This window comes from Hwanghaeella grinnelliae (assembly GCF_004005845.1).
In the GTDB taxonomy this organism is placed as follows: Bacteria; Pseudomonadota; Alphaproteobacteria; order UBA8366; family Aestuariispiraceae; genus Hwanghaeella; species Hwanghaeella grinnelliae.
In genome coordinates, this window is sequence record NZ_SADE01000004.1 from 1 (window position 1) to 54,261 (window position 54,261).

General features: G+C 57.5%; 66 protein-coding genes and 1 tRNA gene (1 of these 67 only partly in view). 54 read left to right on the forward strand and 13 right to left on the reverse strand.

Going from position 1 to position 54,261, the window contains the following annotated elements:
* The 34 genes from EOI86_RS20795 to EOI86_RS20960 all read left to right on the forward strand — a co-directional run.
* The coding region (locus EOI86_RS20795) for an EF-Tu C-terminal domain-related protein (protein WP_476702845.1) at positions 1–123 on the forward strand (123 nt) is incomplete at its 5' end.
* Positions 124–200: 77 nt separating this feature from the next.
* The gene (rpsJ, locus tag EOI86_RS20800; RefSeq protein WP_127767630.1) at positions 201–509 is read left to right on the forward strand and encodes a 30S ribosomal protein S10; all 309 of its coding nucleotides are present in this window, start codon (positions 201–203) and stop codon (positions 507–509) included.
* 17 nt (positions 510–526) lie between these two features.
* Positions 527–1,297, forward strand: coding sequence for a 50S ribosomal protein L3 (rplC, locus tag EOI86_RS20805; protein WP_127767631.1), 771 nt, complete (start codon positions 527–529; stop codon positions 1,295–1,297).
* 16 nt (positions 1,298–1,313) lie between these two features.
* Positions 1,314–1,934, forward strand: coding sequence for a 50S ribosomal protein L4 (rplD, locus tag EOI86_RS20810; RefSeq protein ID WP_127767632.1), 621 nt, complete (start codon positions 1,314–1,316; stop codon positions 1,932–1,934).
* The gene (locus EOI86_RS20815; protein ID WP_127767633.1) at positions 1,931–2,254 is read left to right on the forward strand and encodes a 50S ribosomal protein L23; all 324 of its coding nucleotides are present in this window, start codon (positions 1,931–1,933) and stop codon (positions 2,252–2,254) included. Before rplD ends, EOI86_RS20815 begins: the two co-directional genes overlap by 4 nt.
* Before the next feature lie 54 nt (positions 2,255–2,308).
* Positions 2,309–3,139 (forward strand): 50S ribosomal protein L2, encoded by an 831-nt coding sequence (gene rplB / locus EOI86_RS20820; protein ID WP_127767634.1) that lies wholly within the window; start codon positions 2,309–2,311, stop codon positions 3,137–3,139.
* Between the two features lie 11 nt (positions 3,140–3,150).
* The gene (rpsS, locus tag EOI86_RS20825) at positions 3,151–3,429 is read left to right on the forward strand and encodes a 30S ribosomal protein S19 (RefSeq protein ID WP_127767635.1); all 279 of its coding nucleotides are present in this window, start codon (positions 3,151–3,153) and stop codon (positions 3,427–3,429) included.
* A 5-nt stretch (positions 3,430–3,434) separates the two neighbouring features.
* Positions 3,435–3,815 carry a 50S ribosomal protein L22 gene (rplV, locus tag EOI86_RS20830; protein WP_127767636.1) on the forward strand — a complete coding sequence of 127 codons (381 nt, stop codon included), beginning with the start codon at positions 3,435–3,437 and terminating at the stop codon, positions 3,813–3,815.
* Positions 3,816–3,837: 22 nt separating this feature from the next.
* Complete coding sequence (rpsC, locus tag EOI86_RS20835; RefSeq protein WP_127767637.1) at positions 3,838–4,524, forward strand: 30S ribosomal protein S3; 687 nt, start codon at positions 3,838–3,840, stop codon at positions 4,522–4,524.
* Positions 4,525–4,591: 67 nt separating this feature from the next.
* The gene (rplP, locus tag EOI86_RS20840; protein ID WP_127767638.1) at positions 4,592–5,011 is read left to right on the forward strand and encodes a 50S ribosomal protein L16; all 420 of its coding nucleotides are present in this window, start codon (positions 4,592–4,594) and stop codon (positions 5,009–5,011) included.
* 53 nt (positions 5,012–5,064) lie between these two features.
* Positions 5,065–5,262, forward strand: a complete 198-nt coding sequence (gene rpmC / locus EOI86_RS20845) for a 50S ribosomal protein L29 (protein ID WP_127767639.1) — start codon at positions 5,065–5,067, stop codon at positions 5,260–5,262.
* Positions 5,263–5,330: 68 nt separating this feature from the next.
* On the forward strand, positions 5,331–5,573 hold the full coding sequence (gene rpsQ / locus EOI86_RS20850) for a 30S ribosomal protein S17 (protein WP_127767640.1): 243 nt from the start codon (positions 5,331–5,333) through the stop codon (positions 5,571–5,573).
* A 100-nt stretch (positions 5,574–5,673) separates the two neighbouring features.
* Positions 5,674–6,042 (forward strand): 50S ribosomal protein L14, encoded by a 369-nt coding sequence (gene rplN / locus EOI86_RS20855; RefSeq protein ID WP_127767641.1) that lies wholly within the window; start codon positions 5,674–5,676, stop codon positions 6,040–6,042.
* Positions 6,042–6,356 (forward strand): 50S ribosomal protein L24, encoded by a 315-nt coding sequence (rplX, locus tag EOI86_RS20860; RefSeq protein WP_127767642.1) that lies wholly within the window; start codon positions 6,042–6,044, stop codon positions 6,354–6,356. The genes rplN and rplX overlap by 1 nt, the downstream gene beginning before the upstream one ends.
* A gap of 19 nt (positions 6,357–6,375) precedes the next feature.
* Entirely contained in the window at positions 6,376–6,933 is a 558-nt protein-coding gene (gene rplE, locus EOI86_RS20865; protein ID WP_127767643.1) for a 50S ribosomal protein L5, read from the forward strand.
* Between the two features lie 16 nt (positions 6,934–6,949).
* Complete coding sequence (rpsN, locus tag EOI86_RS20870) at positions 6,950–7,255, forward strand: 30S ribosomal protein S14 (protein WP_127767644.1); 306 nt, start codon at positions 6,950–6,952, stop codon at positions 7,253–7,255.
* 15 nt (positions 7,256–7,270) lie between these two features.
* Positions 7,271–7,669 (forward strand): 30S ribosomal protein S8, encoded by a 399-nt coding sequence (gene rpsH, locus EOI86_RS20875; RefSeq protein ID WP_127767645.1) that lies wholly within the window; start codon positions 7,271–7,273, stop codon positions 7,667–7,669.
* A gap of 54 nt (positions 7,670–7,723) precedes the next feature.
* Positions 7,724–8,263: a 50S ribosomal protein L6 gene (gene rplF, locus EOI86_RS20880; RefSeq protein WP_127767646.1), complete on the forward strand. Its 540-nt coding sequence runs from the start codon at positions 7,724–7,726 to the stop codon at positions 8,261–8,263.
* A gap of 100 nt (positions 8,264–8,363) precedes the next feature.
* Positions 8,364–8,726, forward strand: coding sequence for a 50S ribosomal protein L18 (rplR, locus tag EOI86_RS20885; RefSeq protein WP_127767647.1), 363 nt, complete (start codon positions 8,364–8,366; stop codon positions 8,724–8,726).
* A gap of 13 nt (positions 8,727–8,739) precedes the next feature.
* Positions 8,740–9,300, forward strand: a complete 561-nt coding sequence (rpsE, locus tag EOI86_RS20890) for a 30S ribosomal protein S5 (protein WP_127767648.1) — start codon at positions 8,740–8,742, stop codon at positions 9,298–9,300.
* Between the two features lie 21 nt (positions 9,301–9,321).
* On the forward strand, positions 9,322–9,513 hold the full coding sequence (gene rpmD / locus EOI86_RS20895) for a 50S ribosomal protein L30 (protein WP_127767649.1): 192 nt from the start codon (positions 9,322–9,324) through the stop codon (positions 9,511–9,513).
* Positions 9,514–9,569: 56 nt separating this feature from the next.
* The gene (gene rplO / locus EOI86_RS20900) at positions 9,570–10,091 is read left to right on the forward strand and encodes a 50S ribosomal protein L15 (RefSeq protein WP_127767650.1); all 522 of its coding nucleotides are present in this window, start codon (positions 9,570–9,572) and stop codon (positions 10,089–10,091) included.
* Between the two features lie 188 nt (positions 10,092–10,279).
* Entirely contained in the window at positions 10,280–11,623 is a 1,344-nt protein-coding gene (gene secY / locus EOI86_RS20905; protein WP_127767651.1) for a preprotein translocase subunit SecY, read from the forward strand.
* Positions 11,620–12,192 (forward strand): adenylate kinase, encoded by a 573-nt coding sequence (locus tag EOI86_RS20910; protein WP_127767652.1) that lies wholly within the window; start codon positions 11,620–11,622, stop codon positions 12,190–12,192. The genes secY and EOI86_RS20910 overlap by 4 nt, the downstream gene beginning before the upstream one ends.
* Before the next feature lie 259 nt (positions 12,193–12,451).
* Positions 12,452–12,820 carry a 30S ribosomal protein S13 gene (gene rpsM, locus EOI86_RS20915; protein ID WP_127767653.1) on the forward strand — a complete coding sequence of 123 codons (369 nt, stop codon included), beginning with the start codon at positions 12,452–12,454 and terminating at the stop codon, positions 12,818–12,820.
* A 71-nt stretch (positions 12,821–12,891) separates the two neighbouring features.
* Positions 12,892–13,278 (forward strand): 30S ribosomal protein S11, encoded by a 387-nt coding sequence (gene rpsK / locus EOI86_RS20920; protein WP_127767654.1) that lies wholly within the window; start codon positions 12,892–12,894, stop codon positions 13,276–13,278.
* Positions 13,279–13,437: 159 nt separating this feature from the next.
* Positions 13,438–14,475 (forward strand): DNA-directed RNA polymerase subunit alpha, encoded by a 1,038-nt coding sequence (locus EOI86_RS20925; RefSeq protein WP_127767655.1) that lies wholly within the window; start codon positions 13,438–13,440, stop codon positions 14,473–14,475.
* Positions 14,476–14,589: 114 nt separating this feature from the next.
* Positions 14,590–15,012, forward strand: a complete 423-nt coding sequence (gene rplQ, locus EOI86_RS20930; protein WP_127767656.1) for a 50S ribosomal protein L17 — start codon at positions 14,590–14,592, stop codon at positions 15,010–15,012.
* Positions 15,013–15,191: 179 nt separating this feature from the next.
* Positions 15,192–16,628, forward strand: a complete 1,437-nt coding sequence (locus EOI86_RS20935) for a DegQ family serine endoprotease (protein WP_127767657.1) — start codon at positions 15,192–15,194, stop codon at positions 16,626–16,628.
* A 1-nt stretch (position 16,629) separates the two neighbouring features.
* Positions 16,630–17,958 (forward strand): replication-associated recombination protein A, encoded by a 1,329-nt coding sequence (locus EOI86_RS20940; RefSeq protein ID WP_127767658.1) that lies wholly within the window; start codon positions 16,630–16,632, stop codon positions 17,956–17,958.
* A gap of 238 nt (positions 17,959–18,196) precedes the next feature.
* Positions 18,197–19,054, forward strand: coding sequence for a phosphonate ABC transporter ATP-binding protein (gene phnC, locus EOI86_RS20945; RefSeq protein ID WP_127767659.1), 858 nt, complete (start codon positions 18,197–18,199; stop codon positions 19,052–19,054).
* A 77-nt stretch (positions 19,055–19,131) separates the two neighbouring features.
* Complete coding sequence (gene phnD / locus EOI86_RS20950; protein WP_127767660.1) at positions 19,132–20,151, forward strand: phosphonate ABC transporter substrate-binding protein; 1,020 nt, start codon at positions 19,132–19,134, stop codon at positions 20,149–20,151.
* An 82-nt stretch (positions 20,152–20,233) separates the two neighbouring features.
* On the forward strand, positions 20,234–21,067 hold the full coding sequence (gene phnE, locus EOI86_RS20955; protein ID WP_127767661.1) for a phosphonate ABC transporter, permease protein PhnE: 834 nt from the start codon (positions 20,234–20,236) through the stop codon (positions 21,065–21,067).
* Positions 21,068–21,120: 53 nt separating this feature from the next.
* The gene (locus EOI86_RS20960; protein WP_127767662.1) at positions 21,121–22,731 is read left to right on the forward strand and encodes a sensor histidine kinase; all 1,611 of its coding nucleotides are present in this window, start codon (positions 21,121–21,123) and stop codon (positions 22,729–22,731) included.
* A 29-nt stretch (positions 22,732–22,760) separates the two neighbouring features.
* Here EOI86_RS20960 and EOI86_RS20965 read toward each other — a convergent pair whose 3' ends face one another.
* Positions 22,761–23,222: a GNAT family N-acetyltransferase gene (locus tag EOI86_RS20965; protein ID WP_127767663.1), complete on the reverse strand. Its 462-nt coding sequence runs from the start codon at positions 23,220–23,222 to the stop codon at positions 22,761–22,763.
* Positions 23,223–23,263: 41 nt separating this feature from the next.
* A complete protein-coding gene (locus tag EOI86_RS20970) occupies positions 23,264–24,505 on the reverse strand; it encodes a hypothetical protein (RefSeq protein WP_127767664.1) in 1,242 nt (413 codons plus the stop codon).
* Between the two features lie 222 nt (positions 24,506–24,727).
* Between EOI86_RS20970 and dgcN the strand changes: the two genes are divergently transcribed.
* From dgcN to EOI86_RS20985, 3 genes are read left to right on the forward strand one after another with little or no spacing between them, the layout of a single operon-like run.
* Positions 24,728–25,723, forward strand: coding sequence for an N-acetyltransferase DgcN (gene dgcN / locus EOI86_RS20975; protein WP_127767665.1), 996 nt, complete (start codon positions 24,728–24,730; stop codon positions 25,721–25,723).
* A 6-nt stretch (positions 25,724–25,729) separates the two neighbouring features.
* Positions 25,730–26,713 carry an N-acetyl-D-Glu racemase DgcA gene (gene dgcA / locus EOI86_RS20980; protein ID WP_127767666.1) on the forward strand — a complete coding sequence of 328 codons (984 nt, stop codon included), beginning with the start codon at positions 25,730–25,732 and terminating at the stop codon, positions 26,711–26,713.
* A gap of 31 nt (positions 26,714–26,744) precedes the next feature.
* The gene (locus EOI86_RS20985) at positions 26,745–27,572 is read left to right on the forward strand and encodes a hypothetical protein (protein ID WP_127767667.1); all 828 of its coding nucleotides are present in this window, start codon (positions 26,745–26,747) and stop codon (positions 27,570–27,572) included.
* Here EOI86_RS20985 and EOI86_RS20990 read toward each other — a convergent pair whose 3' ends face one another.
* The 3 genes from EOI86_RS20990 to EOI86_RS21000 all read right to left on the reverse strand — a co-directional run bounded on the left by EOI86_RS20990 (position 27,573) and on the right by EOI86_RS21000 (position 31,887).
* Positions 27,573–28,751 (reverse strand): aminotransferase class V-fold PLP-dependent enzyme, encoded by a 1,179-nt coding sequence (locus tag EOI86_RS20990; protein ID WP_127767668.1) that lies wholly within the window; start codon positions 28,749–28,751, stop codon positions 27,573–27,575.
* A 24-nt stretch (positions 28,752–28,775) separates the two neighbouring features.
* Positions 28,776–30,710, reverse strand: a complete 1,935-nt coding sequence (locus EOI86_RS20995) for a PAS domain-containing sensor histidine kinase (protein ID WP_127767669.1) — start codon at positions 30,708–30,710, stop codon at positions 28,776–28,778.
* A 160-nt stretch (positions 30,711–30,870) separates the two neighbouring features.
* The gene (locus tag EOI86_RS21000; RefSeq protein WP_127767670.1) at positions 30,871–31,887 is read right to left on the reverse strand and encodes a lysozyme family protein; all 1,017 of its coding nucleotides are present in this window, start codon (positions 31,885–31,887) and stop codon (positions 30,871–30,873) included.
* Positions 31,888–32,094: 207 nt separating this feature from the next.
* Here EOI86_RS21000 and EOI86_RS21005 point away from each other — a divergent pair.
* The 3 genes from EOI86_RS21005 (at position 32,095) to EOI86_RS21015 (ending at position 33,204) form a co-directional block, all read left to right on the forward strand.
* Positions 32,095–32,169 (forward strand) — tRNA-Val (locus tag EOI86_RS21005).
* 78 nt (positions 32,170–32,247) lie between these two features.
* Entirely contained in the window at positions 32,248–32,442 is a 195-nt protein-coding gene (locus tag EOI86_RS21010; protein ID WP_127767671.1) for a hypothetical protein, read from the forward strand.
* Between the two features lie 90 nt (positions 32,443–32,532).
* Entirely contained in the window at positions 32,533–33,204 is a 672-nt protein-coding gene (locus tag EOI86_RS21015) for a VPLPA-CTERM sorting domain-containing protein (RefSeq protein WP_161973935.1), read from the forward strand.
* 57 nt (positions 33,205–33,261) lie between these two features.
* Here the strand turns inward: EOI86_RS21015 and EOI86_RS21020 are convergent, their stop codons facing one another.
* On the reverse strand, positions 33,262–34,296 hold the full coding sequence (locus EOI86_RS21020) for a zinc ABC transporter substrate-binding protein (protein ID WP_338033090.1): 1,035 nt from the start codon (positions 34,294–34,296) through the stop codon (positions 33,262–33,264).
* Between EOI86_RS21020 and EOI86_RS24835 the strand changes: the two genes are divergently transcribed.
* From EOI86_RS24835 to EOI86_RS21035, 4 genes are all read left to right on the forward strand, one after another.
* Positions 34,229–34,372, forward strand: coding sequence for a hypothetical protein (locus tag EOI86_RS24835; protein WP_240035808.1), 144 nt, complete (start codon positions 34,229–34,231; stop codon positions 34,370–34,372). The genes EOI86_RS21020 and EOI86_RS24835 overlap by 68 nt on opposite strands.
* Positions 34,373–34,463: 91 nt before the next feature.
* Positions 34,464–35,348, forward strand: coding sequence for an ATP-binding cassette domain-containing protein (locus tag EOI86_RS21025; protein WP_275668604.1), 885 nt, complete (start codon positions 34,464–34,466; stop codon positions 35,346–35,348).
* A complete protein-coding gene (locus EOI86_RS21030) occupies positions 35,338–36,174 on the forward strand; it encodes a metal ABC transporter permease (protein WP_127767675.1) in 837 nt (278 codons plus the stop codon). The genes EOI86_RS21025 and EOI86_RS21030 overlap by 11 nt, the downstream gene beginning before the upstream one ends.
* A gap of 2 nt (positions 36,175–36,176) precedes the next feature.
* Positions 36,177–36,590 (forward strand): Fur family transcriptional regulator, encoded by a 414-nt coding sequence (locus EOI86_RS21035; protein WP_205032283.1) that lies wholly within the window; start codon positions 36,177–36,179, stop codon positions 36,588–36,590.
* Between the two features lie 23 nt (positions 36,591–36,613).
* Here the strand turns inward: EOI86_RS21035 and EOI86_RS21040 are convergent, their stop codons facing one another.
* The 4 genes from EOI86_RS21040 to EOI86_RS21055 form a co-directional block, all read right to left on the reverse strand.
* Positions 36,614–37,033, reverse strand: coding sequence for an ExbD/TolR family protein (locus EOI86_RS21040; RefSeq protein WP_127767676.1), 420 nt, complete (start codon positions 37,031–37,033; stop codon positions 36,614–36,616).
* Between the two features lie 8 nt (positions 37,034–37,041).
* Entirely contained in the window at positions 37,042–37,443 is a 402-nt protein-coding gene (locus tag EOI86_RS21045; protein WP_127767677.1) for an ExbD/TolR family protein, read from the reverse strand.
* Entirely contained in the window at positions 37,433–38,167 is a 735-nt protein-coding gene (locus EOI86_RS21050; RefSeq protein ID WP_127767678.1) for a MotA/TolQ/ExbB proton channel family protein, read from the reverse strand. The genes EOI86_RS21045 and EOI86_RS21050 overlap by 11 nt, the downstream gene beginning before the upstream one ends.
* A 235-nt stretch (positions 38,168–38,402) precedes the next feature.
* Complete coding sequence (locus EOI86_RS21055; RefSeq protein ID WP_127767679.1) at positions 38,403–39,521, reverse strand: energy transducer TonB; 1,119 nt, start codon at positions 39,519–39,521, stop codon at positions 38,403–38,405.
* A 531-nt stretch (positions 39,522–40,052) separates the two neighbouring features.
* Here EOI86_RS21055 and EOI86_RS21060 point away from each other — a divergent pair.
* Entirely contained in the window at positions 40,053–41,111 is a 1,059-nt protein-coding gene (locus EOI86_RS21060) for a patatin-like phospholipase family protein (protein WP_127767680.1), read from the forward strand.
* Positions 41,112–41,131: 20 nt separating this feature from the next.
* Here EOI86_RS21060 and EOI86_RS21065 read toward each other — a convergent pair whose 3' ends face one another.
* On the reverse strand, positions 41,132–41,662 hold the full coding sequence (locus tag EOI86_RS21065) for a hypothetical protein (protein WP_127767681.1): 531 nt from the start codon (positions 41,660–41,662) through the stop codon (positions 41,132–41,134).
* Positions 41,663–42,044: 382 nt separating this feature from the next.
* Here EOI86_RS21065 and EOI86_RS21070 point away from each other — a divergent pair, with 382 nt between their 5' ends.
* From EOI86_RS21070 to bfr, 6 genes are all read left to right on the forward strand, one after another.
* On the forward strand, positions 42,045–43,154 hold the full coding sequence (locus EOI86_RS21070) for a porin (protein WP_127767682.1): 1,110 nt from the start codon (positions 42,045–42,047) through the stop codon (positions 43,152–43,154).
* 46 nt (positions 43,155–43,200) lie between these two features.
* On the forward strand, positions 43,201–44,499 hold the full coding sequence (locus tag EOI86_RS21075) for an imelysin family protein (protein ID WP_127767683.1): 1,299 nt from the start codon (positions 43,201–43,203) through the stop codon (positions 44,497–44,499).
* 126 nt (positions 44,500–44,625) lie between these two features.
* Positions 44,626–46,158 (forward strand): di-heme oxidoreductase family protein, encoded by a 1,533-nt coding sequence (locus EOI86_RS21080; RefSeq protein ID WP_240035800.1) that lies wholly within the window; start codon positions 44,626–44,628, stop codon positions 46,156–46,158.
* A gap of 44 nt (positions 46,159–46,202) precedes the next feature.
* Positions 46,203–47,282 carry an imelysin family protein gene (locus tag EOI86_RS21085; protein WP_161973937.1) on the forward strand — a complete coding sequence of 360 codons (1,080 nt, stop codon included), beginning with the start codon at positions 46,203–46,205 and terminating at the stop codon, positions 47,280–47,282.
* A gap of 1 nt (position 47,283) precedes the next feature.
* On the forward strand, positions 47,284–48,378 hold the full coding sequence (locus EOI86_RS21090; protein ID WP_127767685.1) for a DUF1513 domain-containing protein: 1,095 nt from the start codon (positions 47,284–47,286) through the stop codon (positions 48,376–48,378).
* Between the two features lie 172 nt (positions 48,379–48,550).
* Complete coding sequence (bfr, locus tag EOI86_RS21095; RefSeq protein ID WP_127767686.1) at positions 48,551–49,033, forward strand: bacterioferritin; 483 nt, start codon at positions 48,551–48,553, stop codon at positions 49,031–49,033.
* Positions 49,034–49,229: 196 nt separating this feature from the next.
* Here bfr and EOI86_RS21100 read toward each other — a convergent pair whose 3' ends face one another.
* Both EOI86_RS21100 and EOI86_RS21105 read right to left on the reverse strand, forming a co-directional pair.
* On the reverse strand, positions 49,230–49,439 hold the full coding sequence (locus tag EOI86_RS21100) for a (2Fe-2S)-binding protein (protein WP_127767687.1): 210 nt from the start codon (positions 49,437–49,439) through the stop codon (positions 49,230–49,232).
* 108 nt (positions 49,440–49,547) lie between these two features.
* The gene (locus EOI86_RS21105) at positions 49,548–51,080 is read right to left on the reverse strand and encodes a DHA2 family efflux MFS transporter permease subunit (protein WP_127767688.1); all 1,533 of its coding nucleotides are present in this window, start codon (positions 51,078–51,080) and stop codon (positions 49,548–49,550) included.
* Between the two features lie 201 nt (positions 51,081–51,281).
* Between EOI86_RS21105 and EOI86_RS21110 the strand changes: the two genes are divergently transcribed.
* The 3 genes from EOI86_RS21110 to EOI86_RS21120 form a co-directional block, all read left to right on the forward strand.
* On the forward strand, positions 51,282–52,385 hold the full coding sequence (locus EOI86_RS21110) for a pyridoxal phosphate-dependent aminotransferase (RefSeq protein ID WP_127767689.1): 1,104 nt from the start codon (positions 51,282–51,284) through the stop codon (positions 52,383–52,385).
* Positions 52,382–53,530, forward strand: a complete 1,149-nt coding sequence (locus tag EOI86_RS21115; protein WP_205032285.1) for a cupin domain-containing protein — start codon at positions 52,382–52,384, stop codon at positions 53,528–53,530. The genes EOI86_RS21110 and EOI86_RS21115 overlap by 4 nt, the downstream gene beginning before the upstream one ends.
* 235 nt (positions 53,531–53,765) lie before the next feature.
* On the forward strand, positions 53,766–54,261 hold the start of the coding sequence (locus tag EOI86_RS21120; protein ID WP_127767690.1) for a S41 family peptidase. The gene runs 854 nt beyond the window's last position; only the first 496 of its 1,350 coding nucleotides appear in the window; it begins with the start codon at positions 53,766–53,768; its stop codon lies beyond the right edge, outside the window.

A 54,261-nucleotide genomic window follows, 5' to 3' on the forward strand; every position in this document is an offset into this window, starting at 1 on the left:
GACAACGTGACGATGGAAGTCGAACTGATTGCCCCGATCGCCATGGACGAAGGTCTTCGTTTCGCGATCCGTGAAGGCGGCCGCACCGTTGGTGCAGGCGTCGTCGCGGGCATCATCGAGTAATTAAGCAGGGCGACCGCCCGGACCAGGTCAGGACCGGGCGGCGTTCTTTTGTAGCGCTCTCTAAGGGGTGAAACGGCATGGATAGCCAGAACATTCGCATTCGCCTGAAGGCGTTCGATCACCGCGTCCTCGATCAGTCGACGCGCGAGATCGTGTCCACGGCGAAGCGCACGGGTGCCGAGGTTCGCGGACCAATTCCGCTGCCTACCCGGATCGAAAAGTTCACGGTGCTGCGGTCTCCGCACATCGATAAGAAAAGCCGTGAGCAGTTCGAGATACGGACCCATAAGCGGGTGCTGGACATCGTCGACCCGACACCGCAAACAGTCGATGCTTTGATGAAGCTCGATCTGGCTGCTGGTGTCGATGTCGAGATCAAGCTCTAAGTGCGGGGGATTTCGTGATGCGTTGCGGGTTGATCGCGCAAAAGGTCGGTATGACGCGTGTCTTCAAAGAAGACGGCGCCAGTGTACCGGTAACGGTCCTGAAGATCGACGAACTTCAAATCGTCGCTCAGCGGACTGAAGACAAACACGGTTACACGGCCCTGCAAATGGGTGGTGGCCGCCGTAAGGTGAAACACACGACGAAGCCGATGCGGGGACACTTCGCAAAGGCGCAGGTCGAGCCGAAGCGGAAACTGGCTGAATTCCGGGTTTCCGATGACGCAATGATCGATGTCGGTGCTGAACTGACGGCTGATCACTTCATCGCCGGCCAGTATGTGGACGTGACGGGCAGCAGCATCGGTAAAGGTTTCGCCGGTGCAATGAAGCGGCACAACTTCGGCGGTCTTCGGGCCAGCCACGGTGTGTCGGTTTCGCATCGCTCCCACGGCTCCACCGGCCAGTGCCAGGATCCGGGCAAGGTCTTCAAGGGTAAGAAGATGGCTGGCCATATGGGTGCAGAACGCGTGACGACGCAGAACCTGGAAGTGGTTGCGACCGATGTGGATCGCGGCTTGATCCTGGTCCGTGGCGCCGTCCCCGGTTCGAAGTCCGGTTGGGTCATGGTTCGCGACGCTGTGAAGCGGTCACTGCCGGAAGACGTCCCGTTCCCGGGTGCGTTCAAGCTGGCGGCGGATCCGAACGCGGTTGCCGAAGAAGCTCCGGCTGATGCGCCGGCGGTTGAGGCTGCGGAAGACGCAGGCACGACCGAAGAACAGAACTCGTAAGTTAGGTGCGAAGGTCATGAAGGCGAAAATTATCACCCTCGACAACGCTGCCGCCGGCGAGATCGATCTCGCGGACGAAGTGTTCGGTGTCGCTGTCCGCAAGGACATCATGTCCCGCATGGTCAACTATCAGTTGGCTAAGCGGCGCGCTGGCACGCACAAGGTCAAGGGCCGCAGTGAAGTCAACGGTTCGACAGCGAAAATCTATCGTCAAAAAGGCACAGGCCGTGCCCGTCATGGCGACAAGAAGGCGCCCCAGTTCCGCGGTGGCGGTCAGGTGTTCGGTCCGCATCCGCGCGACCATAGCCACAGCATGCCGAAAAAGGTCCGGGCCTTGGCAATGCGCTCTGCGCTCTCCGCCAAGCAGGCCGATGGCAAGCTGATCATCCTGGACGATGCCACGCTGGACAGCCCGAAGACGAAGGTGCTGAAGGACAAACTGGCCGGACTGGGTTGGGGCAATGCCCTGTTCGTCGGCGGTCCGGAAGTGGACGGCAACATGGCTTTGGCGGTTCGGAACATTCCGGGTGTCGATCTGCTGCCGACCCAGGGCGCGAACGTGTACGACATTCTTCGTCGGGATCTTCTGGTTCTGACCAAGGCCGCCGTTGAAGGGTTGGAGGCCCGCTTGAAATGAGTTGGAAATATCTCAACAAGAAGGCCGTTTCCAAAGAACGGATGTACGACGTCCTGCTGTCGCCGGTGATTACCGAAAAGGCGACGTTGGGCGGTGAGAACAACCAGATTTCCTTCAAGGTTGCGACGACTGCGACCAAGCCGGAAATCAAGGCTGCCGTTGAAGGTCTGTTCGACGTCAAAGTCCGGTCCGTGAACACGCTTGTGGTCAAGGGCAAGACGAAACGTCACCGCGGCCGTATCGGGCAGCGCAGCGATTGGAAGAAGGCCGTCGTTCGTTTGGTAGAAGGTGATTCTATCGACGTCACCACGGGTCTTTGAAACAGGGCTCAAGAAACCGTCGAACGCGGATTGAGTTAAGGGAGCGAGAGCATCATGGCGCTCAAGCAATATAAACCGAACACACCCGGCCAACGTGGCTTGGTGCTGGTCAAGCGGACGGACCTCCACAGTGGCGGTCCGGTCAAGAGCCTGACCGAAGGTCTGACCAACAAGGGCGGCCGCAACAACACCGGTCGTATCACGGCACGGCGTCAAGGCGGTGGGCACAAGCGCCGGTACCGGGTCATCGATTTCAAGCGCCAGAAGTGGGATCAACCCGCAACTGTCGAGCGCCTGGAATACGATCCGAACCGGACCGCGTTCATTGCTCTGATCCGTTACGCGGACGACGAGTTGGCCTACATCCTGGCGCCGCAGCGTTTGAAAGCCGGTGACACGGTCGTGGCCGGGGCCAAGGTCGACGTGAAACCTGGCAACGCGATGCCGCTTGGTGCAATGCCGGTCGGTACCATCGTCCACAATGTGGAGATGAAGCCGGGCAAGGGTGGTCAGATTGCACGTTCGGCTGGGACTTATGCCCAGTTGGTCGGTCGCGATCAGGGCTATGCCCAGCTGAAATTGATGTCGGGTGAACTGCGCGTCGTTCGGTCCGAATGCATCGCGACGGTTGGCGCGGTCAGTAACCCTGACCAACAGAACATCAAGCTTGGTAAGGCCGGCCGTAAACGTTGGCTTGGCAAGCGTCCGTCGGTTCGTGGCGTCGTCATGAACCCGGTTGATCACCCGCATGGTGGTGGTGAAGGCCGGACCTCGGGTGGCCGTCATCCGGTTACGCCCTGGGGTAAGCCGACCAAAGGTAAGCGCACGCGGTCGAACAAGTCGACGGATAAGTACATTATCCGCCGCCGACACGCGAAGAAGTAGGAGAAGGCAAGGTGGCACGCTCCGTTTGGAAAGGTCCCTTCGTGGATCATTACCTTCTGAAAAAAGCCGAAGACTCCGCGTCTTCGGGTCGGAAGGACGTAATTAAGACATGGTCTCGTCGGTCGACCGTTCTGCCGCAGTTCGTGGGCCTGACTTTCGGTGTCCATAACGGTCGGAAGTTTGTTCCGGTTCTGGTGACCGAACACATGATCGGCCACAAGCTGGGTGAGTTCGCCCCGTCGCGGACCTACTACGGCCATTCGGCCGACAAAAAGGCGAAGAGGGGTTAACGATCATGGGTAAGGCAGCTGCAGAGCGCCGTTTGGACGAGGCGGAAGCGATGGCTCTGTCCCGTACGATCCGGATCAGCCCTCAGAAGCTGAATCTGGTCGCGGCTTCGATCCGTGGCAAGGCCGCCAGTGCTGCGGTCGCGGAATTGGCTTTCTCCCGTCGCCGGATTGCCGGCGACGTGAAGAAAGTCCTGGAAGCGGCCATTGCGAATGCGGAGAACAACCATCAGCTTGACGTTGATCGGTTGTTCGTGAAGGAAGCCTTTGTTGGCAAATCCTTCGTTATGAAGCGTTTTAGGGCGCGTGCCCGCGGTCGCGGTGCGCGGATTTTGAAGCCGTTTTCGAATTTGACGATCGTCGTGCGCGAGCGCGAAGACGCGGAATAGGCAGCGGGTAAAGGAAGATATCATGGGTCAAAAAGTTAACCCGATCGGTCTGCGCCTCGGCATCAACCGGACCTGGGATTCCCGTTGGTTCGCCGGTAAGAACTACGCGGACCTGCTGCATGAAGATTTGAAGCTGCGGGATTTCCTGCATGACAAGCTTAAGCAGGCGGGGATTTCCCGGATCGTGATCGAACGTCCGGCCGGTCGTGCGCGTGTCACCATTCATTCGGCGCGTCCGGGTGTGGTGATCGGCAAGAAGGGCCAGGATATCGAAAAGCTGCGCCAGCAGTTGAACAAGATCACGGGTAAGGACGTCGCGCTTAACATCGTCGAAGTCCGCAAGCCCGAAATCGACGCCAAGCTGGTTGCCGAAAACATCGCGCAGCAGTTGGAACGTCGCGTTGCCTTCCGACGTGCCATGAAGCGCGCGGTTCAGAGCGCAATGCGCCTGGGTGCCGAGGGGATCCGGATCAACTGTGGTGGGCGTCTCGGCGGCGCGGAAATCGCGCGGACTGAATGGTACCGTGAAGGTCGGGTTCCGTTGCACACGCTTCGTGCGGACATCGATTACGGCTTGGCCGAAGCGCACACGACCTATGGTGTCTGTGGCGTGAAGGTCTGGGTCTTCAAGGGCGAGATCATGGCCCATGACCCGATGGCGCAGGACAAACGGATGGATACAGGTTCGCCCGCGGGTGGCCGGTCCTAAGTCTCTGGCGGTCTCGTTGACCGTCACGTGAATTGAACGAATTGAGCATATTCGAGGGTTTTTTGACATGCTGAGCCCGAAACGTACGAAGTTCCGGAAGGCCCATAAAGGCCGCATCCATGGTAATGCCAAGGGCGGAACGGCCTTGAATTTCGGCTCCATCGGTCTCAAGGCCATGGAACCGGGGCGGATAACCTCGCGTCAGATTGAAGCGGCTCGCCGTGCGATCGTTCGCCGGATCCGTCGTCAGGGTAATGTCTGGATCCGTATTTTCCCGGATGTGCCCGTCAGCTCGAAACCCGCGGAAGTCCGCATGGGTAAGGGTAAGGGGACGCCGGAATATTGGGCGGCCCGGGTTAAGCCTGGTCGTGTGATGTTCGAGATGGACGGTGTCGATCACGGTGCGGGCAAGGAAGCTTTCGAATTGGCGGCGGCGAAGTTGCCGATCCGCTGCAAGATCATCACGCGCCTCGGCGCCGGCGCTTAATCAGCGTAGTCGGCAGCTAGAGCAGCGGAACAGAGAAGGCGAAGGATAGGGCCATGAAAGCCGAAGACCTGCGTCAGAAGACGGAAGACGAATTGAACGGTCAGCTTCTTGATCTCAAGAAGGAACAGTTCAACCTGCGTTTTCAGGCGGCCAGCGGGCAGCTGGAAAATACAGCGCGCTCACGTGAAGTGCGGCGCGATATCGCTCGTATCAAGACGCTGCTCGGTCAGCGCCAGGCTGCGGCGAGTTAAATTTAAGCCGAGGCCGATATCGGTCCCGGTGGAATGGATAGAAACGAGTTAGGGCGGAGTTTAGAGCGATGCCGAAACGGATTATGCAGGGCACAGTGGTGTCTGACCACGGCGAGAAGACGATTGTCGTCCAGGTTGAGCGCCGCTTTAAGCACCCGCTGCTGAACAAGATCGTGCGGAAGTCCAAGCGATTCATGGCTCATGACGAGAGCAACACCCATAAGACGGGTGACATGGTTCGTATTGCGGAGTGCCGGCCTCATTCCAAGCGTAAGACTTGGGAAGTGGTGACGGACGAAGCGTCCGCGTAAGGTTTGGGATTTGCGCGGCTGTGCCGGGCGGATCGCAGTTTGAGTTTGATGTTTGTTCGGGTGTTTTTGCCCGGACATATGGGATGAAAGGGTCGGACATATGATCCAGATGCAAACTAACCTGGATGTCGCCGACAATTCGGGCGCGCGTCGGGTCCAGTGCATCAAGGTGCTCGGGGGCTCGAAGCGACGTACCGCTTCAGTTGGCGATGTCATCGTCGTTTCCGTTAAGGAAGCGATTCCGCGCGGCCGCGTTAAGAAAGGCGATGTGCTTAAAGCTGTCATCGTCCGGACGGCGCAGCCGGTTCGGCGTCAGGACGGATCGACGATCCGATTCGACTCCAATGCCGCGGTCCTCATCAACAAGCAGAACGAGCCGATCGGTACCCGTATCTTCGGTCCGGTCGTCCGTGAACTGCGTGCGAAGCGCTTCATGAAGATCGTTTCGCTCGCGCCGGAGGTGCTGTAATGGCTGCGAAGATCAAAAAGGGTGACAAGGTCGTCGTTTTGACCGGTCGCGACAAAGGCAAGGAAGGCGAAGTCATCGAAGTTCGTCCCTCCGAAGACCGTGTCGTTGTCCGTGGCGTCAATGTCGTCAAGCGTCACACGCGTCCGTCCATGTCGGCCCAAGGTGGGATCGTTGAGAAGGAAGCGCCGATAGCGGTTTCGAACATCGCGCACCTTGACCCCAAGGACAACAAGCCGACCCGTGTTGGTTTCAAGGTTCTCGACGGCCGCAAGGTCCGCTTTGCGAAGCGGTCCGGCGAAGTCATCGACGCGTAAGTCGGAAGGATCGAGAAAGATGTCGGGAAAAGAATATACTCCGCGCCTCGAGCAGCATTATAAAGATGCCGTTCGCGCTAAGATGCTGGAGAAGTTCGGCTACAAATCCTCTATGGAAGTGCCGAAGCTGGACAAGATCGTCATCAACATGGGTGTCGGGGAAGCGGTCGCGGATCGTAAGAACCTGAACGGCGCTGTTGATGATCTTTCACTGATCACCGGTCAAAAGCCGGTGACGACCAAGGCCAAGAAATCCATCGCCGGCTTTAAGCTGCGTGAAGGCATGGCTGTTGGCGCCAAGGTTACTCTGCGGCGCGAGCGCATGTATGAATTTCTTGACCGTCTGATCAACGTGGCGCTGCCGCGTGTCCGTGACTTCCGCGGGATCAGCAGCAAGAGCTTCGATGGCCGTGGCAACTACGCCATGGGCTTGAAGGAACAGATCGTGTTTCCGGAAATCGATTACGACAAAGTCGATTCTATCCGGGGCATGGATATCGTGATTTGCACGACGGCGAATTCGGACGATGAAGCACGCGCGCTTCTGGACGAATTCAATATGCCGTTTCAGAAATAGACGGGAGTGACGTCAGATGGCCAAAAAGAGCGCCATTGAGCGGAACAAGAAGCGGGAACGTTTGACTAAGTCCGCGGCTAATCGCCGGGCGAAGTTGAAGGAGACCCTTCATAACCGCGAGCTGCCGCCGGAAGAACGGTTCAAGGCAGCAATGGATCTGAACAAGATCGCGAAGAACGCCTCTCCCGTCCGTCTGCACAATCGGTGCGAACTGACCGGACGTCCGAAGGCGTACTATCGCAAATTCCGCATCTCGCGTATCGCGCTGCGTGAACTGGCCTCTCATGGTCAGATCCCGGGCGTGACTAAGTCGAGCTGGTAACGGAGGACTGATAAGATGGCGATGAGTGATCCTCTTGGTGACATGCTGTCCCGCATTCGGAATGGCCAGGTTGCCCGCAAGGCTGCCGTGCCGGTTCCGTCGAGCAAACTGCGCGCGCGGGTTTTGGACGTGTTGCAGCGCGAAGGGTATATCCGTGGCTACAGCGAATCCGAGATCAAAAAGGGTATTTCCGAGCTGAACGTCGAGTTGAAGTATTTTGACGGTGAGCCGGTGATTAAGGAAATTTCGCGTGTCTCAAAGCCGGGACGGCGCGTTTATTCCGGGATCAAGGACTTGGGCCGCGTTTATAACGGTCTGGGTATCTCGATCCTCAGCACCCCCAAGGGTGTGATGTCGGACGCGGAAGCGCGTGAAAATAACGTGGGTGGCGAGGTTCTTTGCCGGGTCTACTAAGGCCAGGCAGAGACACGTTACCTGTAAGCTATACGAAGATAAGGGTTTTGAACCATGTCACGCGTTGGCAAATATCCGGTTGAGGTTCCAAGCGGCGTCGATATTTCGATCGTCGAGGGACTGGTGACCGCTAAAGGCAAGAACGGCGAACAGAAGGTGGCGATCACCGACTATGTCACCGTCTCCATGGCCGAAAATATGGTTTCCGTAGAGCCGGTAAACCAGAGCAAGAAGGCTCGCCAGCACTGGGGCATGGTTCGCGCCATGATCAGCAATGCGGTTTTGGGCGCGTCGGAAGGCTTTGTTAAGCGGCTGGAAGTGAATGGCGTCGGTTACCGTGCGCAGGTGCAGGGGTCGACCTTGAAGCTGCAACTCGGTTTCAGTCATGACGTAAACTTCCCGATCCCGTCGGACGTGAAGATTGCGATTGAAGGCGACCGCGGCAACATCATCGCCGTTTCCGGCGCGGACAAGCAGCGGGTTGGGCAGATTGCCAGTGAAATCCGCGGCTATCGTCCGCCTGAACCTTACAAGGGCAAGGGGCTTCGTTACACCGACGAGACCATCCTTCGTAAGGAAGGGAAGAAGAAGTAAGCCGGACGGAGAGGTCTCCGATACGGTAAATCGCGCCGCATCCGGGCTGCGGAAAGTCCAAAAGACATACCGCGGTGGGCGCATTGCGAGGACAGGAATTATGATTAGTACCAAAAAACTCTTCGAGCGGCGCCGAGCGCGTGCGCGGTACCAAATTCGGAAACTCGGCGGCGGCAAGCCCCGTCTTTCCGTGCACCGCACGAACAAACAGATCTACGCCCAGGTCATCGACGATCTGGCCGGCGTCACCGTCGCCGCTGCGTCGACGATGGATACGGACTTCCGTTCTGGCGGGAAGTCCGGCGGCAATTCTGATGCCGCGGCGGTTGTCGGCAAGCTGATCGCTGAGCGCGCCAAAGCGGCGGGCGTCGAACAGGTCGTGTTCGATCGTGGCGGTTTTCGTTTTCATGGCCGGGTGAAGGCGCTGGCAGATGCCGCGCGTGAAGCCGGTTTGAAGTTCTAAGGGGATCCGAGCGATGGCACGTGGACCGAGAGAAGAACGCAACAGGGATGGCGAATCCGATCTGGTTGAAAAGCTGGTCGCGATCAACCGTGTTGCGAAAGTTGTTAAGGGTGGTCGTCGTTTCGGCTTTGCCGCTTTGGTCGTCGTTGGTGACGGTCGCGGCCGGGTCGGGTTCGGCCACGGTAAGGCGCGCGAAGTGCCGGAAGCGATTCGTAAGGCGACGGACCAGGCCAAGAAGACCATGGTTCGTGTTCCCCTGCGGGAAGGCCGTACGCTGCACCACGACGTCCACGGCCGCTTCGGCGCCGGTCGGGTTGTGATGCGGGCTGCGCCCTCCGGTACCGGCATCATCGCCGGTGGTCCGACCCGCGCGGTGTTCGAAGCCCTGGGTGTGCAGGACGTTGTCGCCAAGTCGACGGGTTCGTCCAACCCCTACAACATGGTGAAAGCCGCTTTTGAAGGCCTCAAGAGCAGCAGTTCCCCGCGCATGGTTGCGGCGCGCCGCGGCAAGAAAGTCAACGATATCGTTGGCCGCCGTGACGGACATGCCGGTACTGAAGAAAACGCGGCGTAAAGTTAGGCCGGGAGAGAACCAATGGCGGAAGACAAAAAGCTTCGGGTAACCCAGACGGGCAGCCCGATCCGGCGTGAAGCTAGCCAGCGTGCAACGCTGGTGGGCCTTGGTCTGAACAAGATCGGCCGCACGCGCGAACTGGAAGACACCCCGTCCATCCGTGGCATGATCCGCAAGGTCCGCCACATGGTTCGGGTAGAAGAACTCGGTTGATCGCCGACCGGTCCCAAACCGGTAGGTAGACCCGTAGGTCAGAAGGAAGTCAGACAATGAAACTCAACGAACTGTCCGACAATCCGGGCGCGGCAAAGACACGGATGCGTGTCGGTCGTGGCATCGGGTCCGGCAAGGGCAAGACCGCCGGTCGCGGGGTCAAAGGCCAGAAGTCGCGCTCCGGTGTTTCCATCAAGGGGTTTGAAGGCGGCCAGATGCCGTTGTATCGCCGCCTGCCGAAGCGCGGTTTCACCAATGCGCCGTTCCGCAAGGAATTCGCGACGGTGAATCTGGGCCGCCTGCAGGAAGCGGTCGAAGCCAAGAAGATCGACGCCAAGAAGCCGATCGATGCCGAGGCGCTGCTTGCCGCCGGTATCATCAGCAAGGAACTGGACGGTGTGAAGATTCTCGCCAAGGGCGAACTTTCGACCGCCTTGACGATCCAGGCCGCCAAAGCCAGTCAGGCCGCAATTGCCGCAGTCGAAAAGGCCGGTGGCAAGATCGAACTTCCGGCGGAAGTCGAGAAGGCACCCTCGAAGAAGCGTCGCCACCTGGCGATGAAGAACCGGGACGCTTAATAGGTTTGATGCATAGGGAAGGGCGCGACCTAAAGGTCGTGTCTTTTCCGTTGCAATCGTTGCATCGACACCCAACGTCCTTTAACAGGCAACTAGCCGGGGACAGGACACGCGCGAATACGAAGCCCAACCGGCATTAGGGATTCAAGCGCGGGTTGGAACGATAGGGTAACGGGAACAGGTATCGTATGGCATCCGCCGCTGAGCAACTCGCCGCGAATTTCAATTTTGGAACTCTCGCAAAGGCGACAGAACTGAAGAAGCGCATCTGGTTCACCCTGGGTGCGCTTATCGTGTATCGACTGGGGACCTATCTTCCCCTGCCGGGGATCGACGCATCGGTCCTGTCGGAACTGTTCGAGCAACAGGCCGGCGGTATCCTCGGTATGTTCGATACGTTTGCGGGCGGCGCCGTCAGCCGGATGTCGATCTTTGCTCTGAACATCATGCCGTATATTTCGGCCTCCATTATCATGCAGCTCATGACCGCGATTTCGCCGTCGTTGGAGCAGTTGAAGAAGGAAGGCGAGAGCGGCCGCAAGAAGATCAATCAATACACCCGGTATCTGACAGTCCTACTGGCGGCTGTGCAGGCCTATGGCATCGCTGTCGGGCTCGAGGGGGCTTCCGGTTCCCAGGGGCCAGCAGTCCAGGACCCTGGCCTGTTCTTCAGGGCTTCCACGGTCATCACGCTGGTGGGTGGGACCATGTTCCTGATGTGGTTGGGTGAACAGATTACCCAGCGCGGCGTCGGCAACGGCATTTCGCTGATCATCTTCTCCGGTATTGTTGCCGGCTTGCCGGGTGCTTTGGCTGGCACGTTGGAGTTGGGGCGGACGGGTGCGCTTTCCACGGCCTTCATCCTGATCCTGCTGGTCATGTCGGTCGCGGTTATCGCCTTCATCGTCTTTGTCGAACGAGCCCAGCGCCGAATCATCGTTCAGTATCCGAAGCGGCAGGTCGGCAATAAGATGTTCGGTGGCGAAAGCTCGCATCTCCCGATGAAACTCAATACGCCGGGCGTCATCCCGCCGATTTTCGCCAGTTCCCTGTTGCTGATGCCCCTGACGATCGCGAATTTCAGCGGTGGCTCGGGGCCGGCCTGGCTTCAAGACGTCACGGCGATGCTTGGCCGCGGGCAACCGCTTTATCTGGCTGTCTATGTCGGCCTTATCGTGTTTTTCGCCTTCTTCTATACGGCGGTGGTCTTCAATCCGGAAGAAACGGCTGACAATCTGAAGAAATACGGCGGGTTCGTCCCCGGTATCCGCCCCGGCAAGAATACTGCCGAATATCTCGACTATGTCCTGACGCGCCTCACAGCGATCGGGGCTTTGTATCTGGCTGCTGTCTGTATGTTGCCGGAACTCCTGATCTCGCAATACGCTGTGCCGTTCTATTTCGGTGGTACCAGCTTGCTGATCTGCGTCACGGTGACCATGGATACGGTCGCTCAAATACAAAGCCATTTGCTGGCCCATCAGTATGAAGGGTTGGTGAAGAAATCGAAGTTGAGGGGGAGGCGTCGATGATCATTCTCATGTTCGGCCCGCCGGGTGCGGGGAAAGGTACCCAGGCCAAGCTGATCGAAGAGTCGCGCGGGTTTGTGCAACTTTCGACCGGTGACATGCTACGCGCCGCCGTTGCCGAAGGCACGGCGCTTGGCAAACAGGCCAAGGCGATAATGGATGCCGGCAAACTGGTTGACGACGAAACGATGATCGGAATCATCGACGAGCGTATGGAAGAGCCGGATTGTGCCAAAGGCGTGATTCTGGACGGCTTCCCGCGCACGGTCGCACAGGCGGAGGGCTTGGATGCCCTTTTGTCGCGTAAGGGCAAAAAGATCGATCACGTGATCGAACTGACGGTCGACGACCAGGAACTTTTTAACCGCATCGAAACCCGTGCCGCGGAAACGCCCGAAAGCGAACGCCGTGCGGACGATAATGCGGAAACGCTCAAGAAACGCTTGGGCGTGTATCACGAACAAACGGCACCCTTGCTTCCCTATTACGAAGAGAAGGGTGTTTTGCGGAAAGTTGACGGCATGCAGGGCATCGATACGGTGACCGCAGCCATCAACAAGATTTTGGGTTAAGCGAATTACGTCGAAAAGGGCGGGAAATATCTTCAATTCCATTGTGGACGGGGCGTTGACAGAGGAACGGGTTTCCGTATACTCCGCGCGCTTCGGCCAAGCCGTGTGTCATGAAAATGACAGTACGGTTGCCGATTGAAGATTTCCCGTAAGGGGCTATTCCCAGTTCGGCATGTTCGCAGCGACCCGTAATGTAAACGAGGACGCTGCTGTGCCTTTTTGGCGTATGTCGGCGGAATTTTGGTAGAGGATTGAGACGATGGCACGTATCGCGGGTGTTAACCTCCCGACTAACAAGCGGGTTGTGATCGCGCTGACCTATATTCATGGGATCGGCAGTCACAAGGCGACGGAAATTTTGAAGACTTGCAGCATTGACGAGTCTGCTCGGGTTAACACCTTGAGCGAAGACGAAGTTGCCCGCATCCGTGAAGTGATCGATCGCGATCACATGGTTGAAGGGGATCTGCGCCGCGAAGTCGCTATGAACATCAAGCGTCTGATGGACCTTGGTTGCTATCGCGGCCTGCGTCACCGTAAGGGCCTGCCGGTTCGGGGTCAGCGTACCCACACGAATGCCCGTACCCGCAAGGGTCCGGCCAAAGCGATCGCCGGTAAGAAGAAGTAATCGTCCTTATTCTTGGAAAATGTTCGGGGGCGGTCATAAGCCTGCCCCAAGTATGATAGGTGGAACTGACTATGGCACGCGCTCCCGTTCGTAAGCGTCGCGAGAAAAAGAACATCACCTCTGGGATCGCCCATGTGAACGCGTCGTTCAACAACACGATGATCACCATTACCGACGTGCAGGGTAATGCCATCTCCTGGTCCAGCGCTGGTATGCAGGGCTTCAAGGGCAGCCGGAAGTCGACGCCCTATGCCGCGCAGATTGCCGCGGAAGACGCCGGCAAGAAGGCTGCCGACCATGGCATGAAAACCTTGGAAGTGAACGTGAAAGGGCCGGGTTCGGGTCGTGAATCTGCTCTTCGCGCGCTGCAGTCGGTCGGTTTCACGATCACCGCGATCAAGGACGTCACGCCGATCCCGCACAACGGCTGCCGTCCGCGCAAGCGTCGTCGCGTCTAATCATTTGATTGCCCGCGGCTTCTTGCGGCGGGCCGGTCGATCGCCTGTAGGCGGTCTGGCCGGGCGGGACTATTCAGCCCCGCTCCGGTTGGCCCCATCGGGTTGATTTGAAAGCAAGACTTAAGAAGGGACGCCGGCTTTCCGGTCGGTGACATAAGAATGAGCGATACCTCCTTGGCGAGTGTTCAGCGCAACTGGCAATCCTTGATTAAGCCGAAGAAGCTGGAAGTGACGCCCGGCGTCGACCCGAACCGTATTGCCACCGTCGTTGCCGATCCGCTGGAGCGCGGCTTCGGCATGACCCTGGGCAATGCGTTGCGGCGCATTTTGCTGTCGTCCTTGCAGGGGGCGGCCGTCACCTCTTTGCAGATTGATGGCGTTCTGCACGAATTCTCGTCCATTCCCGGTGTCCGTGAGGACGTTACCGACATCGTCCTGAACGTTAAGGCTCTGGCGCTGCGTATGCACGGCGACGGGCCCAAGCGCATGCGCTTGTCTGTTCAGGGGCCGGCTGAAGTTACCGCCGGCATGATTGAAACGGGCCATGACATCGAAGTCATGAACCCGGACCTGGTGATCTGCACACTCGACAAGGGCGCCTCGCTCAATATCGAGTTCACGGTCGCCAATGGTAAGGGCTATGTTCCTGCCTCGCAGAACCGTCCGGAAGACGCGCCGATTGGCCTGATTCCGGTGGATTCGATCTTCAGCCCGGTCCGTAAAGTGTCCTACAAGGTGGAAAACACCCGCGTTGGCCAGGTTACGGACTTCGATAAGCTGAGCATGGCGATTGAAACCAACGGTGCGGTTACCCCGGAAGATGCGACCGCTCTTGCCGCGCGCATCATGCAGGACCAGCTTCAGATCTTCATCAACTTCGAAGAGCCGCAACAGCGGGTCGAAGAAGAGAAGGCTTCCGAACTGCCGTTCAACCGGAACCTGCTCCGCAAGGTGGACGAACTGGAACTCAGCGTCCGTTCCGCGAATTGCCTGAAAAATGACAACATCGTTTATATCGGCGATCTTGTGCAGAAGACGGAATCGGAAATGCTCCGGACCCCGAACTTTGGCCGGAAATCGTTGAATGAAATCAAAGAAGTCCTGACCCAGATGGGCCTGGCTCTTGGCATGGAAATTCCTGCCTGGCCGCCGGAAAACATCGAGGATTTGGCGAAACGGCTCGAAGAGCCGTTCTGATGGGGCTGGGCCGGTAAACGGCCCTTTCCTTTTATCTCCACCGTCGGCTGTAGCCACGAAAAGCAACAACAGGCGACCGGCGGTTATTGAGCAAAGAAGACCAGGAGAAAAGTAATGCGTCACGGTATGCACGGCCGTAAGCTTAACCGCACGGCTTCCCATCGTAAGGCCATGTTCGCCAATATGGCGAATGCCCTTATCAAGCACGAACAAATCAAGACGACCCTGCCGAAGGCAAAGGAACTGCGCCGCGTCGCGGATCGCTTGATTACGCTTGGCAAAAAGGGTGGTCTGCACCGCCGTCGCCAGGCGTTCGCTCAGCTGCGCGACGATGCGATGGTTGCGAAGCTGTTCGATACGTTGGCCGGTCGCTATGAAGGCCGCCCCGGCGGTTACACGCGCGTCCTGAAGGCGGGTTTCCGCTACGGCGACAGTGCCCCGATGGCAATCATTGAATTGGTCGACCGCGATCAGGATGCCAAAGGCTTGGATTCCGGTCCCGTCCAGGTTGCTGACGAGGACGAAGGCGAGGAGTAAGTCCCGCCGGAAAAATTATGTCACCCTGGCAATGAGTGACAGAATGACGCCCCGCACGGTTTTCCCTGCGGGGCGTTTTCATTTTCGGCCATGATTGCTATTTCCAACAGGGGCAGGTGGTTGTCGCATGCCATGTGCCCCAGCTTTCAACTCCAAACCCTCGTCGCTAGGATGCGCGCATGACTATGCCAAAGAAAAAAACTGTCCGTTTCTCCATCGTAACGCGCATGGCGCTCGCCATGACACTGATGGTTGGGTTGAGCGCCGCCGCAATGGCGAAGGAAGTGCCGGAAAATGAGCAGGAGATAACCCTGTCATTTGCACCGATCGTCCGCGCAACTTCACCTGCGGTGGTCAATATTTATACCAGCAAGGTGGTTCGGCAGCGCGGGAACCGGTTATTCGACGATCCGTTCTTCCAGCGGTTTTTTGGCGATAGTTTCCCGTTTTCGATTGGACCAAGCCGTGACCGGGTTGAGAACTCCCTTGGCTCGGGCGTCATCCTGCGGAACGACGGGATTGTCGTGACCAACCACCACGTCATTGGCGGCGCTGATGAGATCAAAGTGGTGTTGACGGACAAGCGGGAATTCAGCGCGGATATTCTGTTAAGCGATGAACGGACGGATATCGCGGTTTTGCAATTGAAAGACCCCAAGGGTGATCTGCCGGTAATTGAGTTTGGCGATTCGGACGACCTCGAAGTCGGTGATCTTGTTCTCGCCATTGGGAACCCGTTCGGGGTCGGTCAAACGGTAACGAGCGGCATTGTATCCGGCTTGGCGCGGACATCTGTCGGCATCACCGATTTTCGCTCTTTCATTCAGACGGACGCGGCGATCAACCCGGGGAATTCCGGTGGCGCGCTTGTCGACATCAAAGGGCGTCTGGTCGGGATTAATACTGCGATATTTTCCAAATCGGGCGGGTCTCAGGGAATAGGCTTCGCTGTTCCGGCGAACATGGTGCGCCGTGTCGTGGGCAGCGCGATTGCGGGTGAGCCGCTGATTCGTCCCTGGCTCGGGTTTTCCGGTCGGGATGTCGATGCGGAGATATCGGAGGCCATGGGCCTTGAAACACCGGGCGGTGTGATTGTTGAAAATGTCCATCCGACAGGGCCTGCTGACGACGCCGGTCTGGAGAGAGGCGATATCATTATTGAGGTTGAAGGCCGGCCGGTGGATGACGGGCAAGGGCTTCGGTTCTATTTTGCGACGCGGGAATTGGGCGGAACGGTATCCATAACCGCGTTGCGGGACGGAAAGCCGGTGAACATGGAATTTGCGCTCATGGCGCCCCCGGAAGTTCCGCCGCGCGACCGCACGGATATCGTCGGTAACTTCCCCATTTCGGGCATTCGAGTGGTCAATCTTTCGCCGCGTGTCGCAGATGAAATGGGCATTCCGACCGATTTGACGGGCGTAATCGTCGAAGGTGTGCAACGAGGGTCGGTCGCTCATCGCGCTGGTATCAGGCCGTTGGACATCATAACCGAGGTCAATGGGGAAGAAATCACGCTCGTCTCTGCGCTTGTGAAGATCGTAGAAGATAGTCCGCCGGAATGGCTTGTCGTCTTGAACCGCCAAGGCGAGCGGCTGGTTTTGGAGGTCCGCTGACGTGGCGCGCAAGCCGGCCTCTTCCGGCGACGGGCCCGGGCTTTTCGGCGATCTGGCGCCGCGTCCCTTGGCGGATCGATTGCGTCCGAAGTCGTTGGACGAGGTCGTGGGCCAAGATCACCTGCTTGGACCGGAAGGCCCGCTACGCCGCATGGTTGATCAGGGCCGATTGACGTCGGTCATTCTTTGGGGCGGTCCGGGTTGCGGCAAGACGACCATCGCGCGCCTTCTGGCCGATTTTACCGATTTGGCGTTTGAACCGCTTTCTGCGGTTTTCTCCGGGGTTGCCGATCTGCGTCAGGTATTCGAGCGGGCGCGGGAGCGCCGGGTCGGCGGGCAGGGGACGTTGTTGTTCGTTGACGAAATCCACCGTTTCAACCGGGCGCAGCAGGACGGCTTTCTTCCCTATGTCGAGGACGGCACGGTGGTCCTTGTCGGGGCGACGACGGAAAATCCGAGTTTCGAATTGAATGCGGCGTTGCTGTCCCGGTGTCAGGTCTTTGTCCTGAACCGCCTGGATTCGACGGCTCTTGCGGACCTGTTAGCGCGTGCCGAGTCGGAGGAAGGGCGTGCTCTTCCGTTGGATGACGATGCACGTGCAGCTGTTATTGCCATGGCCGATGGGGACGGGCGCTACCTGTTGAACATGGCCGAGGCGCTGTTCAATACCGGGCTGTCGAAAAAAATGACGTCCGAAGAGCTGCTGAACGTCGTGCAGCGCCGTATGCCTGTCTACGACAAAGGGCAGGAAAGCCACTACAACCTGATCAGTGCGCTTCATAAATCGCTGCGTGGGTCCGATTGCGATGCGGCGCTCTACTGGTTCGGCCGGATGCTCGCCGGGGGGGAGGATCCTCTTTATATTGCCCGGCGTCTTGTCCGATTCGCCTATGAGGATATCGGTCTTGCAGATCCAAATGCCGCTGTCCAGGCCTTGGCCGGATGGGATACCTATGAACGTCTGGGGTCTCCGGAAGGCGATTTGGCCTTGGTGCAGGTCGTCATCTATTTGGCGACGGCGCCGAAATCCAACGCTGCCTACAAGGCATTCAGCGCCGCAAAACGGGTCGCGAAGGAAACCGGCTCGCTGGCCCCGCCGAAACATATCCTGAATGCGCCGACCAAGCTGATGAAGGATATCGGCTACGGTGACGGATATGCCTACGACCATGACCAGCCGGACGGGTTCTCCGGTCAGGATTATTTTCCGGACCAGATGGCACGCCAGCAACTATACAACCCGGTCGAACGCGGTTTCGAGCGGGAGATCCGCAAGCGCCTCGAGTATTGGAACAAGTTGCGGCGGGAGCGGTCCCGGGACGACGATTGATGGCATCGTACCGATTGAAATCGGCGGGTCGGCAATAACCCGACCTTTTCCAACATTCATCTGCATCGAAACAAATTCGTAATGTCCTGGTAACCGACGGGTCACCTCCGGCGTGTATCCGAATATTTGTCGATCCGCCACGACCCAAATTCGTGGTGGGGACGCCGTCTAAGTCGGGAAGCGGTCGGTAGAACCGCATCAGGCATGGACGGCCGGTCTTTCAGGTATCGGGGTCAACATGCCGAACATTGTCGAGGTCAAGTCCGTCAATAAACGGTTCGGACGCGGTCCGGTCGTATTAAACGATATCAATCTGGCGATTGAGGAAGGCGAAATGGTCGCCCTGATCGGTGCGTCCGGCTCGGGAAAGTCGACCTTGATCAGGACCATATGCGGCCTTGAAACCGCCGACACCGGCGTCGGCAGAATATCGCTGTTCGGCCAAGTCACCCAGTCCGGCGGCAAACGGTTGCCGGCCCAACGCCAGTTGCGCTCGCAAGTCGGTGTGATTTTTCAACAATTCAATCTGGTGACGCGCTTGTCGCTGCTGACCAATGTCCTGGTCGGACGGCTTGGTCGTATTCCCAAGTGGCGCGGCCTGCTGGGATTGTTTCCCCGCAGCGACCGTATCACGGCGCTGAAGGCGCTGGAGCGCGTCGGGATGGCCGATAAGGCCCGCCAACGGGCATCGACGCTCTCTGGCGGCCAACAGCAGCGTGGGGCCATCGCGCGGGCGCTGACGCAGGAAGCGCGGTTGATTCTGGCGGACGAACCGATTGCATCGCTCGATCCCGCTTCCGCCGAGCGCGTCATGGAAACCCTAGGGACGATCAACAAGGAAGATGGCGTGACGGTTATCGTCTCGCTGCACCAGATCGATCATGCGTTCAAACATTGCGACAGAATAATCGCGTTGAAAGACGGCGCTGTTGCCTATGACGGCACGACCGAGGGCATCAGCCCCGAAAACATTGCCAACCTTTACGGCGTCGAGGGGTTGGACCTCGTCAAGGACGCCCGCCCGAAAGACGGCGACGGCGCCAGCGCCGAAGGGCATGCCCCCAGTTACCTGAAACCCGTTGCCGTGGCTTCCTGACCCCAATGACGGGGCTGAAGCTGCGACGCTGAGTAACCGTGCAATTGCATCCACACATCAAAGGGAGTGTACGTATCATGTTCAAGAAACTCGTTGCCGCGGCCGGTATCGCCGTGGCCGGCATGGCGGCCGCCACCGCGCATGCCGAAGATATGCCGAAACAACTGAATTTCGGCATTATCTCCACCGAATCCAGTTCCGCCCTGGAATCCAGCTTCGGCCCGTTCCTGGAGGATATGTCCAAGTCCCTCGGCGTCACGGTCAAACCGTTTTTCGCCAGTGACTATGCGGGCGTCATCGAAGGTATGCGTTTCGGTAAGGTCGACGTTGCCTGGTTCGGCAACAAGTCGGCCATTCAGGCCGTTGACCGCGCCGGCGGCGAAGTCTTCGCCCAGACGATCAAGGATGACGGTTCCAAGGGCTATTACTCGCTGCTCATTACGCATAAGGACAGCGGCATCAACAGCTTGGAAGACGTCTTGAAATGCGACAAGACGTTGACCTTCGGCAACGGTGATCCGAACTCCACCTCCGGTTTCGCGATCCCCGGGTATTATGTCTGGGCGCTGAACAACAAGACGCCGGAAGAGTGCTTCAGCCGCGTCGTTAATTCGAACCATGAAGGCAACGCGCTGGCCGTCGCCAACCAGAAGGTCGATGTCGCGACGAACAACACCGAGTCGATTTACGCGCGCCTCGCCAAGTCCAATCCGGAAGCGGCCGCGAATATCAAGGAAATCTGGCGCTCGCCGATGATCCCGTCCGATCCGATCGTGTGGCGCAAGGACCTCTCCAAGGTCGCCAAGGAGAAGATCTACTACTTCTTCATGCAATATGGCCGCTTCGGCGACGTCGAAAAGGTCAAGCGAGAGCGTGAGATCCTGGCGAATGTTTCCGATGGTTGGGGACCGTTTTTGGCGTCCTCGAACGCACAATTGTTGGATGTCCGTCAGATTGAAGCTTTCAAGGCGAAGTTGAAGGCGCAGAACAACGACAAGCTCTCCGACGATGAAAAGAAAGCCGCGATTAAAGCGGCCGAAAAGGAACTGAAGGAACTTCAGTCCTACGCGAAGATCGTCGGCCCGGCCGGATACTAAGCCGAACGAGCAAAGCGGGGGCCCCTTTGTGGGGCCCCTGTTCCGTTTCCAATTGTCCATTTGTTTTGAATGCGGTGACCCTATGACCACGACCGAAATCGATCGATCCGCTGCCGCTGGCATTTCACCGGTCATTCAGGATCAGTTGAAGCCCGACATTAAAGGGTTTCTTGTGAAGCTCGGTCTGGTGAGCGTGATTGCCGCGCTTTTGGGTGTCTCCTACCATCCGGCGGAGGTCAATAACTGGACCTTCCTGATCAGCGATGCCGGCAATATGGCGACGTTCATCGCGGAATTCCTGCAGCCGAACTTCATCGATATCGATGTGTATCTTTGGAAGATGCTGGAAACGGTCCAGATCGCCCTTTGGGGCACTTTCCTGTCGATACTGTTCGGGATCCCCTGCGCTCTCTTGTGTTCCAGCAATATTTCTCCTGTTTGGATCGTTCAGCCCATGCGGCGAATGATGGATGCCTGCCGCGCGATCAATGAGCTTGTTTTCGCCATCCTGTTTGTCGCCGCAGTCGGCTTGGGGCCATTCGCCGGCGTTATGGCGCTTTTCATCCACAATCTCGGGATCATCTCAAAACTGTTTTCGGAGGCGGTTGAGTCAATCGACACCCGCCCGGTGGAAGGAATCCGGTCGACGGGCGCCACACGGCTTCAGGAAATCGTCTATGGCGTTATCCCGCAGGTCTTGCCGCTTTGGTCCAGTTTCTCGCTCTACAGGTTCGAAACGCTGGTTCGGTCGGCCACGGTCCTGGGCATTGTGGGGGCTGGGGGGATTGGTTTCACCTTCTACGAATCCTTCCGCAGTTTCCAATACGACAAGGCGGGTGCCATCATCCTGGTCGTTGTGATCGTGGTTTCCCTGATCGACATCCTGTCTGCCCGTTTGCGAAAGGCACTAGTCTAAAACTAACCTCTTGTATAGGCTGCTTAATCTAGCCCTATACAGGGGGGGATTGCGTGTCACGGCGCGAAAATCGCGGACAGACGGAAACAGAGTCGGATAACGGGGGGGTGGTATCAGGCACGCCCGTTGCCGAGGCTGCCCTTTTCCGTGTTGTCAGATCGGGCGACGCCGCGACATTGACGTGGGCTAGTGCGGCGTTTTGCAGCCTGACAGGGCTGGATCCAAACACTCTTCCCGTTTCCCTGGAACAATGGCTGGAAACCTACGTTCATCCGGACGACCGCTCGGCGGCGACGGCAAGTATCGAGGCTGTCTCAAAGCGAAAGGGCGCACGTAAGGAATACCGGGTCCGGTCCCCGTCGGAGAACCGAGAGGGCAATTGGTTCTGGCTCAGAGAAGAACTGCTGCTTCGAGATCACGATCCGAAAAAATGCGAATGCCTGTATATGGTCTCCGACGTGACCTATGAGCGGAATTTGCAGGACGAACTACGAGCGGCGAAAGACGATCTGGAGCAAACGGTTGCACTCAACAACATCGAGATTGCTCAGACATCGCTGCAATACCTGGAACTGATTGACAGTTCGGTCCAGGGGATTTTCGTCCATGACGGAGAGATGATCGGCTATGCGAACGGCGCGCTTGCGACGATGCTAGGCTATTCCGGTGCTAAGGACCTGATCGGTGTCGGCAAAATTTGGGATTTGTTCGCTGCCGACGAAGTTGCACGCATGAAGTCCTACCGCGACAACCGAGTGAAGGGGGATCCGGTCCCTAATACCTATCAGTGCCAGATGATGCGTCGGGACGGGTCCACCATGTGGGCGGAGGTTCGCGTGTCTCTGCCGCGGTGGAAAGGTAAAACCGGATATCTCGGCCTCGTCATCGATATTTCCGAAAGACGGGCAAGCGAAGAGGCAATGATGACGGCGCGCCGCGAGGCCGAGCGTGCCAACAAGCTGAAATCCGACTTTCTTGCCAAAATGAGTCACGAGTTGCGGACGCCGTTGAACGCGATCATCGGGTTTTCTCAGTCACTCGGTACGCAAGGGCTGGACGTCCTGACGCAAGACCGTTTGATGGAATACACGGGATACATTCAGGACGGTGCGGAACACCTTCTGCACATCGTGAACGAGATTTTGGACCTGTCGAAGATCGAAGCGGGTCGGTACGAACTGGAAGAAGGGCCTGTCAGTCTGCGGGACGTAATTCTACGTGCTCGGGAAATGGTATCCGGCTTGGCTCAAGCGCGAAACGTAACTGTGCTGACTTCGGGTTTGGATGACAGTGAGGTCAAGGCCTATGCGGATGAACGGGCGTTGCTGCAAGTCGTCCTGAACCTGCTCAGCAATGCCGTGAAATATGGCCGGGCGGGGTGTGAGGTGAATGTCGTTGTGACCGACCCCGACGCGGAAGATGGTATCTCGATCGTTATTTCGGACGCTGGCGACGGAATTCCCCCTGAACGCATGGATTTCATACTGACCCCCTTCGGCAGGTTGGGGAACAACGACGCCTATAAGTCGGGTGGCACCGGGCTGGGACTGCCGATCGTGAAGTCCCTCATCGATATGCATGGGGGCACTTTCGATATCGATTCCACTGTTGGGGTCGGAACGACGGTAACCGTAAAGCTGCCCGCTGCGCGTCGTTTGCTTTGAATGGCGAGGACGGCGCTCTGCCATAGACGTCAAAGCACCATCTTCATCCCGATATGGGAGGCGGTGAAACCAAGATCTTCATAGAACCTTGCAGCGTCTTTCCGGGCCGCGTTGGTCGCCAACTGCGCCAGATGACAGTTTCGGCGGCGGGCTTCATCGATCGCCCATTCGAACATTTTCCGACCGTAGCCGTTTCCTCGAAATTGCTTTGCGACCCTAACGGACTCGATCTGGGCACGTGACCGGCCCTTGAAGCTGATGGAAGGGATGATTGTGAACTGCATCATCGCCATCACTTTGCCGTCGATTTCGCCGACAATGATGTCGTTGTACGGATCCGCCGCGATGGCCGTGAAAGCGTCCGTATATGCTTGGTTCAGCGGCAGGCTGTCATCCTCCCGCGCCTGTCCCAGGATATCGTCCGCTAGCATGGCGACAAGCGCTTCCAAGTCGTCTTCAGCGGCTGTCCTGATCAACATTGTCGGTGGCATGATAGATGGTTTCCGTCAGAAGGGCGTGCAGGCGTCGGTGGTCATTGAACATACCGTGCCAGGCGCGCGAATGCACGGGCACGATCGAGCGGGTCGGAAATGGTTGCCGCGATTGCCAGGGCACGTTCCTGACGCTGTTCTGCCTTTGCCTCGTCAAACGTTAAAACGAAGACTTGGCGAAGACGGGATGCTATTTCCGAGAAAGATGCTTCGGCACGCTCTTGAATTTCCGGGGCGAGGTCGTTCGACCCGACATTTGCTAGTCGCCAATAGGCATCCGCGCGGAAGTGCGGTTGATCGATCCGTGCGGCGGATGCGATCGCCCTCTGCGTTTCGGCCAGGCCACCTTTGAAATAAGCGACCCGCGCGACATGGGTGAGGCTCGCTTCGTAGCGTGCGAATGACCGTGCATAGTTGAGGCTGATATTCTCGATCAATGCCTCGCTTATCTCCAACGCTTGGTCGGCAAGGGCCGCTTCGCCCGCGTCAAAAGCCTTTCGTCCGAAACGAGCCCATGCGACGGCTTTGTACCGGTCTTCCGGAATGGCTTTGATTTGCCGTTGGGCGGCTTTCCAATCAGAAACAGCCGCATAAGGTACCCAGTTGGCCTGTTTGTCGTCGTGGACGCCGGTCAAGATCCTCGTCGCCGGATCCGAATTCTTTTGGCCCTGTGTGGCTGACCCGACTGTCTCTCCGAGCAAGCGCAAGGCAGTACGGGGGTCTTCCATCAAGGCAAGGACATCGTATACCCGGCCTACGTCACCAGTTTCGTAATAGCCGGCGGCCACTGTGCTCAAGGCCCAATCCCGCCGCCCTTCATCCGGAACTCGGTAGGCATGGGCCAAGGCCTCCTGCAACAGACAGGCGGGTGACGGCGCGGCCACACAATCGTTCAAGGCGGTTCTTAGGGGTTGCGGCGTTTCCCTGTTCCGCCGTGCGTCCCGAAATTCAGTGATCGAGGCCAAGACGCGCTCTGCTTCGATGCGTCCCATCCTTTTCGATTTTTTCAAGGACTGGAGGGCATCCTCCAACTGCTTCTCGGAACCGTTGGAAAGGCTACTTTCCTCTTGAATCAGTGGCTGAACGGCGGCGATTCTTTCCTGGCCGGAGGCTTTGGCCGCCTGAGGCGCAAGAACCGCGATAGCGGTGAGGAGGGGCAAGAATAGCGCCCGCGGGTCATAGAAACAGGCCCGCGCAATCGCCCGGGGAATCACTCGGGAGAGCGAATGTTTGACGAGCGCCGGGAACTTCTGTCCCCCCACCGGCACCGGGAATGCATCCATATCCGCAACCAAAAACAATCAATTTGGGAGATTCTGCCTGATTTGCCTGAGAACTCAAAGACAAACGCCATTTGTCGGGGGGGTAGCGAAGCTTCAGGCAGGTAATAAGCAGCTTCGGATAGCCATTCCGCTTGTATATGCTTCCATTCGGGCAGTATCGTGCGCCGCGTTACCGCTCCAATTCAGAAGCGGGTCGGAATTCTAGTTAAAGGGGGCCAATTCATGGCGATTGAACATCCATACCTGATGTTCCTGGGTGATGCAGCGGACCAATTGGCGGCGAAGGTAGCCAATGGCGTTAGAATGTGGCGACCGGAATGGTGTGTCGGCCAATTCAGGCTGCCGGGTTGCAACGCTGATCTCGGCTTGCCGGACATGACCATTGAGGAAGCGGCAGCGGCCGGCGTCAAGACGATCATCGTCGGCGTTGCGAACCGGGGCGGCATCATTCCCGATTCATGGGTCGAAAGCCTCGTACGCGGCGTGGAATTGGGCATGGATGTGGCGAGTGGCCTCCATAACAAGGTCACCGAAGTTCCGGCAATTGCCGATGCGGCGAAAGCGAATGGCCGGAAACTCTTCGATGTACGTCATCCGACCCGTTCTTTCGACGTTGCCAAGGGCACCAAACGTCCGGGAAAACGTCTGCTGGCCGTCGGCACGGATTGCTCTGTGGGCAAAATGTTCGCCGCACTGGCTGTAGAACGGGAAATGCTGGCGCGCGGTATGAAAGCGACCTTCCGGGCGACTGGCCAAACAGGTATCTTCATTGCTGGCGACGGTGTATCCGTGGACGCGGTTGTGGCCGACTTTATTTCGGGGGCCACCGAATGGCTTTGCCCGGCGAACGACGAAGATCACTGGGATGTGGTCGAAGGGCAGGGCAGTCTGTTTCACGCATCCTTTGCAGGTGTCAGCATGGGACTGCTGCACGGTTCGCAGGCGGATGCGCTTGTCATGTGCCACGAACCGACCCGCACGCATATGCGCGGCCTTCCGGACTTCCCGATACCCGATTTGAAAGAGTGCATTGCTTTGAATGAGCAATGTGGACGTTTGACCAATCCGGCTTGCAAAGTTGTCGGCGTATCGGTCAACACGGTGGCCTTGGGCGATGCCGAAGCCAAAGATGTTCTGGCGAAAATCGCCGACGAAACCGGTCTGCCGACCACGGATACGTTCCGCTACGGGGCCGGTCCAATCGTCGACGTGTTGTAAGCCGCCATGGTGTTGCTTAAATCGGTTTGTCATGAGAGTTGGCCGCTTGCTGCGGCCTTCTCCATCTCGCGGGGAACCAAAACGTCCGCCGAGGTCGTCGTGGTTGAACTGACGGAAGGTGACTTCCGCGGGCGTGGTGAGTGCGTTCCTTATCCCCGATATGGGGAATCCGTTGAAAGCGTCATGGCGCAGATCGAGTCCATCCGTAACGATCTTGCCAATGGGATGGATCGTATCGCACTTCAGGACGTTATGCCGGCAGGCGCTGCCCGCTGTGCTTTGGATGGCGCCTTCTGGGATTTAGAGGCAAAACGCTCCGGCCGTCGCGCATGGCAATTGGCGGGAGAGGCTGAGCCCGGAACGGTAACAACCGTATATACGATTAGCCTGGATACCCCCGAAAAGATGGGGGCTTCGGCCAAGACAAATGCCGCCCGGCCCCTGATGAAGTTGAAGCTGACCGGTGAAGGGGACTTGGATCGGGTGGCTGCGGTTCGGGAGAACGCGCCGAATACTGAACTTGTCGTTGATGCGAATGAGGGATGGTCGCCGGATATGGTCGAACCGTTCTCGGCCGAATTGGCGGCATTGGGTGTGACGATGATTGAGCAACCTTTGCCTGCCGCGGACGACGCAGTTTTGGCGTCTCTTGCTCATCCGATCCCGATATGCGCCGATGAATCCGTTCATACGCGCGAAGGGTTGGCGGCGTTGGCTGACCGGTACGATATGATCAATATCAAACTGGATAAGACCGGCGGACTGACGGAAGGGTTGGCGCTGAAACGGGAAGCGGAAGCAGCGGGCCTTGGTATCATGGTCGGCTGTATGGTGGGAACATCCCTTTCCATGGCGCCTGCTGTGCTTCTGGGACAAGGGGCGGCCGTGGTCGATTTGGACGGTCCCCTGCTGTTGGCGAAAGACAGGCCGGATGGTTTGACGTTCAATGGCAGCGTGGTCTCCCCGCCGGCATCCTCCCTTTGGGGGTGACCTGTCTCATTCAGGTAGGATTGTGACGTTAATGACCGATGTGCAACACGATCCCGATGAACCGCATGGCCTGGCCATGCTCCAGACGGTTCGGTGGTCGATCGGGTTTGTGTTTCACAATTTCGGATCCCTTCTGAAAGTTTCAGTTACGCCTTTCATTTTGACGGTGTTCCTGACGAACGCGCAGAAGATGATCGAACTGTTCGGCATTGCTGATCTGAAAGGGTGGGGCGAACCGCTATTCACTGTTCTGATCCTGGCGGTTTTGGTGCCGCAGGCAACTGCTTGGCACCGTTTCGCCCTGCTTCCAGACCAGAAGCTGCGGTGGTGTCAGTTCGTTTTCGGCAAACGGGAAGTGTGGTTCTTCGCGATCAGTCTGGCCGGTTACCTGGTATCGGTCCTTGTGGGTTTGGCTGCCGCGACATTGATTGCGCCGATCCCGGATATCGGCATAGCGGTTCAGATTTTGTCGATTCTGTTCGTAATGTGGATCATGGCGCGCTGCGTGTTGTTCCTGCCTGCGGCGTCGATTGGTTCGCCTGTGGGGTTCAGGGAGCATCTGAAGATGACCAGAGGTATCGCGGGGCGGATCATCGGGGTGTATCTGGTCGCGGTCATTTTGATGACGATCTTCGGTATGAGCTTTACCGCTTTGAGTGAAATCGCGGTCAGGCTGTCCATCGGTTTGCCGGAACTGGTACCGGTTATCGCCGAAACCTTGCCGCGTGCATTTTTCAACTTGCTCGCTGTCGGGGTTTCGATCTCGATCCTATCGTCGATCTATAAACAAATTTTGGCCAGCGAGCATGTAAGCACTGCGTCTCCGCAACCGGACGCGCCCGGCGACGGCGGTTCCTAATCAGTCCAACGCGCGGACGGCGGCGGCCAATTGGTCCAGTTCGTCCTCTGTATTGAAATAGTGGACCGAGGCCCTGACCAGCACGTCCACATCGGCAGCAGCCAGGTCTTCCCGGGTCAGTTGCCGGCTGGAGGCCGAAACATTTATCTTCCGTTCCGCCAAATCGGATTTGATCCTGTTCGGATCGACGCCTGCCTTGGAAAAGGTCACGATCCCGCATTGCTTCTGGCCTGTATCCCAGACCGTGACGTTGGGAATGCGGGCAAGCAGGTCGCGCAGGGACTGCGATAAAGCCTGAATGCGTTCCCACGTTTCGGAAATACCCATTTCGTAGCCATAGTCCAAGGCAACACCCAAGCCGATCTTGCCGGCGAAATAGCATTCCCAATTCTCGAACCGTCGCGCGTCGCTGCGGATTTCGATGTCGTCGACCGTCGTCCAGGTCGCCGCATGATTGTCCAGGAAGGGTGGTTCCAGCTTTTCGATCCAAGCTTTGCGGACCCATAGGAACCCGGTTCCGCGCGGCCCCCTGATATATTTGCGGCCTGTGGTGGATAGCATATCGCAGCCAATGGCATTCACGTCGACCGGCATTTGACCGACCGATTGGCATGCATCCACCAGATACGGAATGCCATACCTGTTCGCGATCGCACCGACTTTTTCAACGGGATTGATTAGGCCGCCATTGGTCGGGATATGGGTCAGACTGATCAGGCGCGTTCGGTCCGTGATCAAGTTTTCCAGTGCGGCGACGTCCACTTGTCCGGTTTCATCGTCTGGCGCCATGTCGACTATTGCGCCGTATCGCCGGGCGACTTGAATGTAGGAGATCATGTTGGAGCTGTAATCGGCGCGGGATGTCAGGATTCTATCACCGGGACGCCAATCGAAAGCATAGAACGCCATGTCCCAAGCACGGGTAGCATTTTCAATGAAGGCTATTTCTTCCCGTTGACCGCCGACCGCGCGGGCGGCCGCATCGTAAAACCGCTCTAGCAATGCATTGTTATGCGCCTTCGCTTCGTATCCGCCGATATCGCATTCCAGTTGGAGGTGGTCCAACACGGCCTGATGAACCGGTTGCGGCATTAGGGAGGCGCCGGCGTTGTTCAGATGAATCAAACCCTGCGCACAGGCCGGTGTGTCCAGACGAGCCGCTGAGACTGAAAAAGACATGGATATCTCCCGGTCGCTTTGGTCTTACGTTGATTGGATGGCTTCGGCGGGATGGACTGCCTCCGCAATGACGGCTTTTGCCGGGAAGCAGAGTGATGCCCTTGTGCCGACGCCGACAGTGCTTTCCAGACGGAAAAGTCCATCGTGAAGTTTCATAAGACTGTCGACTAAAGGCAAGCCAAGTCCAGTGCCCTCATATTGCCGCGTTAGATCGGAATCGATCTGGGTGAAAGGCAGCATGGCTTGCTCAATTTCGCTCTCTGCCATGCCGATGCCCGTATCTTCAACGACAATGTTCAAGCCGCCATCTCTCGCCATTTCCGCTGAAATGGTGATGGTGCCGCCGCTCTCCGTAAATTTCACGGCATTGGAAATGAGGTTGATCAACATCTGGCGCACCAATTTGTCCTCGCTCAGCACGGCGGGCAGGTCGTTTGGGATGTTATTGACCAATGTAAGGCCGATGGCGTCGGCGCGTTGTTTAACGAGCTTGAGGCTGGCCACGGCCGCCTCCGGGACTGAAACGGGTTCGGGATTCAACGTGCGCTGTCCCGCTTCACCTTTCGCCAGGTCCAGGATGTCGTTGATGATGGAAAGAAGATGGCGGCCGCTTTCGCGTATGTCGTTTGCAAAGTCCTTGTATTTTGGGGACGGCAATTCCCCATACAACTCGTCATGGATCACCTCGGCAAATCCTATGATTGAGTTCAGCGGAGTCCGAAGTTCGTGGCTCATTTGCGCCATGAATTGCGTCCGGGTCCGGTTCGCGCGTTCCGCTTCTTCTTTCGCAAGCTCCAATTCCCGCTCGCGCCGTTTCAAGGCCGTCACGTCGATTTCCATGATGAGCGCGCCACCGGCTTTTGTTGGCGCGACGCGCCGCTCTATCCAGGCATCGCCCAGTGGAAATTGCAGGTCGGACAAGTGTGGGCTTCGCCAGCGCGTCAACTCGCAAGTGATGGCTTCAGGGGTCAATGTTTTGCCAGACTCTTCGTAGTCGCGTTGCAACAGGGCGGCGACGGCTTCTTGCATAGGGATGCCGACTTTAATCCTGTCCGCCACGCCGCTGTAGAGGTTGCGGCTTTGGATATTGGTGACGATCAGCCGTTCATTCACATCGAACATCAATATACCGCCGTGCAGCCCATTGACCGCGTCCGACAGTCGGGCATGAGCCTGCTCTTCACGCTGTTCGGCCAAGACATGTGGGGTGACGTCCTGGCCGACGCCTCTATACCCCTTGAAACTCCCGTCTTTGTCGAAAAACGGAACGCCGCTCACTGAAATATAGAGAATCTTTCCGTCACGTCCCTTCGTGGGGTAGCGGAAGTCTTGGAAGGCGCGATGTTCTTCCAGTGCGGCGAAATGTTCTAATGATTCGGAGGTAGCGCCGTTTGCGATCATGTCCCGACGACATTTGCCGATTAACTCCTCCGGGCTGAACCCGGTATGCGGCAGCAGCCCCTGAGAGAAATAGGTATAACGATGATCTTCATCGGTCTGCCAAAGCCATTCCGACCCGGCCTCGGCATAGTCCGCCAGACGCTGTTCGCGGGTTGCGAGGAGAAGTTCCCGCTTCTTGACGTCAGTGATGTCGATAAAGACACCTGCAGTGTAACCGCCTTTAAGCCGGCGTTCGCGGTAGCGGATCCATTGCCCTTTGTTTGTCAAAACTTCCAAAGGGTATTTGGGGTCCTCATGCCATTTCAGGTGGGTTTCGAGTTGATCTTCCGGCGCCAGGGCTTTTCCAGTTTGCGTTCCCACCGTGATCAAGGCGCCAAGCACTTCGGCATAAGGGCGATATAGTTTCGACGGAATATCCACGCCCGGAAAGGCTTGGCCCAATCCTTTGCTTGCATAAACCAGTATATCGTCAGGATCCAACAGAACGAAGCCGAACTCCGAGTCATCGGCGTCCAACAATTCCTGCAGATGATCGGCTATGTCCGCTCTTACTACCATTACCGTCCTTGCCCGGCGAAGGCCGGTCGGAACTTATCCCAAATATTAGGGGTTCTTCATGTCGTGGAGAGCACCCAAATGGGAGTCTAGCCCTGTTGGATGGCACTCGTAAACGCGATCCGTAACTTTTGTCAGGCTAGGGGATCTTCCGTATGGCGATTCAGGATGGGTCCGGATTCGATGCGGTTTGTAGCGGGACTTCTTTCAAGAACGGATTCGTCAGGGTCTGCTTGGCCGCAGCCGGCCGGCCTTGTGTCGAGTGCATGACACGAGCGCGTGCATTGTGCTCCATCTGATACTGAGCCTTCAGGCTTCGCGGCGGCCATGACGCGGTCTTCAAATAGCTCAATCGTTTGTCGGCGTCATTGATGTTCGGCGGACCGTTAGGGACTGCGGCAATAGGCGATTCGCCGGTCTTGGCGATTAGCGGGGTTTCATTGCCGGCCGCTGCCGGCGCCATGACCCCGCCATACGGCGCTTTGCCCAGGTGTTGTGATTTTTGGCGTAGTGAATTCAGGGGCGGCGAATCCTGACCGTCATTGTCCGGAGCGAATTCGCCGGCGAGGCGCGAATGCTCCGCTGCGGACATTGCCTTTCCGGTTTGCCGTAAGGCGACGAGCTCGGCGCGGACCTTCTTGCGATAGGGAATATTTCGCGCCGGTGTGGCTGAATGGTAGTACCGCACAGCCTTGTCCCAATTGCCGTGCCGGCCTTTCAACTCCATCAGGAAGCTTGCCGAATAGGCGACATTGGTGACCGGATCGAACGCTTCCTCAAGGGAAGAGAAAGCCAGGGCGTGGTACTGCAGGTTTATCTGCATGCAACCGACGTCGATATTGGTGACCCCGGATCGTAGCAAACCGCGAACTGCATTGATCGCGTCTTCCTTAGTCTTGAAATACCGGCCACGGCCTTGCGCCATGACGGTCCAGGGCCAAGCGATACGACCGCCGGCTTCGGCCATGAAAATCCCCGACTCAACAAGAGAAATGGCGCTCATCAGATGCTGCGGTATGCCGGCCAGGTTCTCCGCCGCGGCAACGGCGTCCCGGCACATCTGTTCAGGCGCACCGTTTTTCGGCGGTACGGCGGGGGATGCGGCCGCCCCGTTCTGCGCTAGAACGAAGACGATGGCTATGGCCGACAAGGTGGCCGGCAATCGTGGCCAGACAGGCATGGTTTACCCTCTCTCAATCTCTCGCCAAGACTCTCAGCAATCGCCATGCCAAAGTCGTCGGGCTCGTCACGGACGACCCCGCGTGCAGGACGTTCATTTCGCACGGGCAAAAGGCTTGCCACCCCGGCGCGGGGGTGCTAAATCGCGCGCCTCGTCAGGAAAAACACGCTGCGGCATTTCAGGATGACGCGGCGCTGACGGGTGAAAGGGCGCGTAGCTCAGCGGGAGAGCACCTCGTTGACATCGAGGGGGTCACTGGTTCAATCCCAGTCGTGCCCACCATGAAAACCCCCAGGGAAACCTGGGGGTTTTCTTTTGTCCGCGTCGAACATCTACTGCGTTTATGGTCCAGAGCAGGGCATGCATTCACCGGACCCAATCAAAGATTTTCCTGTGTGGATATTTGGCCCACTAAACCCGGACAACTTCTTCCCTTTTCAGCACCGCGTTGAGGGGCATGTTTCAACTCAAGAGGGAGCTGTTAAGCGTTTGAAAATCAATGGTTATAGAAAAACAGAAAAAGACACGAAATATCAACAATCATTCATATTGTGATCGTTTGATTGATGGATTATGCGGATTTCTTGATTATCGTAGTCATCTGTGGGGCGGGATTATCATGAATGTGAGATGGAGTCCCCCGTCATGCAAAAATTCTTCCTATCCCTTGTTATCGCCACAGCAACGCTGACAGCGTCGTCAGCCCAAGCAACTTTTGTAAGTCTGGGTGATTGCGATGGGGCTATTGACTGCTTCGTAACCGCCACACCGCCCAATCCGATTATCCAAAATCCGAATGACGGCATCTTGTTGGCGTGGAACGAGGTACAGAATTTCGAACTGACGCAAGACCTGCGGGTCGATCGCGTTTTCGATCCGAACGCCTCTTTCGTCGAGGCCCTCTCCGGTGGAGATTTTCTTATTAAGGCGGGGACAATTGTCTCAAGCCACTACCTGCAATGGGATCCAGGCAATGGAAGTGATGGCCGGGTGTCCTCTACGATAGAGCTCGACTCTCAGGTTTTTGCGTTCATCACTGCAGATAATAATCTGTTCAATAGTGACTTCCTGGGGCTGGCCGGGCTGGACTATGCAGATTTCGGTTTCCGCGGATTGGAATCTGGCGATACCACTGTGTTCAATGGGACAGATGTCGATATTAGTTGGGCCGCGACGTCACCCGGCGATTGGACACGGCTGATAACCGCGTTTTCGCCGGGCGGCGTGACGACCGTGCCGGTACCGGCTGCCGCGCCCCTGCTAGGGTTGGGGCTTGCCGCGTTTGGGCTGTTAAGCACGCGGCGCCGGAAGGGATAAATTCCGTGAGAAGTGCTTTTTAGGGGAAGGGGCCAGTTCAGGCCCCTTCCTTTTAGGTCACGACAGGCAATCGCGCATCGACGTTGCCATGTTTCGGATCAAGTTGAAGTAAAGCTCCGGCCCGTCATCGAGATCGGCCCCTAAGGGATCGATGGTGCCGGCCTTGGCGTTGCTGCCTTCCAGGACGACCGAGATTATGCGCGGTTCGAACTGGGGTTCAGCGAAGACGCAGGATGCGCCAAGGTCTTGGACGCGGTCGCGGATTTCGTGGATGCGTTCCGCACCCGGCGTAATTTCCGGGCTGATGGTGATCGACCCTGCGGCATGAAGTCCGAAGCGCTCTTCGAAGTATTGGTACGCGTCGTGAAAGACCACGTACTGTTTATCATGCAGCGGTGCGAGTTGGGCGGAGACTTCATCGATAAGTTTATTGAGGTCGGCGATGGTTGCCGCCGCGTTCGCGGCATAGCGGTCTGCGTTGGCCGGATCGTCCTCCGAGAGGACGTCCGCGATTTTCCGAACCATGGCAATGGCGTTTTGCGGGTCTAGCCAGATATGGGGGTCCTTCCCCTCATGATGATGGCCTTCATGCTCGTCGTGGTGATCTTCGTCCATTTCCGCATGGTCTTCGTCATGATCATGGTCATGGTCATGGTCTTCATGATCGTGGTCTTCATGATCGTGGTCTTCATGATCGTGGTCTTCATGATCGTGGTCGTCATGTGCATGTTCACCATCTTCGTGATCATGTTCGTCGTGTTCCTCATGATCGTGATCATGGGCATCGAACGTGCCGCCTTCCCGAAATTCGTGGGTCTGAAGACCTTCGGCTTCCAAGAGCTCGACCGCATGGGCATGTGCGGCGACCGTTTCGATCGGTTTCTCGAGGAAGGCCTCAAGCTCATGGCCGATCCAAAAGACATGCGTAGCCTTTGACAATTTCGCAGCTTGGGAAGGTTTGAGAGCATAGGAATGGGGCGACGCAGCACCTTCAACGATCAAGCCCGGTTCCGACACGCCTTGCATGACAGCAGAGACCAAGGAGTGGACAGGCTTGATCGACGTCATCACGGCGGGTGGGCTATCCGCCATTGCCGGTGCGGCCAAGGTGGAGATCAATCCTGCGGTGAGAAGGGAACGGAAAGAACGCATGCAATGCTCCGGATAGATGTCGGATGTTATAAGGTAACGTTTCTTGTGTGACGGTATAACGTAAGGCATAAATGCGATCAAGTTGTGATTTGGACGGAGTGGCCATAGTGGCACAGGACACGGATCCCCTGATTACCTTATCCCGAGCCGGTGTTGAGCGGGCGGGACGTTGGCTCGTGCGCGGCGTGGACCTTGCTGTCCAGCCAGGGGAAATTGTGACCTTGATCGGGCCCAACGGGTCCGGGAAATCGACCACGGCGAAAATGGCACTTGGAATTCTGAAGCCCGATGAGGGCACATCTGCCCGGCGGCGTGATCTTGTGGTTGGCTATGTGCCGCAAAAGGTCTCGATCGACTGGACCTTGCCGCTCACCGTGGCGCGATTCATGCACCTGACGGGACGGGTGGACCAAGCCGACGCTGATGCAGCAATGAAGCAGACCGGAATACACGATCTAAGATCCGCAGAGGTCCGGACTTTGTCGGGTGGAGAGTTTCAGCGTGTACTCCTTGCCCGCGCGATGGCAAGAAAACCGGACTTGCTGGTCTTGGATGAACCGGTGCAAGGCGTCGATTTTTCCGGGGAGATCGCGCTCTATGAGATGATCAAAGGAATCCGTGACGATATCGGCTGCGGCATTCTGTTGATCTCCCATGATCTGCATGTGGTGATGGCAGCGACAGACAGGGTCCTGTGCTTGAACGGCCACATCTGCTGCCAGGGGACCCCGACGGCAGTCGCTTCCAGCGTGGAATACCAAACCCTTTTCGGAAAGAGGGCGGCCGCGACCCTGGCCGTCTACGAACACGATCACGATCATACCCATCTACCGGACGGACGGGTCCGGCATTCGGACGGGACGGTGACCGACAGCTGCCATCCGCAAGACGGCCATCATCATGGGCATCACCACGGGCACGTCCATACGCTGCCAACGGCGGAGGGTGTGGACGGCATCGAACGCGAGAGGGAGACGCATCATGCTCGATGACTTCTTCATCCGGGCCATGCTCGCCGGAGTGGGGGTCGCCGTCGTAGCAGGACCGCTGGGCTGTTTCATCGTGTGGCGCCGCCTGGCGTATTTCGGTGACACGCTCTCCCATGCAGCGTTGCTCGGCGTCGCGCTGGCGTTTCTGTTGGAAATCAATTTCACCGTCGCCGTTTTCCTGGTTTCCGCGGTCGTCTCATTGGCGTTGTTGTTTCTGCAAAGGAAAGCAACGGTTTCGTCCGACTCCTTGCTTGGCCTGCTGGCGCATTCGGCGCTGGCTCTCGGACTCGTCGTGCTTGCTTTCCTGACATGGGTTCGGGTCGACCTGATGGGGTTCCTCTTTGGGGATATTCTGGCCGTGTCGGCGATGGACATCCTCATCATCTATATTGGCGGTGCCGCGGTGCTCTCGGTTCTGGTCTGGATCTGGACTCCCCTGTTCGCAGCGACGGTCAATTGGGAACTGGCGGAAGCCGAAGGCATGAAACCCGGTCGTGCGAATATCGTACTGATGTTGCTGATGGCGACGGTAATCGCGATTGCGATGAAGATCGTCGGCGTCCTTTTGATAACGGCGATGCTGATCATTCCGGCGGCTACCGCACGGCGGTTTGCCGCGGGGCCGGAACAAATGGCGGTGGTCGCCGCAATCGCCGGGGCGATGGCGGTTGTTGGCGGCCTGTTTGGGTCGTTAGAATGGGATACGCCCTCCGGCCCGACGATCGTTGTAGCGGCTCTGTTCCTTTTCATCCTGAGCCTGTCGCCTTTGCCACAGCTGCTGGCTTTCGGCCGGAAAAGCGGAACGCCGATTGTGAAGGAGGGCAATTGATCATGGCCGAAGACGCGCAAATGGGGACCGACTTGACGAAGAACCAGCAGCTTGTCTTTGACGCTTTGAGCGGCGCGGACGGTCCGCTGAGTGCTTATACCATCCTGGATCTACTGCGCGAACGGGGTTTCCGGGCGCCGCCGCAGGTTTATCGCGCGTTGGACAAATTGGTCGACATTGGCCTTGTGCACCGTCTGGAAAGCCTGAATGCTTTTGTCGCCTGCCGGCATCCCGGATGCGATACGCATGAGGAGACCATTGCCTTTGCGATTTGCGAGGATTGCGGCAAGGTCGCGGAAATTTCGGACGATGCCCTGTCGGATGAATTAGGGCAAATTGCCGGCCGATCCGGTTTTCTGCTAAAAAAGTCCACGGTAGAATTGCGCGGTATATGCGGCGCCTGCAGGGCCGCGTAAACGCCAGATATCGTTATATCTTCCTAGGATTGATCCGGCACGGTAAGCAGGTTGAGCTCTCCGGCCCCCGCGTCCCGAATGATTTCCATTACTTGAATGACATCGGCGGCTTTCGCGCCACCATCGGCCTTCAGCCGAAGAATGGCACCGGGTTCTTCCTGCAATCGATCGGTTAGGGCTTTTACCAGCTCAGTTTCAGACATGGCGACACCGTCCAGCGCCGTTTCTCCGTCACGGCCAACAAGCAGGGTTAGCGATCCGGGGTCTTCATTGACGCCGGAACTGGACGATGGGGGCGAGATCTCAAACGGGTCCGAAGATGTCAGTTTGCCCGCTACCATGAAAAAGATCAGCAGCAGGAAAACGATATTGATCAACGGCATGACCGCATCGTCGTCGTTGCGGGGGCGCCGGTTCAAAGCCTTTGATTTTGCGAACCGCATGATCGACCCTAGTGTCCCGGCGGGTTGATCAGCGAAATATTGCTTGCCCCGGCATCGGTCAGAACATCCAGGATCGCGACCGTCTCCTGCAAGGTAACCGTCGGGGCGGGTTCCACAAAAATGTTGCGATCCGGTGACGTCTTCAATTGTTCTGAGATATTCTCGCTGAGTTCCTTCAGGGAAATCGGCAGGCCGGACATGCGTAGTCCGTCAGCGCGGATTTCGACCAAAATAGACCCCTCAATGCTGCTGCCACGACCTGTCGATTCCGCCGGGGCGTTCAGATTGATTGACCGCCAGTCCAGGAAGTTCGAGGCCAGCATGAAAAACACCAATAGGATAAAGACGACGTCGATCAACGGCGTTAGGCTGATCAAGCTGCGCCGTTTGGGTTGCGGGTTAGCCAGCATGGGCCGTTCTCGCCGTTTGCAGGACCGGCCCTTCCTTGGTCGCAATCGATATGGGGTCGCTGAACAACTCGGCAGTAAAGACTTGCGTCACGATTGTGTCTATTTCGTGGGCCAGCCGGTCGACCTTTCGTTCCAGCCAGTTCAGCAAAACCACGGTGGGAATGGCAACGGCAAGCCCGACGGCGGTGGTCAGCAAGGCGACCCAAATGCCGCCGGAAAGGATCGCTGGGTTCACCTGGTTGCCAGCCTGCTCCAATTGCTGGAAGGCGGAAATCATACCCAGAACCGTGCCGAAAAGACCCAGAAGCGGGGCAAGCGTTGCAATCACTTCCAGGGGGCGAAACCAGCTGCGCAGGGATTCCAGCACCTCGCCGGCCTGGCGTTCTAACTCTTCCCGGATCAAGGCGTCGGGAAGGTTCTGCGCCCGGGCGCGGATGGCCATCAACAACATGTGGCAGACCGGGTTTTTTGAATTCTCGGCAATCCTGATCGCATCACTCAGATTGCCCCGCCGATAGTGCTGAATGGCCTGCTGGGCCGGCGCGCTGTCGCCGATCCGAGCATTGCGGAATTGTATCAGTTTCACGATGACGATGGTCAGGGCCACCAAGGACAACGCCATCAATAGGATGACGACTGGGCCGCCTGCATCGATCAACGACAGAAACTCACCGAAAACGCTGGGTTCCGGACCTTCTGTCGGCAAGGCGGTTTCTGTCTCCATCTAATCCCCCACAAAGCTGGCCGCTAGGAACTCGGCCATAGAACATCTGTAAACACAGTACGTGCTCGCTCGCCATTCCTCCAGCACGGAAGGCCCAATTGGACTGGCCGATTGGACAGGATCAATAGAGCACGGAGAAGGCTCTGCTTTTGTTCAAAGCACATAGAAATTCTTTTCTCGCAATTGCGAGGCAATCTCAACAATAAAATTTTTAGGGACTCGCGCTATGGGTCGTCTACCATTTTCCTCGCAGCGAGTATTCCACCGGCAGGACAACGTCCAGGTAGTCACCGGGCATGTCTTGCGGGAAAGTTGGCAATGGGGTTGCCCGCGCCAGCATTTCCAAAGCGGCTTCGTCCAGCAATACATGGCCGGAATCTTCACGAATTTCCTGGGCCAAGACAGAGCCGTCGCGGCCGACCCGGAAATACAGCAGGACGACACCTTGCATACGTTTACGGCGGGCAAGCCTTGGATAGTCCTTGTGCCGTTCCAGCCATAGACGAAGTTTTGCAATGTAATTCGGGGACGGTGCTGCAACAGGTGCTCCGCCGGTCGAATTACGGGTATCCGTGGCATTTCCAACCGGGGCGTTCGCTGCCTGGCCGGAGCTCGCAGTGGCCGCTGAGGAAGACTGCGCGGATGGGGTGTCGGCGGGTTGTGCCTTCTGAACCGGCAGTGCAGCAGCCTGAAGGGGTTCAACAGACGGATTTACGGTCGGCTTTGTCTGCACGATCCGCGGCGGTTCGACGGTCTTCGTTTCGACGGGCTTGGTTGCGACATTCTTGGGCCGGACCGGTGGGCGGGGTTGGGGAATGTCTGCTGTCACTGCTTCGGTCACCGTTTCTGGCGCGGGTTCAGTCACCGGTGCCTCCTCAGGCGGCGGTTCGACGGCTGTGATGACTTGCGGAACCTCGTCGATCGGCTCGACGGGTGCAACCTCTTCAATCGACGTGATTTCCGGGGGCACAGGCTCGACGACGGGTTGCACAAGGGGGGGCTGGATTGGGGGAGGCTCCACCACCGGCTCGACTGGCACAGTGGCGGCTTCCAGGGCCTCGGGCGGCACTACCGGCGACGGTTCCGACACGCTTTCGCTCATCACGGCTTCTGGCGCAGGCACGTCTTCGGCGAGTGACTGCTCCGGCGATGCGTGATCCGAACCGGCCAAGGACGCTGTCGTCGCAATCGAAACACTGATGCCTCCAACACCCGGCGCTTCGGCACCTGCCTGGTCGTCGGCCGGCCATTCCAGAAAGACCACGGCATGAAGCGCTGTTGCAACGCCGAAGGCGGTCAACCAATGCCTGGCGCGCAAGTGCGGTGTTGCTGCGATGGGAAGGGCATGTGTCATTTCAATTTCCGTAAGATCGGTAGCTCGGGTATTTCATTCAGGTCGGGCCCTTCGCTGGCCGGCATTGCCTCAGGAAGGCCGACATTCCAATCCACAGCATGCACCTCCCTGGAGCGAATCCGCCGTAAATGCCGCTTACAATCGCTGTGGTGCGGATAAGTCCTTCTGGCTATGGCGACTGCATGTCCAAAGCGAGAATGGTGGTCGTTGCGGCCAACATGCGGGAAGGAAAGGAAGGAGGTCATTCAACACCTGATGGGCGCCGCGTTATCGGGAAAGGGCATGTTCGTCATTCAGAGATGTTATTCAATATGCGAATGACTATTAATTACACAGCGTTGGATACGCCACCCTAATGCGTTAGCCGTTTTCGCAAAATGTTTTTCGAGATTTCGCAGTTAAGCACTCAATTACCGCGTTCGTTGGGCTATACTCTGTGCCAAGTTCCGTACTAAGCGGACTGATTTTGATCAGCGGAGGAGGTTGAGACGGCGCAGCCGTTTCGTCCGAAACATTGCTTAGGAGGGGCGAATGCCCAAGCGGAACGGAAAGACCTTCGAAAAATCCATCAATCTGGCCCTCCAAGGGGGCGGCGCGCATGGTGCCTTCACGTGGGGGGTCCTCGACCGGCTTTTGGAGGACGGGCGAATTTACATCGAAGCGATCAGTGGGACGTCGGCCGGGGCGATGAATGCGGTTGCCGTGGCGGACGGACTGATGCGTGGCGGGGAAGAGGGGGCGCGCCAAGTCCTGCATGATTTTTGGAAGGCGGTCAGCGATGTCGGCCGGATGAGCCCGATCCAACGCAGCGTCATCGATGTCTTCATGGGCAATTGGAGTTTGGAGAACAATCCGACCTACATGTTCTTGGATCTGTTGAACCGGGTTGCCTCTCCGTATGACTTGAACCCGATGAATTTCAACCCGCTCCGCGATATTCTCGAAAAATCGATCGACTTTGAATCCGTGGACTCCTGCGACAAGATGGATGTCTATCTGTCGGCGACAAACGTGGAAACGGGCCGCGTTCGTGTATTCAACCGCGCGGAAATCACGCCCGATGTCGTCATGGCCTCCGCCTGCCTGCCACTGATGTTCCATGCCGTGGAAATCGACGGTGTCCCCTACTGGGATGGTGGTTACATGGGCAACCCTGTGCTTTTTCCTTTTCACCGGCGCAGCGCGTCAGCGGATATCGTGATCGTTCAAATAAATCCGGTGGTTCGCAAGGGTACCCCACGCAGCGCTCGGGAAATCATGGACCGAATGAACGAAATCACTTTCAACAGCAGTTTGTTGAAGGAGTTGCGCGCCATCGATTTCGTTCACCGACTGTTGGAGGATGAAGCGCTGGATCCGAAGGAATACAGCTATCCCTTGGTACACATCATCGAGTCACATGAGAATCTGAAGAACCTTGGCGCTTCGTCGAAGATGAACGCCGAGTGGAATTTTCTTCGGCACCTGTTCGACGTGGGACGCAGTGCGGCGGATGATTGGATCGATCGCAATTATGATCGACTTGGTGTTACTTCGACCGTGGATATTCGCACGATGTTTCAGGGGAACGGAGGCGATCACCATGAGTAAGGTCGAATCCGGTGTCGGGTTCAGTTCGGTTTCCGTTTCGCTTCCCGGAAGGTAAGGGCCAGGCGCTCGATCTGTTTGTCCATCATCAAACGGCCTTCATCACGTGTCGGTTCGTGATCGAACATCACAAGATCCTCTCGACGTATTATGACCGAGAGTTGATTGCCCAACTCGCAGCGCATGAACAGTGCCCAAACATCTTGGAGACTGCGCAGTATCAATCGACAAACCAGGATGCCTTGGCTGTTCAATCGGTCTTGTCGTGGTTTTTCGTCCGGGTCGTAAGATACCTCCGGAAGGTATTTTTTGAACGATTTGAGCGCTTCGCCGCGCAATGAATAGGCAAGGGGGCGCCCGACGGTGCTTCGGCTCCAATCGATCCTGACGACGGAGAAACCTTCCAGAAGCTTGAGTGAGGTGACCTGGTTCTTGGATAGGACAAAGGCTGTTGTCGGTGCATCCGATGCCGTGGAAGCGGACGCTGACAGCAATCCCAGACCGAGAATGAGGGTGATCCGGCGGATAACTCGGATGGATGCTGTCGACATCATGGTTCTTTGCAAAATCGCGTCATTGCCAAGTGCTCGTTTGTGTCCAGCATGCCTGCTCCTTCTCTTTGCTTACACTGCTGTGCCGCGCAAGAACTACTATTCTGCGCGTCCCTGCCATACGTTCGGGCCGATGCTGCGAGATTTGATGTTTGCGCTAAGAGGCACGCCTAATATTAGGTAAAAAGTAATGATAATCAGTTGCAACTAGACCTGGGAAACGGTATTCACCTGAATTAAGTGAGCTTATTGGAAAAGCGGCTCAGAGGGTTTGGCGAAATTGCCGGGCTTGGCCAATTTCGGAGCAGGCAAGCTAGCCATTTTTTACCGAAGTATCGGTTTGTAACGCGAATGCGTGGCATTTGCATATTGTTTGGAGGCAAGTTTGAAGCGGGGCACAATAAAGTGGCGGTTACTGGCCGCTGTTGCAGTTGGGGGCGCGGGCCTGGGTGGTTTGGTTGCGACTTCAGGCATCGCGCAGGCGGAAGAGCAGTCTTATCCCAGTTTTTCCGGAAGCATCGAATTCGAAATTCAAAACGACTATGGCTTTGACTCAGACGACCCTAACGAAGAACGTAATGAATTGGGTGGTTCCGTCTCGCCGGACCTCTATTTTCATGCGACCGAACACGTATATCTGAATGCCGGATTGGTTTTTGAATCAGTACGCGATCCGGACCCTGCCGGTGATGACCGCTATTTCGATGATCACGGTCTTTATGTCGAAGTTCTCACCCTGAATGCCGAGTTCGACGGTCTGCATGTCTATGGCGGTAAATTCGGACCCAACTTCTCCATTGCCTATGACGCAGCGTCAGGGATCTACGGCACGGAAATCTCGGAAGATGACATCCAATTGTCGGAATTCGTTGGGGCCGGTGCGGCTTACACGTTCGCTGAAACCCCTGTTGGGTCGGTCACGACCTCGGCAAGTGTGTTCACGCAAGATACGTCCTATTTGGCCGATGCGACGATAACGCACCGCGACCGCACCCGCGAGGCCGATGGAGGGCCGGGCAATACAGGAAACCTGCAATCATACGCCATCGCTGTCGATGGGGAAGGGCTGCCTGTTCCCGGTGATCTTCGCTATCACCTTGGCTATGCCCACCTGGCGTCCGATGACACCGACGACGAACAACGTTTCGCGATCGCCGCTGAATGGGGGTTCGCTGCGGGAGGTATGAACTTTACGCCGTTGTTGGAGTACGTCCATTTCGAAGATGCGGGTGGCGTGACTGGGGCTGACCGCGACTATGTCACCGGGTCTCTGCTGGCGGAATACGAAGCGTGGAACGTTGCGCTTGCCTATACCCATCGGGATGTCGGTGCGGCGACGGGTGTTGCGGCAAGCGATGACTATCAAGTCCAACTGTCCGCAGGGTATGCCTTTGAAAACGGAATTGGCATTGATGTGGGCGTCAAGGAGAACCGCACGGAAGGGGTGAATACCCGGACCGTAGGGGCGCTGCTGAGTTATGGGTACGAATTCTAGGGCCAGATTGCTGTCTGGTAGAAAAATCGTCCGTAAGGAGAGAAATATGACGTTTACCATATTACACAACAGCCAAAGGGCTTTCGTCGGGCTGGCGATCGGTGCGCTTGCGTCGGGTCTTGTGGCGGGGTCCGCCACGGCATCCGGGCCGTCGGCCGAAGATGTTCTCAAGACGTATGCCGATATTGCTTTGGCGGGATATGAAGACTCGCTGACAACCGCGCAGGCTTTGGATGCCGCCGTGGACGGCCTGATCGCAGAGTCGAACGACGCGACCTTGTTGGCCGCACGGGCCGCCTGGATTGCCGCGCGGGTGCCCTATCAGCAGACGGAAGTTTTCCGTTTCGGGAACGCCATCGTCGATGATTGGGAGGGCCGCGTTAACGCTTGGCCGCTGGATGAGGGATTGATCGACTATGTCGATGCTTCCTATGGGTCCGAATCCGATGAAAACGGCCTGTACACGATGAACGTCATTGCGAACCCATCCCTGACGATTAATGGGCAAGCGGTCGACGCATCGACCATCACGCCGACGCTCTTATCCGAGACGTTGCAGGAAGCGGAAGAAGTCGAAGCGAATGTCGCGACCGGCTATCACGCCATCGAATTCCTGCTCTGGGGCCAGGATTTGAACGGTACCGGTCCGGGGGCAGGCACGCGGCCGGCGACGGATTTCAGCACGACCGATTGCACAGGCGGAAATTGTGACCGCCGCGCGGCCTATCTGAAGGCGGCGAGTACGCTTCTGATTGCGGACCTTGAAGAGATGGTTGCCAATTGGACCGTGGACGGTGCCGCACGAGAAGCCCTCTTGGCCGACCCGACGACCGGCATCGCCGCTATCCTCACCGGTATGGGCTCGCTCTCCTACGGGGAACTGGCTGGCGAACGGATGAAACTTGGCCTGCTGCTTCATGATCCGGAGGAAGAGCATGATTGCTTCTCCGACAATACCTACAACTCCCACTACTTCGATCAGATGGGTGTCCGAAACGTTTATAGCGGTCACTATCTGCGTATTGACGGGTCTGTGGTTTCCGGCCCGTCGGTCGCTGATTTGGTTGCTGCCAAGGACAAGGCGCTGGACGCGGAAATCGCTGCCAAGCTCGACGCTACTGTTGCGGCCATGGCGGCGATGAAGGCGCGCGGCGAAACTGTCGAAGCTTACGATCAAATGATCGGTGAGGGGAATGACGCAGGAAATGCGGTCGTTCAGGCCGCCATCGACGGATTGGTCGATCAGGCGCGCTCGATCGAACGTGCTGTCGCCACGTTGGACCTTACTGCGATCGACTTCGAAGGTTCAGACAGTCTGGACAATCCGAACGCCGTCTTCCAATAGACGGATAGGGTTTCCCACGGATGATAGAGGCGCGCGGGCGAAAGCCTGCGCGCCGTCCGCGTTCTAGATATAGTAAAGCGACGGTGTTCCATGGCGTCTTGTGTCAGAGGCAACGGATTGAAGGACGTGTTTCTGGGTGGTTGCGGCAAAGTTGTGCCCGCGATTGTTGTTTCGATTCTGGCTTTGATGACGACGCCGGTCCAAGCCGATGGCCAAACGATACGGGACGACCTTTCCAAGGACGACGCGGCGCGCGTTGCAGCAGTAACGGCGCCAGCTACCAATTTTTCCGCCGCTGAACAGTACGAACGCATGGCGGGCGGGGCCGGAACATCTTTAGCCAAGGCCGACCGGGACGCTTTTTCGCACGCCTTCGAAAATCTTTCGGCCGAAAAGCGGCAGGACTTTGTTTTAGGCAATGGTTTGTTCAAGAAGCTTTGGGTGTCGGCGCCGTCCTCGACCCAAGCGTCGGACGGCCTCGGACCTCTCTACAATGCGCGTTCTTGCCATCGCTGTCACATCAACAACGGCCGCGGACATCCCCCGGAGGGCCCTGGCGACAGGTCGGTGTCGATGTTCTTGCGGCTCTCAGTTCCGCCGCGGACAGCCGCGGAACAGGCGCTTCTGGACGATAAGAGGGCACTGCGTCTGCCGGAACCGACCTATGGCGGGCAGTTGCAGGAACTGGGTTTGCCCGGGCTGCATGCCGAAGGGCGAATGGTCGTCGCGTATGAGACTGTGAAAGTGGAATTGGGCGAAGGGGAGATCGTCGAGTTACGCCGGCCAAGCTATACCGTTGCGGGCTTGTCCCAGGGAGCGATGCGCGACGACGTCATGCTGTCCCCCCGCGTGGCACCGCCGATGATCGGGCTGGGATTGTTGGAAGCAATCCATTCCGCCGATATTGTGGCAAAGTCGGATCCGGATGACCGGGACGGCGACGGTATATCCGGCCGGATCAATCTAGTGCGCGACAAATCGTCCGGGGCCTTGGTGCCGGGCCGCTTCGGGTGGAAAGCATCGATAGCAGGAATTGAGCAACAATCCGCCGAAGCATTCTCGGGCGATATAGGGATATCCACCCCAATGTTCCCTGATTCCTATGGCGACTGCACTGCCGCCCAAACCGAATGTCGCGGCCGTCAAATCGGCGTACAGGTGCGCTTGGGAGATACGGAGGCGCCGGATCCGATCCTTGATCTAGTTGCCTTTTACGCTAGGAATTTAGCGGTTCCCGCGCGACGGGATGTGAGCGACCCCGATGTCTTGAAGGGGAAGGCCCTGTTCCATCAGGCCGGATGTGCCGCTTGTCATACACCTAAATTCGTCACGGACCGAAATGCCCGTCAGCCGGAGCATCGCTTCCAATTGATTTGGCCCTATTCGGATATGTTGCTTCACGATATGGGCGAAGCATTGTCCGACCATCGACCGGTAGGGGACGCGGCGGGCTCGGAATGGCGCACTGCTCCTTTGTGGGGGATCGGCTTGACCCATACGGTCAATGGGCACACCTATTTTCTGCACGACGGTCGGGCGCGTTCGCTTATCGAAGCCATCATGTGGCATGGGGGCGAGGCGCGGCAGGCCCGCGAAGCCGTCACGGCAATGTCGCGTAAAGAACGCCAATATTTGATCCGTTTTCTGGAGTCTTTGTGATGATTGGATGTGGATGGTTTGGTCGTCGGTTTTTGGGTCGAAGCATGTCGGTTTTGGCATTCTGCATAGCCGCTTTGACCGCTTCGACGGCATCCGGCGATGAAATCGACCTTTCGCCCGTACTATCCGAAATGGTCGATGGAGTGATCATTCCCGCATACGAGAAATTCGTTGAGGTATCTGAAGACGAAGTTATCGCGATAGAGTCGCTATGCGCAGGCCCGGACGAGGACACATTGAAATCGGCACGGGCGGGATTTGCCACGCTCGTCTATGGGTTCTCGCGAATTGAAGCGATGCGTTTCGGCCCTGCCCGCGAGGAAAACCGGTTTGAAAGACTGTTCTTCTGGCCCGATCGCCGCAGCCGCGGTCTGCGCCAGGTAGAGGGGATCATCCAGGAAGAAGATACTTCCGCGCTCGATGCCGGGCAGTTGGCGGAAAAAAGCGTCGCTGTCCAAGGTTTGCTTGCGCTCGATTTTGCATTGTCCGACGACGAGGCCGAAGAGGATTTGCGCCGGAAAGGAAGTTTTCGGTGCGGTTACGCCTTGGCGATTTCCCGCAGGATCGCCGCGACGGCCAAGAATTTGTTGGCGGATTGGAGCGGCCCAACCGGCTATGGCAATCAAATGAAGAATGCCGGGCCGGACCAGCCGGTTTACCGGACCAGCGGTGAGGCGATGCAGGAAATTCTGCGATCCGCCTCGGAAATGCTCACCATCGACAGGGACTTCAAGATTGCCCGCGTCATCGGTGAGCATGCCGGGGAAGCGAAATTGAAGCGCGCGCCGTTTTGGCGTTCGTCGCTCTGGTTGCGTGCGATCGACGGCAATATTGCTTTCGTCGAAGCGTTGTTCGCAGGCAATACACTTGCCGCCAAGCTGGACGATGAAAACAAGACATTGCCGAAAGAGTTGCGGTTCGAGTTGGAGCAGGCGCGGAAGGCGATCGCGGATGCTTCCGAACATGTCGAATTGGGCGTGGCCACGGATGGCATCGGTGACAAACCGCATGGCCTTCTAAAATACGCAACGGTGCCGCTGCACGGTGCGGCCGATATCCTTGAGAGCCGGCTATCCCAGGCACTCGGTTTGACTATCGGTTTTAATTCGCTCGACGGGGATTGAAATGGGCGGCAAGGCGGTGGACAGACGCGGTTTTCTGGCGGGGATGGCCGGGTTCTCCTTACTGGCGGTTTCCCCGGCCTTGGCCGATACGGGGCGTCGCATGGCCTTCATTTGCGCGATGAAAGACAGGGAAGGCTACGGCGTTGCGGCGCTTTCCGCGTCCGGAGAAATTCTGCGCCGGGAACCCCTACCGGATCGGGCGCATGGTGCCGCCATTTCACCCGACGGTGAAACAGCGGTCATCCTTGCGCGGCGACCCGGACGGTATCTCGGCGTGATGGATTTGACGGGGCGCATGCCTTTCAAGATTAGGCCGCCGCGCCCGGACCGTTTGTTTTATGGGCATGGCTTTTTTTCGGCCGACGGAAAGCTGTTCTACGCGACGGAGAACGATTTCAAGAACGAAGCCGGCGTCCTTGGCGTCTACGACACAGCAGACGGTTTCAATCGGGTTGGCGAGCTTTCGTCCGGTGGCGTGGGGCCGCATGAAGCTATTCTTATGCGGGACGGAAATACGGCTGTTGTCGCGAATGGTGGGATCATCACGCACCCAGACTATCCGCGCGAAGAATTAAACTTGCCCACGATGGACTCGACCCTGGCTTATATCGACCTTGCTTCCCAAAAAGTGACGGCGGTTCAGCGTTTGCCGAAGGAACTTTATCAGATGTCGTTCCGGCATTTGGCTGAAGATGCGCATGGCACGGTGTGGATTGGCGGCCAGTACCACGGTTCGCCTGCCGATGTCGTTCCCATGGTTTTTGTTTCAAGGTTTGCGACAGGTGTGCGCGCCTTGTCGGCACCCGATGCGGTATTCCGGAATATGCGCCATTATGTCGGATCGGTTGCCGTGGATGCCGGTCATGGTCGGGTCGCGACCACATGTCCGCGCGGCGGCGTCTGGCAGGTTTGGGATTCCGCGAACCAGAACTTGATAGCAGAACGGCGGGTAATCGACATCTGCGGTGTGGCAGCCGGCCGGGAGGGCTTTGTTGCGGTAGATGGTTTGGGGAATTTTAGGGAGGGAGAAACTGTACTCTCCGCGCACCGTTCCGTGGCCTGGGACAACCACTTATTATCATTAAATAATATATAGTTTGAGAACGACACGCATTTCCAAAAATCTAATGATTGCGAATAGTTAGCAACTACTCTTCTTTCGTTCCGGACCAATTTCCGATATATAAACATCGTTGCGCGACGGAGCCGGAGCTTGCTTGATAAAGGTGACGGGCGCGCCACTCACCAACACAAAAAAAGGTGAAGATATGAAAGGCGACAAGGAAGTACTTAAACACCTGAACGGGATCCTCAAGAACGAGCTGACCGCCATCAACCAGTATTTCCTGCATGCGCGGATGCTGAAGGATTGGGGTTACAAGAATCTTGCAGATACGGTTTATCACGAATCGATTGGCGAGATGAAACACGCCGACATGCTGATCGACCGCATCCTGATGCTGGACGGGCTTCCCAACCTGCAGGATCTGGGTAAGTTGAAGATCGGTCAGAATGTGCCGGAAATGTTCGAAGCGGACTTAGCGCTGGAAGAGACGAATCAGGGACAGCTAAAAACCGCCATCGTCAAATGCGAGGAAAAGCGGGACTTCGTGTCGCGTGAAATTTTCGAGAAGATACTGGACGATACCGAAGAACATATCGACTGGATCGAAACGCAGCAGCATCTTATTAGCCAGACCGGCCTGCCGAATTACTTGCAAGAGCATATGTTCGAGAAAGACGCCAGTTAGTCTTTCGCCGAACGTTGAGTGGGACGAACGGGTACAGGGGCGGCGCCGGTTTGGGTGTCGTCCCTTTCATTTAGGGATGCGGTCTTCAATGTTTCCCCAGCCGGTGCGCCGGGAGAAGCACTATCCGCGACAGAGGCGGGATATTCACCCGCCAAGTCCCGCCAGACTTTCGCAGTTTTGAAGATAAACATTGGCCCTAGGCCGCCACAACCCGGCCTTCCCCATCGGGGATAGCCCAATTGTCGTCGCGGTGCTCACGCATCATTTCAGCAATGTTTTCAGCGCAGCAACCGCATTGGCGCTCAGCACCGCAGGCGCGGTAAACATCGTCCACGGACCCGTGCCCTTGTGCGATCGCGTCTTTTAATTCGCTATCACTGAGCGCGTTGCAGATGCAGATGAACATGCGCTTCCTCCATAACTGAACGAAACACACTTAGTGATAATGCGAGTGATTGTCAATTGCGTGAAAGAATTCTCGCATTTGTGTGAACGCGGATAGCGCGATTTCGCGTCAGTGACCGGGCGGGTGTGTGTTTTCAGGTTTCATCGGGTAGGCGGCGGGCAAGAGAACCAAGCCCAGAGCGGTCAGTCCCCCGATCACCAGCCAAGCCTCGTTTACCGCCAAGACCAGTCCGGCTTTTTCGAACATCGGCCGCACGAATGACATCATCTCCGGTGACAAAGCCGTGCCGTCGGATGGCACCATATCCAGCGGGATGCCGACGAAATTGGCGGCTTCCGGATCTTTCGCAAGAACGCGATCACCAAGCGCCGAGGCATGATGTGGGGCACGTTGCCAAAGGATCGTATCGACCAGTGCAATCCCGATGGCGCCACCTAGATTCCGCATCAGGTTGAACAAGGCGCTTCCGTCGGGGACGTCTTCCGCGCGCAACAGGCCCAGCGCCAGGCGGGTCGGTGGCAGCAGGCAAAACATGATCGACACACCGCGGACGATTTGTGGCCAGAACATCTCGTCGAAATCGGTGGCGGTGGTTTGAAAGCCGCTCATCCCCAAGCCAATCGCGAAACCGACAAAGCCGATGAGGCTGAGAAGCCGTGGGTCGATCCTCCGCTCTAACTGTACGGCAATGGGGGCCGTCGCCAGCTGCGCGGCGCCGGTCACCAGCATAGTCAGCCCGATCTCCAGCGGTGAGTGGCCGCGAACAAGACCCAGGAAGACCGGCATCAAATAGACTGAGGCGAATAGCCCGATACCGAACAGAAAGCTCAGACCGCAGGCGACCGCGAAGTTCCGGTCCGCGAATAGTCGCAGCCTGGCGACAGGCGTTGCGGCTGCCAGACTGCGCGCGATGAAGCCGCCGGCGGCCAGGACCGATGCGATGAGTAGGACAAGAACCGGTATCGCCGTCCATCCGTCGGACGGCCCATCCTTCAAACCGATTTCCAGACAGGTAAGACTGACTGCCAGCAGGATAACGGCGGCCCAATCCAACCGTGACAAAAGGCTCAAGCGCGTTTCCTCGCGCGGGACGGTCATTGCCGCGATGGCCAGGGCCGCAATGCCCGGCACGATGTTTACCAGAAACAGCCAGGACCAGTCGAAAGTGTCGGTGATATAGCCGCCGACCGTCGGTCCGATGGTTGGGGCCAGAACCGCGAGACCACCGGCTATGGTGGTCGCCATCGCCTGTTTCTTTTCCGGGAACAACAGAAAGACGGCTGAAAATACCAGTGGGATCAGGCAGCCGCCGGAAAATCCCTGTATGGTTCTGGCAATGATCAGCAGCTCGAACCCGTAAGAATAGGCGCAGCCGACCGATGCCAGAAGAAAGACCGAGAGGGATATCAGGAATATCCCCCGCAAGCCAAAGCTGCGGGTCAGAAACCCGGTAAGGGGAATCGCGATGACCTCAGCGATGAGATAGGCGGTTTGAACCCAACTCATCTGCTCGTTGGGGATATCCAGCGCGGCGCTGATCGCCGGCAGGGATGTTACAACGATTTGAATATCAAGGATCGCCATGAACATGCCGAGGCACATGGCGATGAACCCAATCCAGCGGGCGGAGTTTTGGAGCATGACGGCCTTACGCCTTACGACTGTGAGGAATTGGGGTGCGATTGATTAGCACAGGAGTCGCCCCGGTGCGCTATTCGGACTTTTCATGAGGGCTTTCGGGGTATCCAATGCAACTCATCCGTTACGGTGATTTTCGGTGGCGCCCAGGCCGCCGACTGCGCCGGGTTGTTTTGCCATATATCTCTCCGGGGACTTCCTGCCATGTCACCACGCGCACATCCACATCTGCTCGACCTACCGATCCTGCCGATCGGAGAAAGTTCCGTGCCTGGAGCCAAGCGGATTGTTCCGTTGGCTAACAACGAAGCGACAGAGCCGCCTTCGGCCGCCGCGCAGGAAGCGGCCAGGAAAGCGATGGCGGGTGCGAATTTTTATCCCAGCGTAACGCATGCTGAACTTAAAAGCGCGATAGGCGCGGCCTATGGGGTCGATCCGGCCAAAGTGGTCTGCGGCAATGGGTCAAGTGAGATTATAGCACTCCTGGCGCAGGCTTATGCCGGGCTGGGCGATGAAGTAATCATCGGCCGCCACGGCTATCTGTATTTTTCGATCTGTGCGCGAATGGCAGGCGCTGCACCGGTCTATGCGGTTTCCGCCGGCAATGCCAATCACCTCAGTTTCGGATTGCAGGCGGCCTTGGATGCGGTGACGCCCAAGACCCGGATCGTGTTCCTGGACAATCCCTGCAATCCCTTGGGCACCTATGTGTCCCGCAATGATTTGAGGACTTTCCGGGACAAGTTGCCGGAGGATGTGCTGCTGGTTATCGACGGTGCATATGCTGACTATGCTACGGCCGATGATTTCGACCCGGGCGACGATTTGGTGCTGGCCGGCGAGAACACGGTCGTCTTGCGAACCTTTTCCAAGATATACGGCCTTGCGGGGTTGCGGGTCGGATGGGCCCATGCGCCGGCATCGGTGGAAGAAGTTCTGAACAAGGTGATGCGGCCGGGTAATCTTTCCAGCGTGTCACTCGCGGCAAGCGAAGCGGCGGCCAAGGAACAAGCCCTTGTCGTGAACCGACGGAAGAGGAACCAACTGGCGCGCGATGCTTTCGCGGCATCGCTTGAAGCCGATCTGGGATTCACGGTCTTGCCGAGCCAGGCGAATTTCCTATTGGTCACACCACCGCCAAATGCACCGATGGATGCATCGGCCCTATACGAGGGATTGATGGCGGAAGGCGTCCTGGTCCGGCAAATGGGGCCGTACCAATTGCCGGATAGTTTACGGATCAGTGTTGGCACGGACGAAGAGATGAATATCGCCCTGGCAGCGATCAAAATGTTGGAGGCAGCATGAGCGGACCAAAACAGGCTTCGAACGAAAACGCTGCCCCCGGCGCAAGCCGAAGCGGCGCTTTGCCGAACCCGGATATGACGGAAGCGGCAGAGGTCGTGCTGCCCTGCGCGGATTTCGACGCATGTCTGGAATTTTATCGGCACGAACTTGGTTTCAAGATCGAAACCATCTATCCGGCGGACAAGCCGACAACGGCGATCGTTTTCGGCCATGGTGTCCGGTTGCGGCTGGAGCGTAGCGCGGAGCCTGCCGCGGTCACTTTGCGCCTGACGAGTACCGATCCAGCCTTCAAGGCGCCGGTCGATGTCACCGCGCCGAACGGTGCGCGGATCATCATCGCGCCGAAGGACAAAGGTTATATCCTACCGCCCATCGACCAATCCTTCGTCTTTCAACCGATCGGCGAGGAGCCGGATTGGGGGGCGGGGCGCGCCGGGATGCTATACCGCGACCTGATACCGAACCGGCAGGGCGGCCGGTTCATTGCCTCTCACATTCAAATTCCGACCGGGGGGCCTGTTCCCGACTACGTGCATTTCCACAAGGTCCGGTTTCAGATGATCTACTGCAAGGCAGGCTGGGTCCGGCTTGCTTATGAAGACCAGGGCGAACCCTTCATCATGAAAGCGGGGGACTGCGTCTTGCAGCCGCCGGAAATCAGACACCGGGTACTGGAATGTTCGGACGGGTTGGAAGTCGTCGAAATCGGCTGTCCGGCGGAACATCCGACCATGGTTGATCACGCAATGACCTTGCCGACGGGCAAACTGGACCCGGACAGGGACTTCAACGGACAGCTTTTTGTCCGTCACGACGCGGGAAAAGCGACTTGGCATCCATGGCGCTTCGATGGTTTTGAGTATCGTGATCTTGGGATTGAGGCTGCGACACATGGCCTGGCGCGGGTTCGCGTTGCCAAGGCCGTGGGCCTAACGGATGCCAAAGGGAAAACGGCATTCCATACCGGAGAATTCCTGTTCCTGTTCGCGCTATCCGGTCATGGATCGCTGTCGGTTGAGGGGGAGGGCGTGTTCAAACTGTCACCCGGCGACTCGACCGTCATTCCGGCGGAGACGCCGTTCAGCGTCAACAGCGACAGCGATGGATTGGAACTGCTGGAAATCGGAATTCCTGCCGAAGACTGACCAACCGGGACGGTGTGTGACGTATTGAAACGGGGTTGTCCGCCTCCGATTTATCGGGAAGGGCGAAAAATCCCGAATAACGCTGCTGGTATGCGGTTTGCAGTCGGATATGCTAGTGAAAGCAAACGTGTCGTGGCTATACTGTAGCAAGTCGTGGCGGAGGTGATGCTCCGCCGCGGGTTTTCTGATTCCGGCCGCAAATTGTCGCGCCAGTGGAACTGATGGAACGGATCGAATGAATTCCAATGTGCAGGGTTTCCTGAACCTGATGGGGCGCCGCCGGGGGCTCGTCACGTCGATTGTCATTGGCGCCGCCCTTGGGTGGGTCGTCGGCTGCGTGAATGCGGGATATCCGGCCGCAGACGCACGTTTGGCGGCGGACAAGCTTGAAAAGGAAATCATGGCGCTTCGGTCCGATGCGGCGCCGACACGCGCGGTGGGCCAAGACCTGCGCTTGTTCGAACGCGTTTTTGATTTGGTGAAGGAAGATTACGTCCATCCGGTAGACGATAACGCGCTGATGGCCGCGGCGACGGAAGGGCTGAAGAACGCTTTGGCGGAAAAAGCAGACCTTCCGCATGATCAACTGGTCGGTGCCGCCACCAAAGCGATGTTGAGTTCGCTCGATCCATACAGCGAGTACATGGACCGCAGGGCGTTTCAAAGCCTGCGGGAGGAAACCCGGGGCCGCTTTGGTGGTCTGGGTATTGAGATTACGAAACGCGACGGGC

What these genes read in the sequence shown, in the direction of transcription:
- rplE (WP_127767643.1), top strand. Translation starts at nt 6,376, where the DNA reads ATGTCGGGAAAAGAATATACTCCGCGCCTCGAGCAGCATTATAAAGAT.
- EOI86_RS21020 (WP_338033090.1), bottom strand. Translation starts at nt 34,296, where the DNA reads ATGGCGGATAGCCCACCCGCCGTGATGACGTCGATCAAGCCTGTCCAC.
- EOI86_RS21090 (WP_127767685.1), top strand. Translation starts at nt 47,284, where the DNA reads ATGGGCGGCAAGGCGGTGGACAGACGCGGTTTTCTGGCGGGGATGGCC.
- bfr (WP_127767686.1), top strand. Translation starts at nt 48,551, where the DNA reads ATGAAAGGCGACAAGGAAGTACTTAAACACCTGAACGGGATCCTCAAG.
- rpsH (WP_127767645.1), top strand. Translation starts at nt 7,271, where the DNA reads ATGGCGATGAGTGATCCTCTTGGTGACATGCTGTCCCGCATTCGGAAT.
- rpsM (WP_127767653.1), top strand. Translation starts at nt 12,452, where the DNA reads ATGGCACGTATCGCGGGTGTTAACCTCCCGACTAACAAGCGGGTTGTG.
- EOI86_RS21065 (WP_127767681.1), bottom strand. Translation starts at nt 41,662, where the DNA reads ATGATGTCGACAGCATCCATCCGAGTTATCCGCCGGATCACCCTCATT.
- EOI86_RS21040 (WP_127767676.1), bottom strand. Translation starts at nt 37,033, where the DNA reads ATGCGGTTCGCAAAATCAAAGGCTTTGAACCGGCGCCCCCGCAACGAC.
- rplD (WP_127767632.1), top strand. Translation starts at nt 1,314, where the DNA reads ATGAAGGCGAAAATTATCACCCTCGACAACGCTGCCGCCGGCGAGATC.
- EOI86_RS24835 (WP_240035808.1), top strand. Translation starts at nt 34,229, where the DNA reads ATGACAGCAGAGACCAAGGAGTGGACAGGCTTGATCGACGTCATCACG.
- dgcA (WP_127767666.1), top strand. Translation starts at nt 25,730, where the DNA reads ATGGTGTTGCTTAAATCGGTTTGTCATGAGAGTTGGCCGCTTGCTGCG.
- phnC (WP_127767659.1), top strand. Translation starts at nt 18,197, where the DNA reads ATGCCGAACATTGTCGAGGTCAAGTCCGTCAATAAACGGTTCGGACGC.
- EOI86_RS21115 (WP_205032285.1), top strand. Translation starts at nt 52,382, where the DNA reads ATGAGCGGACCAAAACAGGCTTCGAACGAAAACGCTGCCCCCGGCGCA.
- dgcN (WP_127767665.1), top strand. Translation starts at nt 24,728, where the DNA reads ATGGCGATTGAACATCCATACCTGATGTTCCTGGGTGATGCAGCGGAC.
- EOI86_RS20990 (WP_127767668.1), bottom strand. Translation starts at nt 28,751, where the DNA reads ATGTCTTTTTCAGTCTCAGCGGCTCGTCTGGACACACCGGCCTGTGCG.
- EOI86_RS21050 (WP_127767678.1), bottom strand. Translation starts at nt 38,167, where the DNA reads ATGGAGACAGAAACCGCCTTGCCGACAGAAGGTCCGGAACCCAGCGTT.
- EOI86_RS21060 (WP_127767680.1), top strand. Translation starts at nt 40,053, where the DNA reads ATGCCCAAGCGGAACGGAAAGACCTTCGAAAAATCCATCAATCTGGCC.
- rplF (WP_127767646.1), top strand. Translation starts at nt 7,724, where the DNA reads ATGTCACGCGTTGGCAAATATCCGGTTGAGGTTCCAAGCGGCGTCGAT.
- EOI86_RS21030 (WP_127767675.1), top strand. Translation starts at nt 35,338, where the DNA reads ATGCTCGATGACTTCTTCATCCGGGCCATGCTCGCCGGAGTGGGGGTC.
- rpsC (WP_127767637.1), top strand. Translation starts at nt 3,838, where the DNA reads ATGGGTCAAAAAGTTAACCCGATCGGTCTGCGCCTCGGCATCAACCGG.
- rpmC (WP_127767639.1), top strand. Translation starts at nt 5,065, where the DNA reads ATGAAAGCCGAAGACCTGCGTCAGAAGACGGAAGACGAATTGAACGGT.
- EOI86_RS20935 (WP_127767657.1), top strand. Translation starts at nt 15,192, where the DNA reads ATGACTATGCCAAAGAAAAAAACTGTCCGTTTCTCCATCGTAACGCGC.
- rplX (WP_127767642.1), top strand. Translation starts at nt 6,042, where the DNA reads ATGGCTGCGAAGATCAAAAAGGGTGACAAGGTCGTCGTTTTGACCGGT.
- EOI86_RS20970 (WP_127767664.1), bottom strand. Translation starts at nt 24,505, where the DNA reads ATGGATGCATTCCCGGTGCCGGTGGGGGGACAGAAGTTCCCGGCGCTC.
- rplV (WP_127767636.1), top strand. Translation starts at nt 3,435, where the DNA reads ATGGGTAAGGCAGCTGCAGAGCGCCGTTTGGACGAGGCGGAAGCGATG.
- EOI86_RS21110 (WP_127767689.1), top strand. Translation starts at nt 51,282, where the DNA reads ATGTCACCACGCGCACATCCACATCTGCTCGACCTACCGATCCTGCCG.
- EOI86_RS20910 (WP_127767652.1), top strand. Translation starts at nt 11,620, where the DNA reads ATGATCATTCTCATGTTCGGCCCGCCGGGTGCGGGGAAAGGTACCCAG.
- EOI86_RS21015 (WP_161973935.1), top strand. Translation starts at nt 32,533, where the DNA reads ATGCAAAAATTCTTCCTATCCCTTGTTATCGCCACAGCAACGCTGACA.
- rplO (WP_127767650.1), top strand. Translation starts at nt 9,570, where the DNA reads ATGAAACTCAACGAACTGTCCGACAATCCGGGCGCGGCAAAGACACGG.
- phnD (WP_127767660.1), top strand. Translation starts at nt 19,132, where the DNA reads ATGTTCAAGAAACTCGTTGCCGCGGCCGGTATCGCCGTGGCCGGCATG.
- rpsJ (WP_127767630.1), top strand. Translation starts at nt 201, where the DNA reads ATGGATAGCCAGAACATTCGCATTCGCCTGAAGGCGTTCGATCACCGC.
- rplR (WP_127767647.1), top strand. Translation starts at nt 8,364, where the DNA reads ATGATTAGTACCAAAAAACTCTTCGAGCGGCGCCGAGCGCGTGCGCGG.
- EOI86_RS20965 (WP_127767663.1), bottom strand. Translation starts at nt 23,222, where the DNA reads ATGCCACCGACAATGTTGATCAGGACAGCCGCTGAAGACGACTTGGAA.
- EOI86_RS20985 (WP_127767667.1), top strand. Translation starts at nt 26,745, where the DNA reads ATGACCGATGTGCAACACGATCCCGATGAACCGCATGGCCTGGCCATG.
- rpsN (WP_127767644.1), top strand. Translation starts at nt 6,950, where the DNA reads ATGGCCAAAAAGAGCGCCATTGAGCGGAACAAGAAGCGGGAACGTTTG.
- EOI86_RS20815 (WP_127767633.1), top strand. Translation starts at nt 1,931, where the DNA reads ATGAGTTGGAAATATCTCAACAAGAAGGCCGTTTCCAAAGAACGGATG.
- rplB (WP_127767634.1), top strand. Translation starts at nt 2,309, where the DNA reads ATGGCGCTCAAGCAATATAAACCGAACACACCCGGCCAACGTGGCTTG.
- EOI86_RS21010 (WP_127767671.1), top strand. Translation starts at nt 32,248, where the DNA reads ATGCATTCACCGGACCCAATCAAAGATTTTCCTGTGTGGATATTTGGC.
- rpsE (WP_127767648.1), top strand. Translation starts at nt 8,740, where the DNA reads ATGGCACGTGGACCGAGAGAAGAACGCAACAGGGATGGCGAATCCGAT.
- EOI86_RS21055 (WP_127767679.1), bottom strand. Translation starts at nt 39,521, where the DNA reads ATGACACATGCCCTTCCCATCGCAGCAACACCGCACTTGCGCGCCAGG.
- EOI86_RS20995 (WP_127767669.1), bottom strand. Translation starts at nt 30,710, where the DNA reads ATGGTAGTAAGAGCGGACATAGCCGATCATCTGCAGGAATTGTTGGAC.
- rplQ (WP_127767656.1), top strand. Translation starts at nt 14,590, where the DNA reads ATGCGTCACGGTATGCACGGCCGTAAGCTTAACCGCACGGCTTCCCAT.
- EOI86_RS21075 (WP_127767683.1), top strand. Translation starts at nt 43,201, where the DNA reads ATGACGTTTACCATATTACACAACAGCCAAAGGGCTTTCGTCGGGCTG.
- phnE (WP_127767661.1), top strand. Translation starts at nt 20,234, where the DNA reads ATGACCACGACCGAAATCGATCGATCCGCTGCCGCTGGCATTTCACCG.
- secY (WP_127767651.1), top strand. Translation starts at nt 10,280, where the DNA reads ATGGCATCCGCCGCTGAGCAACTCGCCGCGAATTTCAATTTTGGAACT.
- EOI86_RS21105 (WP_127767688.1), bottom strand. Translation starts at nt 51,080, where the DNA reads ATGCTCCAAAACTCCGCCCGCTGGATTGGGTTCATCGCCATGTGCCTC.
- EOI86_RS21045 (WP_127767677.1), bottom strand. Translation starts at nt 37,443, where the DNA reads ATGCTGGCTAACCCGCAACCCAAACGGCGCAGCTTGATCAGCCTAACG.
- rplC (WP_127767631.1), top strand. Translation starts at nt 527, where the DNA reads ATGCGTTGCGGGTTGATCGCGCAAAAGGTCGGTATGACGCGTGTCTTC.
- rpsK (WP_127767654.1), top strand. Translation starts at nt 12,892, where the DNA reads ATGGCACGCGCTCCCGTTCGTAAGCGTCGCGAGAAAAAGAACATCACC.
- rplP (WP_127767638.1), top strand. Translation starts at nt 4,592, where the DNA reads ATGCTGAGCCCGAAACGTACGAAGTTCCGGAAGGCCCATAAAGGCCGC.
- EOI86_RS21035 (WP_205032283.1), top strand. Translation starts at nt 36,177, where the DNA reads ATGGCCGAAGACGCGCAAATGGGGACCGACTTGACGAAGAACCAGCAG.
- EOI86_RS21000 (WP_127767670.1), bottom strand. Translation starts at nt 31,887, where the DNA reads ATGCCTGTCTGGCCACGATTGCCGGCCACCTTGTCGGCCATAGCCATC.
- rpmD (WP_127767649.1), top strand. Translation starts at nt 9,322, where the DNA reads ATGGCGGAAGACAAAAAGCTTCGGGTAACCCAGACGGGCAGCCCGATC.
- EOI86_RS20925 (WP_127767655.1), top strand. Translation starts at nt 13,438, where the DNA reads ATGAGCGATACCTCCTTGGCGAGTGTTCAGCGCAACTGGCAATCCTTG.
- rpsQ (WP_127767640.1), top strand. Translation starts at nt 5,331, where the DNA reads ATGCCGAAACGGATTATGCAGGGCACAGTGGTGTCTGACCACGGCGAG.
- EOI86_RS21085 (WP_161973937.1), top strand. Translation starts at nt 46,203, where the DNA reads ATGTCGGTTTTGGCATTCTGCATAGCCGCTTTGACCGCTTCGACGGCA.
- EOI86_RS21100 (WP_127767687.1), bottom strand. Translation starts at nt 49,439, where the DNA reads ATGTTCATCTGCATCTGCAACGCGCTCAGTGATAGCGAATTAAAAGAC.
- rplN (WP_127767641.1), top strand. Translation starts at nt 5,674, where the DNA reads ATGATCCAGATGCAAACTAACCTGGATGTCGCCGACAATTCGGGCGCG.